The 44,593-nt window shown below is 68.7% G+C and carries 44 protein-coding genes and 1 pseudogene; 32 read left to right on the top strand and 13 right to left on the bottom strand.

Annotated elements, in window-relative coordinates:
- The 3 genes and pseudogenes from GORHZ_RS15055 to GORHZ_RS15045 form a co-directional block, all read right to left on the bottom strand.
- Positions 1 to 721: pseudogene (locus GORHZ_RS15055) on the bottom strand (lipase family protein); the annotation flags it as partial.
- 55 nt (positions 722 to 776) lie between these two features.
- The gene (locus GORHZ_RS15050) at positions 777 to 1,595 is read right to left on the bottom strand and encodes a hypothetical protein (RefSeq protein WP_006334353.1); all 819 of its coding nucleotides are present in this window, start codon (positions 1,593 to 1,595) and stop codon (positions 777 to 779) included.
- 286 nt (positions 1,596 to 1,881) lie between these two features.
- Entirely contained in the window at positions 1,882 to 2,766 is an 885-nt protein-coding gene (locus GORHZ_RS15045; protein WP_051998919.1) for an Rv1157c family protein, read from the bottom strand.
- A gap of 183 nt (positions 2,767 to 2,949) precedes the next feature.
- Here GORHZ_RS15045 and GORHZ_RS15040 point away from each other — a divergent pair, with 183 nt between their 5' ends.
- The 13 genes from GORHZ_RS15040 (at position 2,950) to dapC (ending at position 18,201) form a co-directional block, all read left to right on the top strand.
- Positions 2,950 to 4,038, top strand: coding sequence for a thiamine ABC transporter substrate-binding protein (locus tag GORHZ_RS15040; protein ID WP_051998917.1), 1,089 nt, complete (start codon positions 2,950 to 2,952; stop codon positions 4,036 to 4,038).
- On the top strand, positions 4,002 to 5,636 hold the full coding sequence (locus GORHZ_RS31335) for an ABC transporter permease (protein WP_373279610.1): 1,635 nt from the start codon (positions 4,002 to 4,004) through the stop codon (positions 5,634 to 5,636). The genes GORHZ_RS15040 and GORHZ_RS31335 overlap by 37 nt, the downstream gene beginning before the upstream one ends.
- On the top strand, positions 5,637 to 6,719 hold the full coding sequence (locus tag GORHZ_RS31330) for an ABC transporter ATP-binding protein (protein ID WP_006334349.1): 1,083 nt from the start codon (positions 5,637 to 5,639) through the stop codon (positions 6,717 to 6,719).
- Positions 6,716 to 7,141, top strand: coding sequence for a (deoxy)nucleoside triphosphate pyrophosphohydrolase (locus GORHZ_RS15025; RefSeq protein WP_006334348.1), 426 nt, complete (start codon positions 6,716 to 6,718; stop codon positions 7,139 to 7,141). The genes GORHZ_RS31330 and GORHZ_RS15025 overlap by 4 nt, the downstream gene beginning before the upstream one ends.
- Positions 7,142 to 7,275: 134 nt before the next feature.
- Complete coding sequence (gene typA, locus GORHZ_RS15020) at positions 7,276 to 9,186, top strand: translational GTPase TypA (RefSeq protein ID WP_040532123.1); 1,911 nt, start codon at positions 7,276 to 7,278, stop codon at positions 9,184 to 9,186.
- Between the two features lie 61 nt (positions 9,187 to 9,247).
- Positions 9,248 to 11,164 carry an ABC transporter family substrate-binding protein gene (locus tag GORHZ_RS15015; RefSeq protein WP_040532122.1) on the top strand — a complete coding sequence of 639 codons (1,917 nt, stop codon included), beginning with the start codon at positions 9,248 to 9,250 and terminating at the stop codon, positions 11,162 to 11,164.
- Positions 11,161 to 12,048, top strand: coding sequence for an N-acetyl-1-D-myo-inositol-2-amino-2-deoxy-alpha-D-glucopyranoside deacetylase (mshB, locus tag GORHZ_RS15010; protein WP_006334345.1), 888 nt, complete (start codon positions 11,161 to 11,163; stop codon positions 12,046 to 12,048). Before GORHZ_RS15015 ends, mshB begins: the two co-directional genes overlap by 4 nt.
- On the top strand, positions 12,048 to 12,419 hold the full coding sequence (locus tag GORHZ_RS15005; protein WP_006334344.1) for a hypothetical protein: 372 nt from the start codon (positions 12,048 to 12,050) through the stop codon (positions 12,417 to 12,419). Before mshB ends, GORHZ_RS15005 begins: the two co-directional genes overlap by 1 nt.
- Positions 12,420 to 12,482: 63 nt before the next feature.
- Positions 12,483 to 13,607 carry a hypothetical protein gene (locus GORHZ_RS15000; RefSeq protein WP_006334343.1) on the top strand — a complete coding sequence of 375 codons (1,125 nt, stop codon included), beginning with the start codon at positions 12,483 to 12,485 and terminating at the stop codon, positions 13,605 to 13,607.
- Positions 13,604 to 15,115, top strand: coding sequence for a flavin-containing monooxygenase (locus GORHZ_RS14995; protein WP_006334342.1), 1,512 nt, complete (start codon positions 13,604 to 13,606; stop codon positions 15,113 to 15,115). The genes GORHZ_RS15000 and GORHZ_RS14995 overlap by 4 nt, the downstream gene beginning before the upstream one ends.
- Positions 15,112 to 16,359, top strand: coding sequence for a 7,8-didemethyl-8-hydroxy-5-deazariboflavin synthase CofG (cofG, locus tag GORHZ_RS14990; protein WP_006334341.1), 1,248 nt, complete (start codon positions 15,112 to 15,114; stop codon positions 16,357 to 16,359). The genes GORHZ_RS14995 and cofG overlap by 4 nt, the downstream gene beginning before the upstream one ends.
- A gap of 381 nt (positions 16,360 to 16,740) precedes the next feature.
- Positions 16,741 to 17,070 (top strand): ferredoxin, encoded by a 330-nt coding sequence (gene fdxA, locus GORHZ_RS14985; protein ID WP_006334340.1) that lies wholly within the window; start codon positions 16,741 to 16,743, stop codon positions 17,068 to 17,070.
- 9 nt (positions 17,071 to 17,079) lie between these two features.
- Entirely contained in the window at positions 17,080 to 18,201 is a 1,122-nt protein-coding gene (gene dapC / locus GORHZ_RS14980) for a succinyldiaminopimelate transaminase (protein ID WP_006334339.1), read from the top strand.
- A gap of 18 nt (positions 18,202 to 18,219) precedes the next feature.
- Here the strand turns inward: dapC and dapD are convergent, their stop codons facing one another.
- Complete coding sequence (dapD, locus tag GORHZ_RS14975; RefSeq protein WP_083877313.1) at positions 18,220 to 19,185, bottom strand: 2,3,4,5-tetrahydropyridine-2,6-dicarboxylate N-succinyltransferase; 966 nt, start codon at positions 19,183 to 19,185, stop codon at positions 18,220 to 18,222.
- 37 nt (positions 19,186 to 19,222) lie between these two features.
- Here dapD and GORHZ_RS14970 point away from each other — a divergent pair, with 37 nt between their 5' ends.
- Positions 19,223 to 19,984, top strand: a complete 762-nt coding sequence (locus tag GORHZ_RS14970) for a helix-turn-helix domain-containing protein (RefSeq protein WP_006334337.1) — start codon at positions 19,223 to 19,225, stop codon at positions 19,982 to 19,984.
- Here GORHZ_RS14970 and GORHZ_RS14965 read toward each other — a convergent pair.
- Positions 19,966 to 20,358 carry a VOC family protein gene (locus GORHZ_RS14965; protein WP_040532117.1) on the bottom strand — a complete coding sequence of 131 codons (393 nt, stop codon included), beginning with the start codon at positions 20,356 to 20,358 and terminating at the stop codon, positions 19,966 to 19,968. The genes GORHZ_RS14970 and GORHZ_RS14965 overlap by 19 nt on opposite strands.
- Before the next feature lie 89 nt (positions 20,359 to 20,447).
- On the bottom strand, positions 20,448 to 21,464 hold the full coding sequence (locus GORHZ_RS14960) for a zinc-dependent alcohol dehydrogenase family protein (protein ID WP_006334335.1): 1,017 nt from the start codon (positions 21,462 to 21,464) through the stop codon (positions 20,448 to 20,450).
- Between the two features lie 71 nt (positions 21,465 to 21,535).
- Here GORHZ_RS14960 and GORHZ_RS14955 point away from each other — a divergent pair, with 71 nt between their 5' ends.
- From GORHZ_RS14955 to GORHZ_RS14910, 10 genes are all read left to right on the top strand, one after another.
- A complete protein-coding gene (locus tag GORHZ_RS14955) occupies positions 21,536 to 21,886 on the top strand; it encodes a VOC family protein (RefSeq protein WP_006334334.1) in 351 nt (116 codons plus the stop codon).
- A gap of 60 nt (positions 21,887 to 21,946) precedes the next feature.
- On the top strand, positions 21,947 to 23,059 hold the full coding sequence (gene dapE, locus GORHZ_RS14950) for a succinyl-diaminopimelate desuccinylase (RefSeq protein ID WP_040532141.1): 1,113 nt from the start codon (positions 21,947 to 21,949) through the stop codon (positions 23,057 to 23,059).
- A 5-nt stretch (positions 23,060 to 23,064) separates the two neighbouring features.
- A complete protein-coding gene (locus GORHZ_RS14945; RefSeq protein WP_006334332.1) occupies positions 23,065 to 23,889 on the top strand; it encodes an LOG family protein in 825 nt (274 codons plus the stop codon).
- Complete coding sequence (locus GORHZ_RS14940; protein ID WP_040532114.1) at positions 23,886 to 24,422, top strand: LOG family protein; 537 nt, start codon at positions 23,886 to 23,888, stop codon at positions 24,420 to 24,422. Before GORHZ_RS14945 ends, GORHZ_RS14940 begins: the two co-directional genes overlap by 4 nt.
- Before the next feature lie 77 nt (positions 24,423 to 24,499).
- Positions 24,500 to 26,278 carry a long-chain-acyl-CoA synthetase gene (locus tag GORHZ_RS14935; protein ID WP_006334330.1) on the top strand — a complete coding sequence of 593 codons (1,779 nt, stop codon included), beginning with the start codon at positions 24,500 to 24,502 and terminating at the stop codon, positions 26,276 to 26,278.
- 63 nt (positions 26,279 to 26,341) lie between these two features.
- Complete coding sequence (gene folP, locus GORHZ_RS14930; RefSeq protein WP_006334329.1) at positions 26,342 to 27,205, top strand: dihydropteroate synthase; 864 nt, start codon at positions 26,342 to 26,344, stop codon at positions 27,203 to 27,205.
- Complete coding sequence (locus GORHZ_RS14925) at positions 27,202 to 28,245, top strand: glucosyl-3-phosphoglycerate synthase (RefSeq protein ID WP_006334328.1); 1,044 nt, start codon at positions 27,202 to 27,204, stop codon at positions 28,243 to 28,245. Before folP ends, GORHZ_RS14925 begins: the two co-directional genes overlap by 4 nt.
- Positions 28,246 to 28,295: 50 nt before the next feature.
- On the top strand, positions 28,296 to 28,643 hold the full coding sequence (locus GORHZ_RS14920) for a DivIVA domain-containing protein (protein ID WP_006334327.1): 348 nt from the start codon (positions 28,296 to 28,298) through the stop codon (positions 28,641 to 28,643).
- A gap of 133 nt (positions 28,644 to 28,776) precedes the next feature.
- A complete protein-coding gene (locus tag GORHZ_RS14915; RefSeq protein WP_004019232.1) occupies positions 28,777 to 28,944 on the top strand; it encodes a DUF3117 domain-containing protein in 168 nt (55 codons plus the stop codon).
- Positions 28,941 to 29,834, top strand: a complete 894-nt coding sequence (locus GORHZ_RS14910) for a putative RNA methyltransferase (RefSeq protein ID WP_373279611.1) — start codon at positions 28,941 to 28,943, stop codon at positions 29,832 to 29,834. Before GORHZ_RS14915 ends, GORHZ_RS14910 begins: the two co-directional genes overlap by 4 nt.
- Positions 29,835 to 29,848: 14 nt before the next feature.
- Here the strand turns inward: GORHZ_RS14910 and glgA are convergent, their stop codons facing one another.
- Positions 29,849 to 31,015: a glycogen synthase gene (glgA, locus tag GORHZ_RS14905; RefSeq protein ID WP_217998331.1), complete on the bottom strand. Its 1,167-nt coding sequence runs from the start codon at positions 31,013 to 31,015 to the stop codon at positions 29,849 to 29,851.
- A gap of 114 nt (positions 31,016 to 31,129) precedes the next feature.
- On the opposite strand from glgA, the gene glgC reads away from it, so the two are divergent.
- Positions 31,130 to 32,344 (top strand): glucose-1-phosphate adenylyltransferase, encoded by a 1,215-nt coding sequence (gene glgC, locus GORHZ_RS14900; RefSeq protein ID WP_006334324.1) that lies wholly within the window; start codon positions 31,130 to 31,132, stop codon positions 32,342 to 32,344.
- Positions 32,345 to 32,455: 111 nt separating this feature from the next.
- Here glgC and GORHZ_RS14895 read toward each other — a convergent pair whose 3' ends face one another.
- Genes GORHZ_RS14895 through cofD form a run of 3 tightly spaced genes read right to left on the bottom strand, consistent with a single transcriptional unit; the run spans position 32,456 to position 35,456 of the window.
- On the bottom strand, positions 32,456 to 33,034 hold the full coding sequence (locus GORHZ_RS14895; RefSeq protein WP_006334323.1) for an NUDIX hydrolase: 579 nt from the start codon (positions 33,032 to 33,034) through the stop codon (positions 32,456 to 32,458).
- The gene (locus GORHZ_RS14890) at positions 33,031 to 34,389 is read right to left on the bottom strand and encodes a coenzyme F420-0:L-glutamate ligase (protein ID WP_006334322.1); all 1,359 of its coding nucleotides are present in this window, start codon (positions 34,387 to 34,389) and stop codon (positions 33,031 to 33,033) included. The genes GORHZ_RS14895 and GORHZ_RS14890 overlap by 4 nt, the downstream gene beginning before the upstream one ends.
- The gene (gene cofD, locus GORHZ_RS31675) at positions 34,386 to 35,456 is read right to left on the bottom strand and encodes a 2-phospho-L-lactate transferase (RefSeq protein ID WP_040532134.1); all 1,071 of its coding nucleotides are present in this window, start codon (positions 35,454 to 35,456) and stop codon (positions 34,386 to 34,388) included. The genes GORHZ_RS14890 and cofD overlap by 4 nt, the downstream gene beginning before the upstream one ends.
- An 851-nt stretch (positions 35,457 to 36,307) precedes the next feature.
- Here cofD and GORHZ_RS31250 point away from each other — a divergent pair.
- Positions 36,308 to 36,565, top strand: a complete 258-nt coding sequence (locus GORHZ_RS31250) for a WhiB family transcriptional regulator (RefSeq protein ID WP_169330672.1) — start codon at positions 36,308 to 36,310, stop codon at positions 36,563 to 36,565.
- Between the two features lie 226 nt (positions 36,566 to 36,791).
- Here GORHZ_RS31250 and GORHZ_RS14875 read toward each other — a convergent pair whose 3' ends face one another.
- A complete protein-coding gene (locus tag GORHZ_RS14875; RefSeq protein ID WP_006334319.1) occupies positions 36,792 to 37,397 on the bottom strand; it encodes a metallopeptidase family protein in 606 nt (201 codons plus the stop codon).
- 101 nt (positions 37,398 to 37,498) lie between these two features.
- Between GORHZ_RS14875 and GORHZ_RS14870 the strand changes: the two genes are divergently transcribed.
- The 3 genes from GORHZ_RS14870 to manA all read left to right on the top strand — a co-directional run bounded on the left by GORHZ_RS14870 (position 37,499) and on the right by manA (position 40,472).
- The gene (locus tag GORHZ_RS14870; protein WP_083877311.1) at positions 37,499 to 37,993 is read left to right on the top strand and encodes a DUF3499 domain-containing protein; all 495 of its coding nucleotides are present in this window, start codon (positions 37,499 to 37,501) and stop codon (positions 37,991 to 37,993) included.
- A gap of 95 nt (positions 37,994 to 38,088) precedes the next feature.
- A complete protein-coding gene (locus tag GORHZ_RS14865; RefSeq protein WP_006334317.1) occupies positions 38,089 to 39,222 on the top strand; it encodes a hypothetical protein in 1,134 nt (377 codons plus the stop codon).
- The gene (gene manA / locus GORHZ_RS14860) at positions 39,222 to 40,472 is read left to right on the top strand and encodes a mannose-6-phosphate isomerase, class I (protein WP_006334316.1); all 1,251 of its coding nucleotides are present in this window, start codon (positions 39,222 to 39,224) and stop codon (positions 40,470 to 40,472) included. The genes GORHZ_RS14865 and manA overlap by 1 nt, the downstream gene beginning before the upstream one ends.
- Positions 40,473 to 40,480: 8 nt before the next feature.
- Here the strand turns inward: manA and hpxO are convergent, their stop codons facing one another.
- Both hpxO and GORHZ_RS14850 read right to left on the bottom strand, forming a co-directional pair.
- Positions 40,481 to 41,641: an FAD-dependent urate hydroxylase HpxO gene (hpxO, locus tag GORHZ_RS14855; RefSeq protein ID WP_006334315.1), complete on the bottom strand. Its 1,161-nt coding sequence runs from the start codon at positions 41,639 to 41,641 to the stop codon at positions 40,481 to 40,483.
- Positions 41,642 to 41,738: 97 nt separating this feature from the next.
- On the bottom strand, positions 41,739 to 42,368 hold the full coding sequence (locus GORHZ_RS14850; protein ID WP_006334314.1) for a TetR/AcrR family transcriptional regulator: 630 nt from the start codon (positions 42,366 to 42,368) through the stop codon (positions 41,739 to 41,741).
- 93 nt (positions 42,369 to 42,461) lie between these two features.
- Here GORHZ_RS14850 and GORHZ_RS14845 point away from each other — a divergent pair, with 93 nt between their 5' ends.
- The 3 genes from GORHZ_RS14845 (at position 42,462) to nrdI (ending at position 44,399) form a co-directional block, all read left to right on the top strand.
- On the top strand, positions 42,462 to 43,034 hold the full coding sequence (locus tag GORHZ_RS14845; protein WP_006334313.1) for an NAD(P)H-dependent oxidoreductase: 573 nt from the start codon (positions 42,462 to 42,464) through the stop codon (positions 43,032 to 43,034).
- 509 nt (positions 43,035 to 43,543) lie between these two features.
- Positions 43,544 to 43,777 (top strand): redoxin NrdH, encoded by a 234-nt coding sequence (locus tag GORHZ_RS14840; RefSeq protein WP_006334312.1) that lies wholly within the window; start codon positions 43,544 to 43,546, stop codon positions 43,775 to 43,777.
- Between the two features lie 151 nt (positions 43,778 to 43,928).
- On the top strand, positions 43,929 to 44,399 hold the full coding sequence (gene nrdI, locus GORHZ_RS14835) for a class Ib ribonucleoside-diphosphate reductase assembly flavoprotein NrdI (protein ID WP_006334311.1): 471 nt from the start codon (positions 43,929 to 43,931) through the stop codon (positions 44,397 to 44,399).
- Positions 44,400 to 44,593 lie beyond the last annotated feature (194 nt).

The raw sequence follows: 44,593 nt of genomic DNA, 5'->3' as shown, positions 1-44,593 counted from the left end.
TCACCCCGGACGGCATCGAGCCGCTTGACGGCCCGAGATTGCCCACGAGGGTGTCGAACTCGACGGGTACCGACGACGCCGCCGAACCGCGGTAGTCGAGGGTGGGGCCCTGCAGCCGGGTGGCCTGCTGCGCCAGCTCGATGGCGGTGGCGGCCCCCTGCCCCTCGCCCACGACGACCCATCGTCGGGACAGGGCGGGGATGACGTCGCGGCTGGCCCGAACTGCGTCGATGATGTTGTGCGTGGTGGTCTTCGTATCGAAATACGCAGGGGCGCCGGGTGTTCCGCGACCGATGTAGTCGGGGGTGACGACGGCATATCCGCGCGAGAGCCAGCGCCGGTTCTCGTCGACGTCGGCGGCGACCGGCCGCACCGATGGTGCACACCGCTCGGCGATGCCGCGGCTCGACGGTGCCCATACCACGATCGGCCAGCCTGAGCGGGGCGCGGTGCCGGAGGGCACCTGTACGGTGCCGTCGGCCAGGCGTGGCTTGCGGTCGGTGCCGATGGTCCAGTATGTGAACGATCCCCCGGATTCGGCTCCGCGCGCGAGCCGATCGCGGGGGAGGTCGCGGTTGGCGAAGACCGTTCCGGGCGGCGAGCCGGCGGACGCGGCCGGCGCCGCGTGTGCGGTGCCGGCCGCGACACCGACGAGCAGCGACACCGCGGCGACGGTGAGGGTTCCGCTCAGCCGACGGGACGGGCGATGTCGTCGTGACATTCGGGGCGACATGATGTTTCGGTTCTTCTGTTGTTGTAGGGATGGCGGGTGGTGATCAGGCGTCGATGACGCCGACCGCCGGGAGGAAGAAGCAGGTGTTGGCGCCGTTCTGCGCGGTCCCGAAGACCGCGGACAGGATGGTGCCCTTACCGGTGTCGACCGGGGCGAGGCGGACGCCGGACAACAGCGGCAGCAGCTTGAGCACCGGACCGTCGGTCAGCGGCTTGAGGTCGGCGAACCCGCCCTGCATGGTCGAGGTGTTGAACCAGGCGACCTGCATGTTGCCGCCCGTGCCGGCGGTGGTGGTCGCGGGCACGAACGCGTAGGCGGTCTGACCGCCCTCGACGAGGTTGAGCTTGGGCAGTTCGACCCCGAAGAGCTGCTGAAGCGGCGCCAACGGCTCCTGAGCCAGTGGCCACGGTCCGGGTACGGCCCCGGCGCCGGCGGTCACCAAACCGAGCGGGTTGTCCGATGTGGGGGTGGTGCAGAAGGGCGCGACCGACGGGGTGAGGGTCTGGATTCCGAGTGCCTTCAGAATTGCCAGCGGATCGTTGTCGGCCGCCGGGACGGCGACCCCGCGGGCGACGAGCTGATCCATCGACAACTGCCCGGCGCTCGTGATGATCGCCTGTGCGGCCTCGAGCGCCAACCGGTCGACACCGGCGTCCTTGAGCATCCGGACCGCCGCGGCGAGTTCGGCGTCGTAGGGGATGTCGGGCAGGGTCATGGTGTTCTGCTCGACCAGCGGTGCGGCCGGCGCGATTGCCGGTCCGGCCACCGCGAGGGCGGCGGCCGTGGCCACTCCGACGACACCGGCACGCAGACGAAATGAGAGGCGGGAGGCGGCCGGCGTGGTGCGCGATGTTGCGTTCACGAGTGTTCTCCATTCATGGGCTCAGGCATCGGTGCACATCCGCTACGGCGTGTTGCGGATGTGACTGATGTTGCTAATGTTAAAAGAGAGCACGTCTGAGGCGAGTTCAGCAAGTCGAGGAACGAGATGTGACCTCCCCGCGATCTTCGGACGACCGCACGAGGTGGTCGTCGAGCGGACCGCAAAAGCGCCCCACGGATGCGTCCTCACCTGCGCTGACCATCGAAAGTGCGTTGATGGTGTCGCGCTGGAGGGTGCTTCCCCGGGGCGCCTGTGTGGCTGGCGCTCAGACGATGGCCAACCCGATGGTCGGGATGATCGGACACGCGATGACCTGGCCGGACCTCGTGGTCACGTGCCCGTAGATCGTCGAGACCACGCGACCCTTACCGGTCTTGGCGATCCCGGTGAAGGTGCCCGGACCGTCGACGGCGTTGATCAGCGGATTGCGCTTGAGGGCGAACTGCCCGGATTGGCCGGTGTCGATGTTCAGCCAGGTCACCAGGAGCGGCTGCTGCTTGTTGTCGATCGCCGGTCCGGTGCCGAGGCTGGTGTAGACGTAACCCGCCTCACCGCGCTTCGGGCCGGGTGCGGGCGCGTCCTGGGGTCCCGCGGTGACGAGGGCGCGGCCGAGGGAGAGTCCGCCACGCGGGTTGCCCTCGTTGGGCATACATCCGAAACCGACCGTCGGATAGAGGAACTCCTGGATCTTGGGGGCGTTCGGGCCCTGCGGGATCTCCGGCTCGCCCGGTTTGAACTCGGCGGCCTCCTGCTTCTGCTGGCGGATCATCGCGACCCGGCCGGGTTCGCCGAGGAAGTCGATCACCTTCTGCCAGATCGCCTTCACCTCGGTGGGCAGACCCGGGACCGCGGCCAGCGCCTTGGCCTGATCGATCAGCTGCGGATTGATCTTGCCATCGGGTCCCTTGGTGACCACCGAGCCGATGATGGCCGGGGCGAACGCGCCCAGGGAGTCGAGGATGCGCTGGTCGACTTTCTGGGCCGGCGGCGCGAATACACCGAGCGACTCCAGGGTGCGCTCGCTGACCGACTGGGTCCTGGGGGCGGGGGCCGCGTCGGCAACGGCGGGCAGTGCGACCGACGTCGCGGCCGCCACGCTGATCGCGAGCGCCGCGCTGCGGCGCAGCCGCCCGGCGGCAGGTCGATGCATTCGGCGTGAACGCAGACTCAGGAGTGCACTACGCACTGTTCCGGTCCTATCGGTCGGTGTCAGGGGTCCGACGCCCGGTTCGGCGTCGGGCGTCATTCTAAGCACCCCACATGCGGCGGTGCTGCACTGGGACAGTACCGCCAACCTGTGTGGCGCCTGTGATTATTGATGCAATTGTTACTGATGTTGCGTATTGTCGGCGGGTCGTCGACCACTGGCGACAACTGGTTAGATCGAGCCGTGGCAAGACGACATGTACTCGGAGCCTTCGCACTGACCGTCGTGGCGGTCACGTCCATACTTGCGGGCTGCGCCGAGGGTGGCTCGCAGTCCGAATCCGAGGTCACGCTGCTGACCCACGACTCCTTCGTGCTGCCCGACGAGGTTCTCGACACGTTCCAGCGTGACACTGGAATGACCCTCAAGGTGGTGAAATCGGGAGACGCGGGCCAGTTGGCCTCCACGGTGTCGCTCACACCGGGATCGCCGAAGGCCGACGCGGTCTACGGCATCGACAACACTTTCGCGTCGCGACCCATCGACGCGGGGGCGCTGGAACCCTACACCTCACCGCTCGCCGCGGTCGGCGCGGAGAAATATGCGGTCCCCGATTCGAACCACGAGCTGACCGCTGTCGATCGCGGCGACGTCTGCCTCAACGTCGACGACAACTGGTACGCCGAGCACGGGCAGACACCGCCGACGTCGCTGAATGACCTGCGCGATCCGGTGTACGCACGTCAGGCGGCACTCCTGGACCCGGCCACGTCGTCGCCGGGTATGGCGTTCCTGCTCGCCACCATCGGCACCTTCGACCAGGAGGGCTGGCAGGACTACTGGAAGACGGTGACCGCGAACGGGGCGACGGTGGTGTCGGGGTGGGAGATCGCGTACAACCAGCTCTTCACCGCCGGCGAAGGCCGGGGTGACAAACCGATCGTGGTGTCGTACGCGTCGTCGCCGGCGGCCACGCCGGGAACCTCGGCGCTGCTCGACAGCTGCTTCGGGCAGGTCGAATACGCCGGCGTGCTCAAGGGCGCCGCCAACCCGGACGGGGCCCGCAAGCTGGTCGACTTCCTGCTCAGTCCGACGGTGCAACAAGCACTGCCAGAGTCGATGTACGTCTATCCCGTGCAGGAAGGGACCCCGCTGCCCGAAGGATGGCAGCAGAGCGCACCGGCACCCACCACCACGGTGAGCCTGCCGCCGGCTCTGATCGCACAAAACCGGGAACAGTGGCTGCAACAGTGGCGCGACGCCGTCGGACGGTGACTCGCGGCCGGCTGGGTGCGCTGCTCGTCGCGGTCGTACCCACCGCCTTCATCGTCGTCCTGTTCGCGTGGCCGGTCGGGGCGCTGATCCGACGTGCGGTGTCGGAGTCCGACGCCGGAGTCGTTGAACTCCTGCGGCGCACCCACGCCGCAGATCTTCTCGGGTTCACGCTCTATCAGGCGGCCGCGTCGACGGTGCTGTCGATCCTCGTCGCCGTGCCGATCGTGTGGTTGATCGCCCGGGTGCGAATCCCGGGCTCGATGTTGCTGATGGTGGTCGTGACCGTGCCGTTCGTGCTGCCCACCGTCGTCGTCGGGGTGGCGTTCCGGGCCTTGTTGGGTGGACCACTGGCCTTCCTCGGCATCGATTCGGGCCTCTGGCCGATCCTGCTGGCCCACGCCTTCCTCAATGTCGCCGTCGTCGCCCGCATCGTCGGGGCGGCCTGGCGGTCGCTGGACCCGCGCCTGGCCGAGGCGGCACGGACCCTCGGCGCCGGTCGCGCCCGGGCGTTCGCCGGTGTCGTCGTCCCACGTCTGATGCCGGCGATCGGTGCGGCGGCGGCGTTGGTGTTCCTGTTCTGTTCCACGAGTTTCGGGGTCATCATCATCCTCGGCAACGGTGAGATCCGGACGTTGGAGACCGAGATCTACACCCAGGCGATCGGATATTTCCGGATTCCGGAGGCCGTCGCGCTCTCGATGCTGCAGATCGTCGTGGTCGTCGCGGCGCTGCTGGTCACCCGGGTGGTCTCCGATCCCGGTGCGGCCGACGGCGCACGACCGACCGAGACCCGGTTCACACCCCACCGATGGCAGTGGCTACCGGTGACCGCGGCCCTCGTCTGGACCCTCGCGGTGCTCGTCGGGCCGATCGCGGTACTCGCGCTGCGCTCGGTGCGGCCGAGCGCCGACGGGGCATGGACCCTCGACGGCTACCGTTCGCTGACCGACTCGGTCAACGGGGTGACTCCGCTGCAGACGCTGCGGTATTCGCTCACCACCGCCGCGCTGGCGATGGTGATCGCGCTGGTCGTCGGACTGTTGGCGGCGGTGTCGATGTATCGCTCGCGCGGCGTGTGGAGTGTGGCCGGCAACGTCGTCGCCACCATCCCGCTCGGGATCAGCGCGGTGACCCTCGGCTTCGGTTATCTCCTCGTCCTGGCGAACCTGCCCGCGCAGGTGGCGGCATCCCCCCTCGTGATCCCGAGCGTGCAGGCGCTCATCGCGATCCCCATCGTGGTCCGCATCGCGGTGCCCGCGTTGGCCTCGATCCCGGACCGGCTGCGGCAGGCCGCCGCGACACTGGGCGCGGGTCCGCTGCGCGTGTTCCTCACCGTCGACCTGCCGATGATCGGTCGATCACTTGGCGCCGCAGGGGGATTCGCCTTCGTGATGGCCCTCGGCGAGTTCGGCGCCACGAGTTTTCTGGCCCGTGCCGACACCACCACACTGCCCGTCCTGATCGGGTCGGCGCTCAACCGGCCGGGTGCGGAGAACCTCGCCACCGCGATGGCGGCGTCGATGCTGCTGGTTGCGGTGACCACGCTGGCGGTGCTCGCCGTCGAGCTGGTGCGACCGCGGACGGGGGCGCTGCTCTAGATGCTCGAGATCGACGGTGTGGGAGTCCGATACGGTTCGTCGGCGGTCCTCGAGGGGCTGAGCTGGTCGGTCGGGACGTCGGGATCGGTGGTGACCGCGTTGCTCGGGCCGTCGGGGTGCGGCAAGTCGACCCTGATCCGTTCGGTCGCCGGTCTCGAGCCGCTCAGCGCCGGATCGATCCGGTTCAACGGTGTCGATCTGGCCGGCGTACCCACCCATCGCCGGGATTTCGGCGTGGTATTCCAGGACGGGCAACTGTTCTCCGGACGCAGTGTCGCCGCCAACATCGGTTACGGACTGCGGGTGCGCCGGTGGTCGCGGACCGCGATCCGCGAGCGGGTCGCCGAGATGCTCGAACTGGTGCGTCTGCCGGATCTGGCCGGCCGAAGTGTCGACGAACTCTCCGGCGGGCAGGCACAACGGGTCGCGCTGGCCCGGGCGCTCGCGCCGCGGCCGCGGCTGTTGCTGCTCGACGAACCGCTGGCCGCACTGGATCGTCTGCTCCGTGACCAGCTTGCCGTCGAGATCGCCGAGATCGTCCGGGCCGCCGCGATCCCGACGGTTGTGGTGACCCACGACCACACCGAGGCCGCGTTGATGGCCGACACGATCGCGGTGATGCGCGACGGCGCACTGGTGCAGACCGCGGCACCTGGCCGGCTCTGGAGCCACCCCGCCGACGAGTGGACCGCCCGGTTCCTCGGTGTCACCACGGTGGTCGATGCCGACGCGGTCGACGGACGTGTGATCACCCCCGTCGGCGCGGCCGCGCTCGACCTGCCCGACGGGCGGGTCCGGCTCGGATTGCGGCCGGAGTCGGTGCGCGCCCGAACCGAGGGCCCCGTGTCCGAAGACGCCGTGCACCACGACGCCGTGCACCACGACGCCGTGCACCACGACGCCGTGCACGACGACGCGGTGTTCGGCACCGTGGTGTCGGTGGCCGACTTGCCGACGGGTCGGCGTCTGCGGGTGGCGACCGACGCCGGCGACGTCGACGCGGTGACCTCGGCGCCCGTCGTCGTCGGGGATCGGGTCCATCTGGAACTCGTGCCCGACCGGGTGGCGGTGATCGGCGCATGACCCCCGACGAACGTATCGTCGTCGCGGGCGCGATCGTCGATCACGAACGACGGATGCTGCTGCTCGCACAACGCCGATATCCCGCCGAGGTCGCCGGACTGTGGGAGCTGCCCGGCGGCAAGGTCGAACCAGGGGAGAACGCCGAGGATGCGCTGCGTCGGGAACTGGCCGAGGAACTCGGCGTCGAGGTACGGGTCGGGGCGATGCTGACCGAGCGCGTGACCCTGCGTCCGGGTCTGACCCTGATCGCCTTGCGGGCGCAGATCGTCACGGGTATCCCGCACGCCGCCGAACACGAGGCGCTGGCCTGGGTGGACGGCCCGACCCTCGCCGACTGGGCGCGCGACGGTGCGCTGATACCCGCCGACACCGCCTGGGTGCCCGAGCTGGTGGGGGAGCTCGGCCGGCCGATCCGGGGGTGAACCGCCGTTGCGGCCCGATGTGATCACGGTCTCAGGTGGTCTACCGATACCCTGTACAGGTTGACCTGTCCGGGGTTCGTGGCCGCACGCCGGAGCCCGACCCCGATTTACGTACCGCAGTGAAAGAGACCTCAGTGAGCGCTGTCACCAACTTCCGCAACGTCGCGATCGTCGCGCACGTCGACCACGGCAAGACCACGCTGGTCGACGCGATGTTGCGCCAGTCCGGGGTCTTCGGAGAGCGTGCCGAACTGGTCGACCGGGTGATGGACTCCGGTGACCTCGAGCGCGAGAAGGGCATCACCATTCTCGCCAAGAACACCGCGGTGCATCGTCGGCAGCCCGACGGCACCGAAGTCGTCATCAACGTCATCGACACCCCCGGCCACGCCGACTTCGGCGGAGAGGTCGAGCGCGGTCTGTCGATGGTCGACGGCGTGGTGCTGCTCGTCGACGCCTCCGAGGGGCCGCTGCCGCAGACCCGGTTCGTGATGCGCAAGGCTCTCGCGGCGTCGCTGCCGGTGATCCTGGTGGTCAACAAGACCGACCGCCCCGACGCTCGTATCCAGGAGGTCGTCGACGAGAGTCAGGACCTGCTGCTGGATCTGGCCTCCGACCTCGACGACGAGGCCGCGGCCGCCGCCGAACTCGCGCTCGAACTGCCCGTGCTCTACGCGTCGGGGCGCGCCGGGGTCGCCAGTATGGAGCAACCCGCCAACGGCGAGGTTCCCGCCGGGGAGAACCTCGACCCGTTCTTCGAGGTGCTGCTCGAGCATGTGCCCGCGCCCAAGGGCGACCCGGAGGCCCCGCTGCAGGCCCACGTCACCAACCTCGACGCGTCGGCCTTCCTCGGCCGTCTCGCGCTGGTCCGTATCCACAACGGCACCCTGCGTAAGGGACAGCAGGTCTCGTGGTGCCGTGAGGTCGACGGTGAACCCGTCGTGGAGCGCGCGAAGATCACCGAGCTGCTCGCCACCGTCGGCGTCGACCGCGCGCCGGCGGAGTCCGCGTCTGCCGGTGACATCGTCGCAGTCGCGGGTATGCCCGACATCATGATCGGCGACACCCTCGCCGACCTGGAGAATCCGCAAGCGCTGCCGCGGATCACCGTCGACGAACCGGCGATCTCGGTCACCATCGGGACGAACAGCTCGCCGCTGGCCGGCAGGGTCTCCGGGCACAAGCTGACCGCACGAATGGTCAAGGCGCGTCTGGATTCCGAACTCGTCGGCAACGTGTCGCTGCGGGTCCTCGACATCGGCCGCCCGGACGCGTGGGAGGTGCAGGGCCGAGGCGAACTCGCGCTCGCCATCCTCGTCGAGCAGATGCGCCGCGAGGGTTTCGAACTCACCGTCGGCAAACCGCAGGTGGTCACCCGCAAGGTCGACGGTAAGGTCCATGAGCCGTTCGAACACCTCACCGTCGACGTCCCCGAGGAGTATCTCGGCGCCGTCACCCAGCTGCTCGCCGCCCGCAAGGGGCGCATGGAGCACATGAACAACCACGGCACCGGTTGGGTCCGCCTGGAGTTCGTCGTGCCGTCGCGCGGGCTCATCGGGTTCCGTACCGACTTCCTCACCGAGACCCGCGGCACCGGCATCGCCAATGCGGTCTTCCACGGCTACGACGCCTGGGCCGGGGAGATCCGCGCCCGCCACACCGGTTCGCTGGTCAGTGACCGCACCGGCGCGGTGACGCCCTACGCGATGATCCAGCTCGCCGACCGCGGCACCTTCTTCGTCGAACCCGGCGCCGACACCTACGAGGGCATGGTCGTCGGGATCAACCCGCGTGCCGAGGACCTCGACATCAACGTCACCCGCGAGAAGAAGCTGACCAACATGCGTCAGTCCTCCGCCGATGTGATGGAGACACTGGCCAAGCCGATGCAACTCGACCTCGAGGGTGCGATGGAGTTCTGCGCGGCCGACGAGTGTGTCGAGGTGACCCCGGAGGTCGTGCGAGTGCGTAAGGTTCACCTCGATGGGTCGACCCGGGCGCGGGAACGCTCGCGTGCGAAGGCACGCGACCAGGCGGTCGGCTAGATCGGAAACGGGCTGTCGGACGTGGGCTCGGGCGGCGCGGGCGAGGACCGTGGGGGTGTGAGTGAGCCGTAGAGCGGAGGGTGCGACGGCGCGGTCGGGTCGCGCGGGCGTCGTCGCGGTGGTTCTCGCGCTGATCGGTGCAGTCGCGGCGTGCTCGGCGAACCCGCCACCGCCGGTGCGGGAGACGGCCGCACCGGCCACCCCCGCCGAGTATCCGACCGAGAAGACCATCTACATCGCGACCGACTCGATCGGCGGCGGGTTCAACCCGCATGTCGGGGCCGACCAGAGCTCGGTGACAACGGCGATCGCGGCGATGACGTTGCCGAGTGCGTTCCAGCCCGTCGCGACACCGCAGGGCATCGAATGGCAACGGCAGGCGGCCCTGATCACCTCGGCCGAGGTCACCTCGCGCGACCCGTTCACGGTCACCTATCAGATCCACACCGATGCGCAGTGGTCGGACGGACTGCCGGTGACCGGTGACGACTTCACCTACCTGTGGCAGCAGATGTCGCGTCAGCCGAACGTGGTGGCCCCGGCCGGCTACCGCCTGATCGATTCGGTGCAATCGAGCTCGGGCGGCAAGGAGGTGGAGGTGACCTTCGCGCGGCCCTACCCGGCCTGGCGTGAGCTGTTCACCGGGCTGCTGCCCAGCCACGTGCTGCGCGGCGCGCCCGCCGGTTTCCAGACCGGCATGGACAGCGGGAAACCCGTCTCCGCCGGACCGTTCTCGATCGTCTCCATCGACCAGACGCGCGACGAGGTGCGCCTGGCCCGTAACGACCGGTACTGGATGCAGCCGCCGAGCCTGGACCAGATCGTGCTGCGCCGCGCCGGCACCGCATCGCAGATGGTGGATTCGGTCCGTTCGGGTGGCTCGTCGATCATGGCGGTGGCCACCGGCCCGGCCACGACCGCCGAGCTCACCTCGGTCCCCGGCGTCGCCACTGCGCGCAACCCGACGGCGCGGGCGCTGTCGATCTCGGTGAACGCCCGGACCTCGACGATGCGTTCGGTGCAGGTGCGCCAGGCGGTCCTGGGCATGATCGATCCCAACCTGGTGACGTTGGCCGGCGCCGGCGACGACATCGTCAACCAGTTCGCCAACACCGTGTTCGCCCCGACCGACACCGGATTCTTCCGGGTCGACCGGCCACGTCCCTCGCCCGCCGAGATCACCGCTCTGCTCGGTACCGCCGGATATCAGCCGGTCGCACCCGTGACCACGACGACGAGTTCTCCCACCCCGACTCCGAGCTCGGCCAGTGCGACGAGCACGTCCCCGACCGGAGAATCATCGACCACCACCTCGTCGACGAGCCCGACGGAATCGATCACCGTGGACGGCGTGGAGGTCAAACCGCTGCCGACCGGTGTCGTCCCGTATCAGAAGGACGGGCAGGACCTGCTCGTGCGAGTCGGTGCGATCAGCGGTGACCCCCGATCGACGTCGGCGGCGTCGAACATCGTCGACCAGCTGCGCGGGCAGGGTGTGCGCGCCGTCGTCGTCGCGCTGCCCAACAGCGAGCTCTATGGCGTCGCGCTGACCAACTCACGGGTGGACCTCGTCGTCGGCTGGACCGGTCTCGGGGTCCCACCGGCCGCCGCGCTGGCGTCCCAGGTCGACTGTGACCAGCCCAAACCGGGGACGGCACCGTCGATCGCGACGCCACCGACACCGACCAGTGTGGCGCCGGGACAGACTGCAGCCGAGTCCGACGACAGCTATGCCAGCAACGTCTCCGGGGTCTGCGACCCGCAGCTCATCGGCCTCGCGCGGGAGGCGTTGTCGGCGGTCGATCCCATCGAGACCCTCACCGAGGCCGAGCCGCTGCTTGCCGCGCAGGCGATCTACCGGCCGCTCTACCAGGACTCTATGATCGTCGGAACCACGGGAAAGGTTCTCAACGTGCCGCTCACAGGGCCGATCCAGGTCGCCATCTACGGCGACACGGTGTCGTGGGAGTTGTCATGACCGGCCACGGCGACCGCCGGCTGTTGCTGCTACACGCCCACCCCGACGACGAGACGCTCATGACCGGTGGCACCATCGCCCGATACCTCGACGAGGGTGTCGACGTGCGGGTGCTCACCTTCACCCTCGGCGAGCAGGGTGAAGTGATCGGGGACGAGTGGGCGCAACTGGTCGCCGACGGTGGCGCCGATCAGCTCGGCGGATTCCGCATCATGGAGCTGACCCGGGCGCTGGCGGAGCTCAGTCCACCCGACCAAGAACCTCTGCGGCCGCGTTTCCTCGGAGGAGCCGGGCGGTGGCGCGACTCCGGGATGGACGGCGCGCCCTCGGCGTCTCACCCGCGTGCCCTGGTGCAGGCGCCCTTCGAGGAGCTCGTGGCCACCCTCGTCGCCGAGATCGAGTCCTTCGCACCGCAGGTCGTCGTCACCTACGACAACGTCGGCACCTATGGACACCCGGATCACAAACTCGTCCACGAGACGACGATGGCGGCGCTGACGCATCTGAAAGGATCCGTCCATCCCGAGCGGCTCAAGGTGTACGAGTCGGTCACCGAACGGTCCGCCCTCGACACCGGTCTGGCGGCCGCGGCGGGGCGGGTGCCCGAGGGATGGACGATGCCCGGGCCGGGACAGTTGCCGAGCTACCCCGACGACGAGATCACCACCGAGATCGATGTCGCCGCGCAGTATCCGCGGAAGGTGGCCGCGCTCGCGGCGCACGCGACACAGGTGACCGTCGCGCCGTCGGGCACCGAATACGCCCTGTCCAACAACGTCCTCCAGCCGATCGGCGAGCGCGAACACTTCATCCTGACCGGACCGTGGGACGGGCGACCGGTGCGCGACGGTCGGGAGACCGATCTGTTCGACGGGGTCGGATGATGCGCTGGCCCGACCGCGTTCTGCTGGGCTTCCTCGTCGTCGATGGTTTCGTCGTCGGTCTGATGTCGGTGGCCTTCGCCTACCTGCGCCTCGGGGGTGCGCTGGTACCAGTGGCCGCGGTGCTCGCCGGGATCGTCAACTGCGTATTGCTGTGGCTGGCGGCGGGATTCACCGACGGCCCGGTGCGATTCCTGCCGTTGATCGCCTGGCTGGTCGCGTTGGTGATCGGGGCATTGCCTGGGCCCGGCGGCGACGTGGCGCTCGCCCCCGAGGGTTCGCTGCTGATCGCCACCGTGTTGCTGCTGGTGATCGGGGCGGGTCTGCCGGCGCTGCTGGTGCGGTCGGGGCGCCTGCCCTTACCCGACGACTGACCGGGGACTCCCGCATGCCGGTGGCCCCGTCGGGGCGTCGTCGGCGATGGATAGAGTGTGGGAATGGTCCTGCGGGAATGGGCTCGCGACGCGCAGGCGTCTGCGGAGGAGGCTCGGGTGGCGTTACGCCATGTCGCCGACGATCCCTCGTCGCTGTCCGACGACGAGTGGGTCGCCCTGCTCGGTGCGGCCGGCGCGGAACTCGACGAGCTCTGTGAGCTGGCCGATGGCGCGCGCCGACAGGTCACCGACCCCGACGCGCTGACCTTCGTGGTGAACCGCAACCTCGACACCGCGGTGATCGCGACGCCCAAGTCCGGTGATCCGTCACTCGAGGATCTCGTCGACGAGGCGCGGCGTCTGGGCGCCACCGAGATCTGCATGCAGGGCCCGGTCCCCGCCGACGCCCCCGCCGAGGACTATCTCCACCTCGTCGAACGCATCCATGCCGCCGCACCGGACCTGCACCTGCACGCCTTCCGGCCGACCGAGGTGACCGACGCCGCCACCCGACTGGGTATCTCGACCACCGAGTTCCTGCGCCGGGCGCAGGCCGCCGGGCTGGGTTCGGTCCCCGGGACGGCCGCCCAGATCCTCGACGACGAGGTGCGTGGCGCGCTGTCGGGCGGGTCCGCACCACCGGCACGAGAATGGGTGCAGGTCATCGAGGCCGCCCACCGCATCGGCCTGTTCTCCACCGCGACCCTGCTCTACGGTCACGTCGAGACCCCGCGACAGCAGGTCGCCCACCTGCGTCTGCTCGCCGAGATCCAAGCTCGGACCGGCGGTTTCAGCGAGCTGATCGTGATGCCGTTGCTGCCCGAGAACGCCCCGCCGCCTCTGCGGCCGGCCGCGACCTCCACCGTTTCCCGTCGCGAGACGCGTGCTGTACACGCGGTGGCCCGGCTCCTCACGCTCGGTCGCTTCGACCACCTGCAGGTGGCGTGGACGAAACAGGAACCCGAGGTCGTCGAGGAACTACTGCGCGGCGGCGCCGACGACATCGGAGGGCTGTTGCTCGACGGTGACCTCATGCCGTCCGCCGGTCAGGAGGCCGGACGTGTGCTCGACGTGGAGTCCCTCGCCGACATCGCCGCGCGCGTCGGGCGGGTCCCGCGTCAGCGGACCACCGGCTACGCCGACCCTCCGGCGGACCGCCTGATCCCGATTCCCCAGGTGCGTCCGTGACCCCCCAGCCGCGCACCGCCCCCGACGAGGTCGAGGTCGACGTGGTGATCGTCGGTGCCGGATTTGCCGGGATCGGAATGGCCACCCAGCTGGCGCGGCGGGCCCGCGAATCCTTCGTCGTCATCGAACGCGCCGACGCCGTCGGCGGAACCTGGCGCGACAACACCTATCCCGGCATCGCCTGCGACATCCCCGCGCATCTGTACTCGTTCTCCTTCCGTCCGCCCGCGGATTGGTCCACGCTGTATCCGAGCGGCGCGGAGATCCAGCGCTACCTGCAGCAGACCGTCGACGACGAGGGGCTCGGCGGGCACATCCGGCTGCGCTGTGCCCTCGACGAGGCCCGGTGGGACGACGCCGCTGCACGGTGGGTGCTGGCCACCGGTACCGGTGAGATCCGGGCGCGGGTGCTGGTGATGGCTGTGGGGCGGCTCTCCGAACCGCACATGCCCGCCGTCGAGGGTTTGGAATCCTTCACCGGCACGGTCATGCACACGGCCGGGTGGCGCGACGGCGTCCTGAGCGGCGGCGAACGGATCGGGGTGGTCGGCACGGGGGCGTCGGCGGTGCAGGTGATCCCGTACCTCGCGCAGGGTGCCGACGAACTGGTGGTGTTCTCGCGCACCCCTCCCTACGTGGTGCCGCGGGAGGACCGCCGATTCACCGATGCCGAGCGCGCCGAACTACGCGTCCCCGAACGGGCACGGGCACGTCGCGACGAGTTGCTGCTCGACGCGGACAAGGCGTTTCGTCAACGGCTGGGCCTGCGTCCCGACATCGACGACATCCGCGCCCGCGCCCTCGGCCACCTGAACCGTCAGGTCGGCGACCCCGCGCTGCGCGCGGCATTGACCCCCGACTACGAGATCGGGTGCAAACGCATCCTGCTCAGCGACGATTTCTACCCGACCCTGCAACGGCCCAATGTGGTGTTCGAGGCCAGTGCCCTCGACTCGGTGGCCGAATGCAAGGCGCAGGCGGTCAGCGGCAACACCTACGACCTCGACGTACTGGTGATGGCGACCGGATTCGAGGCGACACGCCCTCCGGCCGCCGCACGGATCCGGGGCCGTGACGCGCGGTCGCTCGACGAACACTGGGCCGACGGCATGGTCTCCTACGCGTCGACCGCGGTCAGCGGTTTCCCGAACATGTTCGTCCTTGACGGACCGAATGCCGCACTCGGCCACAACTCGGCGATCTACATGATCGAGACCCAGCTCGACTACGTCGTCGGGGCGCTGGACTTCCTGGCACACAGCGGCAGCCGATCTCTGGAGGTGACCGCCGAGGCCGAGGCCGGCTATACGCGGGAGATCGACGAGCGCAGCGCGTCGACGGTGTGGCTCACCGGTTGCAACAGCTGGTATGTGGATCCACGTAGCGGTCGGCTGACGCTGTTGTGGCCGGGTACCGCGGTGTCGTTCCGCGAACGTAACGGCACGTTCGATCCGGCGCCCTACGCGATCGTGGCGCCACCGAGAAACGAAGGAGGTCCGCACCGATGACCCGGACACACTCCCTCGCGGATGCCCTGGCGGCGGTTCGCGCCGGTGAACCGGTCGACGCCGATCTGGCCACCACGCTGCTGGCGTGTACGGGAGATGACCTCGCGGCGCTGCAGGCGATCGCCGCCGAGACCCGCGATACCGGTCTCGACGCCGCGGGCCGCAGCCGACAGATCACCTACTCGCGCAAGGTCTTCATCCCGTTGACCCGGCTATGCCGCGACCGGTGCCATTACTGCACGTTCGTCACGGTTCCCGGGAAGCTGGCGCGTGAGGGCCGCGGCATGTACCTCGAACTCGACGAGGTCGTCGACATCGCGCGACGCGGCGCCGCACTCGGGTGCAAGGAGGCGTTGTTCACCCTCGGCGACCGCCCTGAGGCGCGCTGGGCGCAGGCGGGGGAGTGGTTGTCGGCGCGCGGCTACGCCTCGACGCTGGACTACGTCCGTGCCGCCGCGGTCGCGGTGCTCGAGGACACCGGGTTGCTGCCGCATCTGAACCCCGGGGTGATGAGCGCCGAGGAGATGCGCTGGTTGCGGCCCGTCGCGCCGTCGATGGGGATGATGCTGGAGACGACGTCGCGCCGCCTGTTCACCGAGAAGGGACAACCGCACCATGGCAGCCCGGACAAGGATCCGCTGGTGCGGCTGCAGGTGCTGCGCGACGCCGGTGCCGAGCGGATTCCGTTCACGACGGGGATTCTGGTCGGCATCGGCGAGACGCTCGAAGAGCGGGCCGAATCGATCGTGGCGATGGCGCAGGTGCATCGCGCGCACGGCCACATCCAGGAGGTCATCGTGCAGAACTTCCGCGCGAAACCCGACACCGCGATGCGGGGGACACCGGATGCCGAGATGACCGAGTTCCTGGCGGCAGTCGCGGTGGCGCGGGTGGTACTCGGACCGCGGATGCGGGTGCAGGCCCCGCCGAACCTGGTGTCGGCGCAGGAGTGCGCGGCGTTGATCGCCTCGGGCGTCGATGACTGGGGCGGAGTGTCACCGCTGACCCCCGATCACGTGAACCCCGAGCGGCCGTGGCCGAACCTCGACGTCCTCGCGGAGATCACCGCGGCATCGGGCTACACGCTGACCGAGCGGATCACCGCGCAGCCTCCCTACGTGCTCGGCGCTGCCGAGTGGATCGACCCCGCGCTCGCCGACCATGTCGCGGCCGTCGCCGATCCGCGGACCGGTCTCGCCGCCGACGTCATTCCCCGCGGCCGCAGGTGGCCCGCCGTCGCCTGAGCCACCCCGGCCGCCGGCTCTTCACCGCCCCTCGCCGCTCGCCCCTCGCGCCCCTCGCCCCCTCGTCGACCGTGCGCGCTGCGGCGTCGAGCGTGCGCGGTCGATGCTGGGGCGTGCACGATGGACAGTTCGGCGTGCACGGTCGACGCTGCGGTGGTGGCACGGTGGACGTGGGGGTGTGCACGATCGGTGAGGAGGGGCGGGTGTCGATCGCCCGGTCCCGCGACCGATACTCTTGACTGCGGACTCGTGCGCCATCATCGAAACCCGGAGATGGTCGACCCGCGGTCCGTGAAGCGGTGCATCGAGCATGCGCCCCACCCCCGTCGACGCCACCGCGCGAGCGATCGTCGGCGGCCGAGAGTTGCAGCGAAGGAGAGAGTGGTGACGTACATCATCGCGGAGCCTTGCGTCGATGTCCTGGACAAGGCCTGCGTCGAAGAATGCCCGGTGGATTGCATCTACGAGGGTGGCCGGATGCTCTACATCCAGCCCGACGAATGCGTCGACTGCGGTGCCTGCGAGCCGGTGTGTCCGGTCGAGGCGATCTTCTACGAAGATGATGTGCCCGACGAGTGGGAACCCTACGTCGGTGCCAACGCGGACTTCTTCGACGAGCTCGGATCCCCCGGCGGTGCCAGCAAGGTCGGCAAGAAGGACCTCGATCCGCCTTTCATCAAGGAACTGCCCCCGATGAACGAAGAGGACTGACGCGCCGTCGTGAGCACGTCTCGATTCGCGACACGACGGCGGGTCTCGGCCCTGTTGCCCGACTTCCCCTGGGACACCATCGGCGAGGCCCGGGCCCGGGCGTCGGCGCATCCGGACGGGATCGTCGACCTGTCGGTCGGCACGCCCGTCGACCCGGTCGCCCCGGTCATCCGGGAGGCTCTCGCGGCATCGTCGGAGTTCCCCGGTTACCCGACGACGGTTGGTACGACAGAACTGCGGGAGGCGATCGTGGCGGCGCTGGGGCGCCGTTACCACAGCACGGGTCTCGACGAGTCGGGCGTGCTGCCCGTCATCGGGACGAAGGAGGCGATCGCCGGGATCGTGTCGCTGCTCGGAATCGGTGCCGGCGAGGTCGTGGTCATACCCGAGATCGCCTATCCCACATACGAAGTCGGTGCGCTGCTGGCCGGTGCCACCGCCGTGCGGGCGGACTCGACGGTGCAGCTCGGGCCCACGTCTCCGGCACTGGTCTTCCTCAACTCACCGTCGAACCCGACCGGTAAGGTGCTCGGGATCGATCATCTCCGCAAGGTGGTGTCGTGGGCGCGGGACCGCGGTGCGGTGGTGGTCTCCGACGAGTGTTACCTCGGACTCGCGTGGGAGGCCGACGCCTACTCCATCCTCGACCCTCGGGTCAGCGACGGTGACCACACCGGCCTCATCGCGGTGCACTCGCTCTCCAAGGTGTCCAACCTGGCGTCCTATCGCGCCGGCTTCCTGGCGGGCGACCGCGAACTGATCGGCGAACTCCTCGCGGTCCGCAAACACGCGGGACTGATGGTGCCGTTCCCGATCCAGGGTGCGATGGTCGCCGCCCTGAACGACGACGCGCACATCGACCTGCAGCGCGAACGCTACCGCGCGCGCCGGGCAACCCTGCTCGACGCGGTGGGCAAAGCGGGCTTTCGCGTCGACCACTCGGAGGCGGGCCTGTACCTGTGGGCGACCCGCGACGAGAACTGCCGCGTCACCCTCGACTGGCTCGCCGAGCGCGGCATCCTCGCGGCGCCGGGAGACTTCTACGGCCCCGCCGGGACAGCGCACGTGCGGATGGCGCTGACGGCCACCGACGAACGCATCGGCGCGGCCGCCGCCCGGCTGGCCGGTTGACCAGCCGGTTCAGCACGATCAGTTCTTGTGCAGGATCTCGTTCAACGCGATCCCGTCACCCTTCCACGGCACGACCTCGACCGCGCCGGTGAGGCTGTTGCGACGGAACAGCAGATTCGACTGTCCGGCCAGTTCACGTGCCTTCACCGCGGTCCCGTCGGGTCCGGTGACCTTGGTGCCGGCGGTCACGTAGAGCCCGGCCTCGATGACGCAGTCGTCGCCGAGCGGGATGCCGCAGCCGGAGTTGGCGCCGAGGAGGCAGCGCTTGCCCAGGGAGATGATCTCTTTGCCGCCACCGGACAGCGTGCCCATGGTGGACGCGCCGCCACCGATGTCGGAGCCGTCCCCGACGACGACACCGGCCGAGATCCGTCCTTCCACCATCGACGACCCGAGGGTTCCGGCGTTGTAGTTCACGAAGCCCTCGTGCATGACGGTGGTGCCGGGCGCCAGGTGCGCGCCGAGCCGGACACGGTCGGCGTCACCGATCCGGACACCGCCGGGCAGCACGTAGTCCACCATGCGCGGGAACTTGTCGACGCTGTAAACGGTGACAGGTCCACGCGTGCGCAGCCGCGCCCGGGTCGCCTCGAAGTTGTCGATCGGGCAGGGGCCGTGGTTTGTCCACACGACGTTGGTCAGCAGACCGAAGATACCCTCGAGGTTCATCCCGTGCGGCGCGACCAGACGTTGCGACAGCAGGTGTAGTCGCAGGTAGATGTCGTAGGCGTCCACCGGGGCGGCGCCCAGGTCGTGGATCGTAGTACGCACCGGAACGGTCTTCACGCGGCGTGCCGAGTCCGTGCCCACGAGGTCGCGCAACTCGGCGGGGACGTCCTCGCCGCTCAGCGCGACCGTCTCCGAGACGGCCGGGCTGCCGAGCTCGGGGGAGGGGAACCACACGTCGAGGACCACACCGGGGTCGGCCGACCCGCCGTTGGTCACCGTGGCAATACCGGTTGCGAAAGCGCCATTCGTCGTCACGGGTGCACAGCTTACCGGCCGCGCCGATACTGGAACCGTGACCACCTCCGTCGTGAGCGGCTACGCCGAGCAGCGAGCTCATCGCGTTCCGGCGACACTCTGGTGGGCATGTCACCGCTCACCGACGACGACGATCCTGCCCGACGGGTGCATGGATCTGATCTGGACCGGCGAGTCGATCCTGGTCGCCGGACCCGACACCGGCCCGGTCCGGTATCGGGTGCGCGGTTCGCAGGAGATGATCGGTATACGGTTCGACCCCGGTGCCGGGCCCGCCGTCCTCGGTGTCGCGGGCACCGAACTCCGCGACGCACGAGTGCCCCTCGATGAGGTGTGGGCCCGCCCGGATGTCGAACGGTGGCTCGACGCGATGTCGACCGGTGATCCGGCCGACGTGCTGACGGCGCTCGCACGCTCACCTCGCACGCAGCTGCCTCGCTGGTTGCCGGCCGTCGTCTCCGGTCTGGCGGCGGGCCGTCCGGTCGACGCCTGCGCGGACATGGCGGGGATGTCGACGCGGACATTGCACCGTCACTCGTTGCGGTACTTGGGTTACGGTCCCAAGACGTTGCAGCGCATCCTGCGCATGCGGGCCGCGGCCGCCGCGCTCCGGGCCGGGGGTGATCTGTCGGAGGTTGCTGCCCGCCGCGGCTTCGCCGACTACGCCCACATGTGGCGCGACTTCGTCGACCTGACCGGGCGCAGCCCGGTCGATTTCACCGCCGCAGCCGAAACCGGAGCCACGGTCGCAGCCGCGGCCACAACGACGTTGATGTCGGATCAGCCCAGGGCGCAATAGAAATCGACCGGGTTGTCGTCGGGGTCGGCGACGACGGCGTATCGCTGACCCCACGGCGCGTCGAACGGCGCATGCCGGCTTCGGTAGCCGGCGTCCATGAGCGCGTTATGCGTCCTGTCGACGTCGGCGGGTGAGGCACATTCGAAGGCCAGCGCCATCCGGTGCCCGCCGACCGGTGCGCTCCAGCCCGGGGTAAACGATTCGACGACGGCCCGGGTATCGAACATGATGCGCAGGTCACCGGCCCGCGACTCGGCGTGCGCTTCCTGCTCGGCGCCCGCCGGGAAGACGAGGCCGCACCGTTTGTAGAAGTCGATGCTGGCGGCCATGTCGCCGGTCACGATGGACAGCGCGTTGAGAGTGGGTGAAGTCATGCCCCGACGGTAGCCGCCGCCGGTCGCGAGGTCTTGAACGTTTCGGACAGACGTCCTCGACCCGGCGTGGGCGGCCACCCGCCGCCGGATCATGGCCGCAACAGGCTCTTGATCGCCCGCCGCTCATCCATCGCGGCATAGCCCTCGGCCACCTCGCTCAACGGTAGGTCGAGGTCGAACACCTTGCCCGGGTGGATCTTTCGTTCGACGATCTGCCCGATCAGATCGGGGAGGAAGCGTCGCACCCGTGCCGGGCCGCCGTGAAGGTGAATACCCGATCGAAACAGGCGTTCGCCCGGGATGCTCTGGCCGTGGGACACCCCGACGAAACCGACGTGTCCGCCGAACCTCGCCGAGGAGATCGCCTGCATCATCGACTCCTGCGTTCCGACCGCCTCGATCACCGAGTGCGCCCCCAGTCCATCGGTCATCTCCTCGATGTGGGCCACACCCTCGTCGCCGCGCTCTTCGACGATGTCGGTGGCCCCGAAGTCGCGGGCGAGGCGCTGCCGCGGTTCGTGCCTGCTCATCGCGATGATGCGTGCCGCGCCGAGTTGGTGTGCGGCGAGCACACCGAGCAGGCCGACGGCACCGTCACCGACGACGACCACCGTCTTGCCGGGACCGACGTCGGCGGCCACCGCCCCGAACCACCCCGTGCCGAGCACGTCGGAGGCGGCGAGCAGGTCGGGGACGAGGTCGTCGGGGGGGACCTCGGGCGCGGCCACGAGCGTGCCGTCGGCGAGCGGTACCCGCAGGTACTCCGCCTGCGCGCCCTGGACGGGTTCGCTGTGCACGCAACCGCTCTGATAGCCGGCGCGGCAGATCTCGCAGGTGTTGTCGGAGGCGAAGAACGAACCGATCACGAACTCGCCCGGGGCCACCGTGGTGACCTCGGCGCCCACCTCCTCGACGATGCCCACATACTCGTGACCCATCGGACGCGGGTGCCCGATCTCGTTGATGCCGCGATAGTTCCAGAGGTCCGACCCGCACACGCAGGTCGCCGAGACCCGGATGATCGCATCGGTGGGCTCGACGATGCCCGGGTCCTCGAGTTCTTCGAACCGGATGTCGCGGGGCGCATGGATGACGGTGCCGTACATGTGCTCGATTGTGCTCCGCGCCGCCACGACCCGCGTACAGTACGGCTCACGCCGACGTCGTGGAGGAACACGTGATCCGCGGTATGCACGCCATGTTCTACCCGACGGAGGCCGACGCCCTTCGGACCTTCCTGGCCGACAAACTCGGGCTGCCCGGCACCGACACCGGTGGCGGATGGCTGATCCTCGACGCCCCGGAAGCCGACATCGGGGTGCATCCCACCGACGGCGACAACCCGCCGTCGGGGACCGCGGACATCTCCTTCTACCGCGACGACATCGAGCAGACCGTCGGTGAGCTCACCGCGCGTGGGGTCGAGTTCACCGGGGACATCGAGGACCACGGATACGGCCTGGTGACCCATTTCCGGGTGCCGGGCGGTTTCACGGTGCAGCTCTACCAGCCCCGCCATCAGAAGTGAGCGGCACGCGTCGCAACGGTGCACACCGGGCCCGGCGCCGCCGCGCGATACGGTGAAGGCGTGAGCACGCCCGTCCTCGACCTGCACGCCGATCCCGTCGACCTCACCGCCGCACTGGTCGACATCGAGAGCGAATCCCGCAACGAGACCGCGATCGCCGACGCGGTCGAGGCCGCATTACGTACTCAGACAACCGGATTCGAGATTGTGCGGCACGGCAATCGCGTTCTTGCGCGCACCGATCGGGGGCGCCCGAGCCGGGTGATCCTCGCCGGACACCTGGACACGGTGCCGGTGGCGGGCAACCTGCCGCATCGGCGCGAGACCGGCGGGCCCGACGGCGACGTGCTGCATGGGTGCGGCACCGTCGACATGAAATCCGGCGACGCCGTCTTCCTGCACCTGGCGGCGACGATGACCGATCCGGCCCACGACCTGACCCTGATCTTCTACGACTGCGAGGAGATCGCCGCCGAGTTCAACGGGCTCGGCGCGGTCGAGCGGGAACTTCCCGACTGGCTCAGGGGCGACGTCGCGATTCTCGGCGAACCGACCGCCGGCCTCATCGAGGCCGGGTGTCAGGGCACGCTGCGCGTGCGCCTGTCGGCCCGCGGTGTACGCGCACATTCGGCGCGATCGTGGATGGGGGACAACGCGATTCACAAACTCGGCGGGGTCCTGACAACGCTAGCCGCGTACCGCCCGCGTCGCGTCGACATCGACGGTTGCGAATACCGGGAGGGACTGTCCGCGGTCGGGATCGGTGGCGGGGTGGCCGGCAACGTCGTCCCGGACGAGTCCTGGGTCGACGTCAACTTCCGGTTCGCGCCGGACCGCAGCGTCGAGCAGGCCGTCGCGCACGTCCGCGAGGTGTTCGCCGACCAGCTCGCCGACGCCGAGCTCACCTTCGCGGTGACCGACTCGGCGGCCGGTGCGCTGCCCGGCCTGTCCCATCCGGCCGCCGCGGCACTGGTGAGCGCCGCCGACGGCAGATTCCGCGCCAAATACGGGTGGACCGACGTCTCGCGGTTCTCGGCGCTGGGCATCCCGGCGGTCAACCTCGGACCCGGTGACCCCAACCTGGCGCACCGCGTCGACGAGCGGGTGCCGGTCTCCCAGATCGGCGCCGTCGCCGATCTGTTGCGTGCATTTCTCTCCGGCCAATTAGCGTGAACCCCATGTCGTCAGCTGACCACGGGCCCGTCGGGGAACCGGGACGTCACCGTGCCGCCGATCCGACGGACGCGGAGACCCGCTACGTCGGACCCGTGCGGGTGCGACGCGAGCAACCACCGGACACGCGCCAGACCACCGATCGTCGTTTCCTCGAGTGGGTTGACCCGCGCGACAACACACTTCGCGCCGAACGCACGATGCGCGACTCCTGGCGGGTGCTGCGCATCCAGTCGGAGTTCGTCGCCGGATTCGACGCGATGAGCGAGGTCGCCGAGGCCGTCACGGTGTTCGGGTCCTCCCGGATCATCCCGGGCAGCGAAGAGTTCGAACTCGGGATTCGCCTCGGCTGGGCACTCGGCGAGGCCGGCTACGCCGTGATCACCGGAGGTGGTCCCGGCGCGATGGAGGCGGCCAACCGCGGCGCATGGGAGTCGGGTACGAAGTCGATCGGGCTGAACATCGAGCTCCCCTTCGAGCAACACCTCAACGAGTGGGTCGACACCGGTATGCACTTCCGGTACTTCTTCGTGCGCAAGACGATGTTCGTCAAGTACGCACAGGCGTTCGTCTGTCTGCCCGGCGGCTTCGGCACCCTCGACGAGATGTTCGAGGCGTTGACGCTGGTGCAGACGAAAAAGGTGGTCCGGTTCCCGATCGTGCTCATCGGACGCAACCACTGGTCCGGGCTCATCGACTGGATGCGCGACGTCCTGCTGGCCAAGCGGATGATCTCCGCCGACGACCTCGACCTGCTGCATGTCGTCGACGAACCCTCCGAGGCCGTCGAGATCATCGCGGCCGCCCGGGCCGGGCGCGCCGACCGGTGAGCGCGATCTGCGTGTACTGCGCCTCCGGGCCGGTCGACGGCGCCTACCTCGACCTGGCCACCGAACTCGGCACCGCGATCGGCACCGGCGGGCACACGCTGGTGTCGGGCGGTGGCAACATCTCGATGATGGGGGCGGTGGCCGAGGCCACCCGTGCCGCGGGCGGACGCACCGTCGGCATCATCCCGCGCGCCCTGATGGAACGTGAGGTCGCCGACCTCGGAGCCGACGAACTCGTCGTCACCGAGACGATGCGGGAACGCAAACGGCAGATGGATGACCGCGCCGACGGGTTCATCACCCTGCCCGGTGGCATCGGGACTCTCGAGGAACTGTTCGAGACCTGGACCGCGGGCTATCTCGGGATGCACGACAAGCCCGTCGTGATGCTCGATCCGGGCGGGTTCTACGCGCCGATGCTCGACTGGTTACAGTCCCTGACCGGCCAGGGTTTCGTCCGGCAGGCGGCCCTGGACCGGCTCACCGTGGTCGACTCGGTGGGGATGGCGATCGAAGTTGCTACTGCTCGGTAAGGTAGGCGATAGTGCGACAACGGCCGTTGTCGAGACCCGCGATGACCACAGGTCACGACCGAGGGAGTAGTTGACTGATGTCGAGCAGTGACACCCGCGACGCCGTCGGTCTCACCGACCTGATCAGGGGCGTCGTCGCGATGGCTCCGAGTGCGCCGGGCATGCTGCGGCACGCTCCCGGCCTGATCTATCGGCCGGCCGACGCCAAACGCACGATCGGCTCGATTTTTCAGAGACACGCGGCCGCACATCCGGATCGTCCGTTCATCCGGTTCGAGGGCCGGACCATGACCTACGGCGAGGTCAACCGCCGGGTCAACCGGTATGCGGCGGTGCTCGACGACCTCGGCGTGGGCCGCGGCGACGTCGTCGGCATCCTGGCCAAGAACTCGCCGACCGATCTGATGCTGATGCTCGCGACGGTGAAGCTCGGCGCGGTGGCCGGGATGCTCAACTACAACCAGCGCGGTCACATCCTGGAGCACAGCATGTCGTTGCTCGGCGCGACGGTGCTGGTACACGATCCCGACTGCGCCGAGGCGTTCGACTCGATCCCCGCGTCGGCGCTGCCGGAGCAGGTGCTGGACTTCGTGGCGTTCGACATCGCTGCCGACGGTCGGTCCGAGGAGAATCCGGCGGTGACCGAGACGTTGCCCGCCTCGACCAGGGCCTTTTACATCTTCACTTCCGGCACCACCGGTCTGCCCAAGGCCAGCGTGATGAGCCACAACCGGTGGCTGGCCAGCATGTCGGGGATCGGCGGCCTGGCGGTCCGGCTGCGTCACAGCGACACCATGTACGTGCCGCTGCCGCTTTACCACAACAACGCGTTGTCGGTGGCTCTCGCGTCGGTGCTGGCCTCGGGCGCGTGTATCGCCATCGGGCGGTCGTTCTCGGCGTCGAGGTTCTGGGACGACGTCATCCTCAACCGGGCCACCGCGTTCTGCTACATCGGGGAACTGTGCCGCTACCTGCTGGCCCAGCCGGAGAAACCCACCGACCGCACCCACGGCGTCAAGGTGGTCATCGGCAACGGCATGCGCCCGGAGATCTGGGACGAGTTCGCCGAACGATTCGGTATCGAACGCATCGTCGAATTCTACGGTGCCAGCGAAATGAACCTCGCCTTCGTCAACGCCTTCGGGGTCAAACGCACCGCAGGCTTCTGCCCCCTGCCCTACAAGATCGTCGACTACGACGCCGACGGCGAGCCCCGCCGGGACCGCAACGGCCGGCTCACCGAGGTACCCAAGGGCGGTACGGGGCTGCTCATCGCCCAGATCAGCGACCGGGTGCCGCTCGACGGTTACACCGACGACGACGCGACCGAGAAGAAGGTCATCCGCGACGCCTTCAAACCTGGCGACGCGTACTTCAACTCGGGTGATCTCGTCCGCGATCAGGGTTTCGCACACATCGCCTTCGTCGACCGTCTCGGCGACACGTTCCGCTGGAAGGGTGAGAACGTGGCGACCACCGAGGTGGAGGCCGCGCTCGACTCGTGTGACGCCATCGCACAGTCGGTGGCCTACGGCGTGGAGATCCCGGACACCGACGGGCGCGCGGGCATGGCAGCGGTGAAGCTCCGCGACGGTGCCGAACTCGATCCGGTGAAACTCGCCGCTCACCTCTACGGCGAACTCCCGTCCTACGCGGTGCCGCTGTTCATCCGGGTCGTCGACGATTTCGAACAGACCTCCACCTTCAAGAACCGGAAGGTGGAGCTGCGCGAGGAGGGCTACGAGACCACCGGCGACGATGCGGTCCACGTCCTCGCCGGACGCGACGCCGGCTACGTCGAGTTCTACGACGACTATCCGCGTGAGGTCGCGGCCGCCAAGGTGCCGCGCGGCTGACCGGGGCCGGATCGGTCCGGCTCCGCGAAAAGGCGGTCCGGAGGTCTCGTTACCCTGGGGGCCATGCTCCCGACCCTGTGCGGCAGACCCGTGGCGACCGATCGCGCTCTGGTCATGGCGATCGTCAACCGGACACCGGACTCGTTCTACGACAAAGGTGCCAGCTTCGCCGACCCGGCCGCGCAGGAGCGGGTCCGCCAGGTGGTGGACGAGGGCGCCGACATCATCGACATCGGTGGCGTCAAGGCCGGACCCGGTGACGAGGTCGACGCGGCCACGGAGACCGACCGGGTGGTCCCGATGATCGGGTGGATTCGCGACCGATACCCCGACGTCCTCATCAGCGTCGACACCTGGCGGGCCGAGGTCGCCGAGCGCGCGTGCGCCGCCGGCGCCGATCTGATCAACGACACCTGGGCCGGCGCCGACCCCGATCTGGTCAAGGTGGCCGCCGCCAGCAGGGCCGGAATCGTCTGTTCACACACCGGCGGGGCCACGGTCCGCACCCGGCCGCACCGCGTCACCTACGACGATGTGGTGGCCGATGTCGTCGCCGATGTGACCGCGGGCGCTTCCCGGGCCCTCGATGCCGGGGTGTCGCGAGACGCGATCGTGATCGATCCGACACATGATTTTGGCAAGAACACCCACCACGGGCTTGCCTTGTTACGTCACGTAAACGTTCTTGTTAATACCGGCTGGCCAGTGCTTATGGCACTGAGCAACAAGGACTTTGTAGGGGAGACTCTGGGTGTGGATCTCGACGAACGGCTGGAGGGGACCCTGGCCGCGACTGCTCTGAGCGCTGCCGCCGGCGCACGGATCTTTCGCGTGCACGAAGTCGCCGCCACTCGTCGCGTGGTCGACATGGTCGCTGCCATCGCGGGGACACGACCTCCCGCCCGAACAGTCAGGGGACTCGCATGACCGAAACGGCACGCCGAACCCAGTCGCGTCGCAAGGCGACCGTCGCCAACAATCGGGACAGAACCAACATCTGGCCGACCCCGGCCGACACCATGGGGGCCAAGCAGCGCTGGGCCGCCACGAACACCTGGGAACAGCCCGACTGGACGATCGACGAACTCGTCGCGGCCAAGGACGGCCGGACCGTCTCCGTGGTCCTTCCGGCCCTCAACGAGGAAGAGACCGTCGCCGACGTCATCGCGTCGATCCGGCCCCTGTACGGCACGCTGGTCGACGAGCTGATCGTCCTGGACTCCGGGTCCACCGACGCCACCGCCGAGCGGGCCCGTGCCGCGGGTGCCACCGTCATCAGCCGGGAGCAGGCCGTGCCCGAGCTCGAACCGGTCAAGGGCAAGGGCGAGGTGCTGTGGCGCTCGATCGCCGTCGCCACCGGTGACATCATCGCCTTCGTCGACTCCGACCTCATCGATCCCGATCCGATGTTCGTGCCCAAGATGCTCGGACCGCTGCTGATCGACCCGAGGATCCAACTCGTCAAGGGCTACTACCGCCGGCCGCTGCGCACCGGTGGTCAACACGACGCCAACGGTGGCGGCCGCGTCACCGAACTCGTCGCGCGGCCGCTGCTGGCCTCGCAGCGTCCCGATCTGACCGGGGTGCTCCAACCCCTCGGCGGCGAATACGCCGGCACCCGGGAACTGCTCTCGTCGGTACCGTTCGCGCCGGGCTACGGCGTCGAGATCGGCCTGCTGATCGACACCTTCGACAACTACGGGCTCGAAGGCATCGGGCAGGTCAACCTCGGCGTGCGTACGCACCGCAACCGCCCGCTCATCGAGCTTGGCGTGATGAGCCGGCAGATCGTCGGAACCCTCATGCGCCGCTGCGGTATCGATGACTCGGGGATCGGCCTGACCCAGTTCACCGCGGAGCCCGATGGCTCGTTCACGCCGCACACCACTGAGGTCTACCTCGAGGACAGGCCGCCGATGAACTCCATCCGGTCTGTGGAGACCGCCGACGAGGAGATGGCTTCCTGATCCGTCGGCGCCCGTGAGGCCGTCGCGACGCGGTCTGCCACCATGGACTCATGCAGACGTTGCTGCTGTACCTGCTGATCATGGCCGTTGTCGTGGCGGTGGTCTTCGCCGCGGTGTGGTTCGTCTTCGGGCGGGGTGAGGACCTGCCGCCGCTGCAGCGGGGGACCACCCTCACCCGGCTGCCACGTGCCGGGATCACCGGTGACAACGTGCGGGCGCTGACCTTCACCCAGACCCTGCGCGGCTATTCACCGTCCGAGGTCGACTGGGCGCTGGAGAAGTTGGCCCGCGAACTCGACGAACTCCGGGGCGTCGTGAACGACCTCCGCGACCGCGACGTGGCCGATCCACAGCCGGTCGCAGCGGACGCACCGGAGCAGACGGCGACCGGTCCGTGACACGGCAACGCCACGTGATCGGCAGGTACAACGGGGCCACGACGTATCATTGACGAGGCGCCCGTGGCATTTCGGACCGATGCCGGGGCGCGTTCCACAACCTTGTGGCGAATGCTCTGGAAGGAGTTCGAGAATGGCGGCGATGAAGCCACGTACTGGGGACGGCCCCCTCGAAGCGGCCAAGGAAGGACGTGGGATCGTTGTCCGGATTCCGATCGAAGGTGGCGGACGTCTGGTCGTGGAACTGACCGCCGACGAGGCGGCCGCCCTCGGCGAGGAGCTGCGCGGGGTCACCGGCTGAGCCGAGAATCCCTTGCCGCGGAGCCCCTCCGCGCGATCGCGTCAACTCTGCGGTGCCCGGTCTGCACCGGTCCTCTGACGGTCTCGGCCGACGACAGGTCACTGTGTTGTGACCGGTCACACCGGTTCGACATCGCGCGACAGGGCTATGTGTCGCTGTTCGACGGTCGGTCGACACCTCACCGCTCCGACACCGCGGCGATGGTGACGGCGCGCCGTCGGGTCCATGCCTCGGGGCTGTTCGACTCCGTGGCAGGCATCGTCGCCGGCATCGTCGAGCATGCCCTGACCCCGGCGGCTCCGGGCGTCGTGTTCGACGCGGGCGCCGGAACCGGCCACTACCTCGCCGCCACCCTCGATCGGGTCGATTCCGCGCGCGGCATCGGGGTCGATCTGTCCAAGTACTGCGCCCGCGCGATCGCCCGATCCCATCCGCGCGCCGCCGCGGTGGTCGCCGACCTGTGGCGACCACTCCCGATCGCCTCCGGATCGGTCGGTGCCATCCTGTCGATCTTCTCGCCGCGCAACGTCACCGAGTTCGCGCGGGTCCTCGATCCCGCCGGTGTACTGGTGGTGGTGACGCCCAATCCCGACCATCTCACCGAGATCATCGAACCGATGGGGATGCTCGCCGTGGGCGCCGACAAGGACGAACGCCTCGCCGCGACGCTCGCGGAGGACTTCGAGACCGTCGGTGAGCAGGTGCTGCGGGAACAGCACATGCTGGGCAGGGATGCTATCACCGACCTGGTCGCGATGGGCCCGTCGGCCTTTCACCGCTCCGCCGACGAGATCGCCGCCGACGCCGACGCCCTGACCGGCGGGGGGACCGAGGACATCGCGGTCTCGTTGTCGATCAGCGTCACCACGGCGACACCGCGCCGGTCCTGATCGGCGCGGTGTGCTCAGCGCAGGGTGGAGCGGTACACCTGCATGGTCTGCTCCGCGATCGTGGCCCAGGAGAACTCCTGCTCGGCGCGTTCGCGTCCCGCGATCCCCATCGCCGTGGCCACAGCGGGGTCGCCGACGACGGCGTTGACCGCGTCGGCGAGACCCTCCTCGAATGACGTCGGGTCCACCGGGTCATAGGCGACGAGACGTCCGGTGACGTTGTCGCGAACCACCTCTGGGATCCCACCGACCTCCGAGGCGACGACCGCCGTCGAGCAGGCCATCGCCTCGAGATTGACGATCCCCAGCGGTTCGTACACCGACGGGCAGATGAAAACGGTTGCTGCGGTGAGGATCTCGCGAATCCGCGGGTGGGGCAGCATTTCTCGCACCCAGTACACGCCGTCGCGTGTCTCGGACAGTTCGGTGACCGCGTTCTCGATCTCTGCCCCGATCTCCGGGGTGTCGGGGGCACCGGCGCACAGCACCAGCTGGATCTCGGGATCGAAGCGGTGAGCGGCTGCGATCAGGTGGGCGACGCCCTTCTGGCGGGTGATCCGGCCGACGAACGCGACGATCGGGCGGTCTGGGTCGACACCGAGTGTGACCAGCGACGACTCGGCGCCGTACGGATCGTCGACGGGATACCACCTGGTGGTGTCGATACCGTTGCGCACCACATGAACCCGATCCGGGTCGAGCCGCGGGTAGGTGTCGCAGACATCGGTGCGCATACCGGAGCTCACGGCGATGACGGCGTCGGCGTATTCGACGGCGTTGCGCTCGACCCAGCTCGACACGCGGTAGCCACCGCCGAGTTGCTCGGCCTTCCACGGGCGCATGGGCTCGAGCGAATGCGCGGTGAGAACGTGCGGGACGCCGTGCAATTGACCGGCGAGATGCCCGGCGAGCCCGGTGTACCAGGTGTGGGAATGCACCAGGTCCGCCTCGGCCGCGCCGAGGACCATCCGCAGATCCGTGGACAGCATCGTGAGGGCCGCGTTGGCCCCGGCGAGCCCCGGATCGGGCTGGTAGACATGGGCGGTCTCGCGTTCGGCGCCCATGCAGTGGACGTCGACCGTGGCGAGGTCGCGCAGGTGCCGCACCAACTCGGTGACGTGTACGCCGGCACCGCCGTACACCTCGGGTGGATACTCCCGGGTCATCATCGCCACCCTCATGCGCATGACGCTAGTGCCCCTACCCCGAGTTCGCCAATCACTGTGACCAAATTCAGTCCACCGACCATGGCCATTCGTCTGGCCCGAGCCTGCGATGCCGGATAAGTTGGTGCTGTGAGATCACAGCCGCACGTGCTCGGAATCGTCCTCGCCGGCGGCGAGGGGAAACGCCTTTACCCCTTGACGATGGACCGCGCCAAACCCGCGGTCCCGTTCGGGGGCTCCTACCGGTTGATCGATTTCGTGCTGTCCAATCTGGTCAACGCCGGATACGAACGCATCTGCGTGCTGACCCAATACAAGTCGCACTCGCTGGACCGGCATATCTCGCAGACCTGGTTCTCCTCGGGCTTCCACGGCGAATACATCACCCCGGTACCCGCCCAGCAGCGGCTCGGCCCGCGCTGGTACACCGGCAGTGCCGATGCCATCTTCCAGTCGATGAACCTCATCACCGACGAGCAACCCGAGTACATCGTCGTCTTCGGCGCCGATCACGTGTACCGGATGGACCCGTCGCAGATGGTCGAGGCGCACATCGCATCGGGCGCCGACGTCACGGTGGCCGGTATCCGCGTCCCGCGGTCGGAGGCCTTCGCGTTCGGTTGCATCGACTCCGACTCGTCGGGCCTCATCACCCGATTCCTGGAGAAGCCGAGCAATCCGCCCGGCACGCCCGATGATCCCGAGGTCACGTTCGCCTCGATGGGAAACTACGTGTTCACCACCGAGGCGCTCGTCGACGCCATCCGGGCCGACGCCGCCGACCCCGACTCCGACCACGACATGGGTGGCGACATCATCCCCGCGTTCGTGCGCCGCAACGCCGCATATGTCTACGATTTCAAAGACAACGAGGTGCCCGGCGAGACCGAACGCGACAAGGGCTACTGGCGCGACGTCGGAACCCTGGATGCGTTCTACGACGCCCATATGGACCTGGTGTCGGTGCACCCGATCTTCAACCTCTACAACCGGCGCTGGCCGATCCGCGGCGAGACGGTGAACCTGCCGCCGGCGAAGTTCGTGCAGGGCGGTGTCGCCCAGGACTCCGTCGTGGGTGCCGGCTGCATCATCTCGGCCGCCACGGTCAGCGACTCGGTGTTGTCGGCGAACGTGGTCATCGAGGACGGCGCCGTCGTCGAGGGCAGTGTGCTGATGCCCGGCGTGCGGGTCGGCAAGGGTGCGGTGGTGCGCCGCGCGATCCTGGACAAGAACGTGACCGTCGGCGAGGGAATGCAGCTCGGTGTCGACGTCGAGACCGACCGCGACCGGTTCTCGATGAGCGCCGGCGGCGTCGTCACCGTCGGCAAGGGCATCCGCGTCTAGCCGCGGCTGGCTACTGCGGTTCTTCCCCCGGTTCTCGGGTCGTCCGCTACCTGCAGATACCGGAAGACCGTGCTTCGGGGGACGAACCAGGGCGTAAGCCGAGCCGGGGCGTCAGCCGAGTTCGCCGCGGCAGGTGGCCAGACCCGAGGCGATGAGCTGCGGTGTGTCGGCGTCGGCGTTGGCCGGTAGCGCGTCCACGGGCCACCAGGCGAGGTCGATCGATTCGTCGCTGCGCAGAATCTCCGGAGGGGAACCGTCGGGAGTCGGCGGCGCGACCGCGGCGTAGCGCACATCGAGGTGGCGGGTGGGTACACCGAGCGAGCACGTGATCGGGTGGGTGTGCAGGTGCACCGGCCCCGAGGTCAGCCGCAGACCGGGAATCCCCGACTCCTCGCCGGCCTCCCGGGCGGCGGCGTCGGCGAGCGTCGCGTCGGTCTCCTCGCAGTGTCCGCCGAGCTGAATCCACTTGCCCACCCGCGGGTGCAGGGTCAACAGCACATGGCTCAAGGTGGCGTCGAAGACGATCACCGACGCCGTGAGATGCCCCGGTTCGCAGGCGCGCAGACACGCGGCGGGGACCGCGTCGAGGTAGGCCAGGTAGGTGTGGCGCAGCGAATCCTGCTCCGCGTCGGGCGCCGACCACCCGCGCAGTGCGTCGCCAGCGGACGCCCTCAGCGTACTCGCGCTCATCGCTGCACCACCAATCCGTCGGTGTCCGCCGGCGATCGCAGCCCGGAGTCGTGCAGCGGCCGGCCGATCGCCACCGCGCCCAACGGTTCCCAGCGCTCGTCGAGCTCGAGCACGTCGCGCACCACCTCCGGCGCGAAGATCGTCGAACCCACCCAGCAGCTCCCGATGCCGCGCACCGACAATGCGACGAGCAGTGCCGACACCGCACCCCCGGCGGCGACGGTGAACATGGTGTGCTCGGCCGCGGTGCGACGCGCGTCCGGGTAGTCGTGCGCACCGTCGGGTACCAGGAACGGGATCACCAGTTCGGGTGCGTCATAGAGGATCTGGCCGCGCCGCAGACGTTTGGTGACCGACTCCGCGGACTTGCGGTCCCGCTCCAGATCGGCGCGCCAGGCATCGGCCATCGCATCCAGCAATCGGATCCGGCGCTGTGCGGAACGCACCCAGACGAATCGGACCGGATGGGTGTGGTGGGGGGCCGGTGCGGTCAGGGCGTCGGCAAAGGCCGCCGCCATCACCTCCGGCTCGACCGGACCCGGTGTGAACGTGCGGACCGAGCGGCGGGTCAGCAGTGCCTCCTGCCGGCCCTGTGCGACGGCCTCGGCGACGCCGAGCCGGAAGAGGTCCTCGTCGGCCGGGCGGACGAGCGCGGCGGCGCCGGAGCCATCGTCGACCGGGGACAGGCCTCGGACCACCGCGATCGGCACCCCGGAGAGCTTGCCCTTGACCAGATCCGCCGCGGCGGCGATCTCGTCGGCGACGGCAATGTCGGTGACGACCAGCGGATTCCCGTACGCGTCCACCGAACCCTCGTAGGGGTGGCTGACCGCGATGCCCGCGGCGCCGATGGCGACGTCGGTCTGCCCGGTTCGCCAGGCGCGGCCCATCGTGTCGGTGACGATCACCGCGACATCGAGTCCGGCGAGTTCACGGATGCGTCCACGCAATCGGGACGCGCTGCCGTCGGGGTCCACAGGAAGCAGGGCCAGCTGATCGGATGCGACATTCGATCCGTCCACACCGGCCGCAGCCTGGACCAGGCCGAGTCGGTTCTCGGTGATCAGCGTGCGGTTCTTGCGCGCCAGCACGCGTACCGACTCTTCATCGATCAGCTTGCGGCGCAACGCATCTCGTTCGTCGGGGTCGCTCGGGGCGGAGATCATGCGACCCTCGACCTTGGAGAAGATCTTCGACGTCGCCACGACCACGTCACCGTCGGCGAGCCACGGGGCGGCCCCGAGCAGTTCGGCCGCGATGTCGCTCTTGGGACCGAACTCTCCGAGGCCGGTGACCGGCCGGATCTCGAGGGTCCCGGGCGCGCGATGATCGGCAAAACCGGTGTCGGGCGTCACGATGGGCTCCCGGCGCCGAGGTTCTGCTCTGGGGCGGTCACGCCGACCAGAGCGCACGCGTCGCGGACCATCTGTGCGGTGGCCGCGGGGCTGGTCATCAGCAGCGGGGCGGCGCCGATGGCGATCTGGTCGACGTCCGCGTGGTCGCCGTCGGCGATCAGCCATCCGTCCAGGATGCCGTTGCCGCCGCGGGCTCCGTAGTGGCGTGCGATGGCTTCCGCCGAGGTCTCCACGCCGATGACCGACAGGCATTCGTCGGCCATACCGCGCAACGGACGGTTGTCGATCACCGGTGAGATGCCCACCACCGGCGCCGAGGTCGTCCTCAGGGCGCTACGGATACCCGGGACGCTGACGATCGCCCCGATGCTGACGACCGGGTTGCTGGGCGCGAGGAGGACGATGTCGGCCTCTGCGATGGCCTCCGCGACGCCGGGGGCGGCCTTCGTGTCGTCGGAACCCACCTGGGCGAAACCGAAGGTGGGTATGCGGGCGCGATGGCGCACCCACCATTCCTGAAAGTGGATGGCGATCTGCTCGCCCGCCTCGCCGTCGGGTTTGGCGACCACCACATGGGTCTCGTGGCGGTCATCGGTCGCCGGCAGCAGCCGTACGCCGGGCTGCCATCGCCGGCACAGTGCCGCCGTGACGTCGGAGAGTCGGTACCCGGCGTCGAGCATCTGCGTGCGGATGAGGTGGGTGGCGAGATCTCGGTCGCCGAGCCCGAACCAGTCCGGATCGGCGCCGTAGGCGGCGAGTTCCTCTTTCGCGTGCCATGTTTCGCCCGCCCGGCCCCAGCCGCGCTCACGGTCGATACCTCCGCCGAGCGTGTACATGCACGTGTCTAGGTCCGGGCAGATCCGCACGCCGTGCATCCAGGCGTCATCGCCGACGTTGACGATCGCGGTGATCTCGTGTCGTCCGCGCGGATGATTTCCGTCCCCGGCCGCCGACTCCCCGGCGGCCGGTACCACCGGTTCCGGGAAAGGGGTCACGCCGAGTAGTTCCCGGACACCGGACAGGAATCGGGCGCCACCGACGCCGCCGACGAGGACCGTCACTTTCACCTCGTTCACTCTAGTGGTGCGTCTCGGAAGCAGGTGACTGGTCTCCGGCGTTCGATCGACGCCTGGCGGCGTTGTCGTCGGTCACGATCGCGCCGCTATCGCTCCCTCCTCCGCCTTGCCAGATCGCCGATCGCTCCACCGGATACCGGCCACCTGTTTCCGAGACACACCACTGGTGATGCCGACCCCGACCGTGTCGACCGCCGTCGTTGCGGCCATCGTGCGTGGTCAGGGCGGTGCCGTGGAGCGGGCGGGGTGCAGCCGGTCCGATTCGCTACCATGGGTGGCGATTTCGGGGGAGGGAATCGCGGACCTGTGAGGTTGTCGAGGGTCGGACACGCCATTCGTGTCGTCGCGGCGCATTCCCGCTCCCGGATGGTATTAAGGAATCTTTCGCTTTAACTTGACCGCGACCACCCTGCCCGTGTGTAATCACATCAGTGTCATTTTGGGTTCGAGATCGAGAATCGGTGGAACGCAACGATTTCGATCATTTGTTCGAAGAGCTCGAACGGGTTTGGCCCCCAGGCACGCGGTGAAGATCGATGGTGTGGGCAGATGTGGTGGGGCGGCCGGGCGGCCGCGGATCTGATGACTGGAACTGACAGACTTTCGAGCTAGGAGGCGCCGAGATGGCTTTTGAGAACCCGATCGGCAATCCCCTTGAACCACGCAACTATTCCGACCCTCGCAACTCGGTTGAACCGTTGGTTCAGGACGAGGACCGCGCCGACATCGGTGTGGGTGCCAATCACCTTGGGGTAGTAGGTGATTCATCCACGTGGTCGACGCTCGGCCGGGTCGCCGACGCCGAGGGCGTGTCCGAGTGGCCGCCGCGGCGCCATCTCTCGTTGGTGCCCAACGACTTTGACGATCTCTTCGACACTGTCGAAGAGCAGTGGCAGGAGCGGGCGCTCTGTGCGCAGACCGACCCGGAGGCGTTCTTCCCGGAGAAGGGCGGCTCCACCCGCGAGGCGAAGCGCATTTGCCAGGGCTGTGAGGTCAAGGCGGAATGCCTCGAGTTCGCGCTGCACAACGACGAGCGCTTCGGCATCTGGGGCGGACTCTCGGAGCGTGAGCGCCGCCGCCTCAAGCGCGGCATCATCTGACCGACAGCGTTCGGGCCGGCGCATTCGGGCCCAGCGGCGGCGACTCGCGCGGCCACCCCGTCGAGCGTGCACACCACAGCATCGAGCGTGCACGTAATCGCGTCGAACGTGCGGACAGCAACAGCAGACAAGCACAACGAACGCCAGAGTGCGCACGCTCGACGTTAGGGTGCGCACGATCGACGGTGCAGAGTGATGGTATGGGTGGCGTGATCGTGCGGCGGGTTCAGTCCGGGCCGCGGTCGATCGTGTCCTCGTCGACACCGAGATGGGTCGCGACCTGCTGCACCAGCACCTCGTGCACCAGTTCGAGGAGGTCGGTGCCGCGCTTGGCCCGGATCTCCAGCGGGCGACGGAACAGAATGATCTGCGCCCGCGTCGGCTGGCCGTGCACATCGATCCCGGCCGGGATGAGCCGGGCCAGCGGCACCGCACCGTCGGCGGTGACCTCCTCGGGCCACTGGATCGACTCGGGATCGCGGGGCAGCATCCGCGGGATCTCGTCGACGGCGATGTCGAGTCCGGCCAGCTGATCGTGCCAGCGTGTGTCGATCTCCGCGAAGGCCTCGAGGGCGACCCCGTCGAAGGCGTCGGCCCTGGTGGTGAATGCCGGCACGAACTGAGGAAGCAGTGGTGAGCGCAGCCCGTGGCCGCGGCGGTCGCGGCCACGCGTGCGTCGGGCCGTGGGGCGCGGCGGGGTGGAACGGATCTCGCCCGGCCGTCCCCGCGCGTCGGATGCCCGGGGATCGGACGCCCTGCCGCGCGCGTCGGAGGCGCGACCGCGCGGTTCGTCGGCGCGACCGCGAGACGGTCGGGGCGGATCGAATCGCATGACGCGAGTGTAGGGATTCGGCGGGAGTCTGTCTCGCCCCGGCCGGGTTTTCGAGCGTGTCGCCGCCGGTCTGCGCCCGGCGCCGGGATAACCTCTTGTGCGTGAAGCTTCCCCGACAGTGCTGCAGACCTGGCTGTGCTCGCGCGGCGGTGGCTACTCTGACCTTCGTCTATGCCGAGTCGACGGCGGTGATCGGCCCCCTGGCCAGTAGTCCCGAGCCGCACTCGTGGGATCTGTGTGACGAGCACGCCCGTCGGATCACGGTGCCGCGCGGATGGGAGATGTTGCGTAGCGAGCGCGGCTTCTCCGCGCCGATCGCCGAGGACTACGAACTGACCGCGCTGGCCGAGGCCGTGCGTGAGGTCGGTGGCGCGGATCGGGTCGGTCGGGCCGATCGGTTTCCGGATCGGTTCGACGGAGTCGACGAACCCTCGATCGGACGCCACCGTGCCGCCCGTACCGGTCCCCGCATACCCGAAACGCCGGTGCCGTCGGTCGACGACACCCCACGACGGCCCGCGCCGGGAGCCTCCGCCGCGCGTCCGCGGTCGGGGCGCCGGGGGCATCTGCGGGTGCTTCCGGACCCGATTGACTGACGCGTCGAGGCCGCGCACTGGGATTTCGCGCGCGACCCGCGTCGGGTCCGGTGGCGTGTGCGCACGGGTTCGATTGCGTCGCTAGGGTAGATGTCATGCGTACCGGTTCCCCCGACCTCGACGACGTCGAGGAACTGATCGCGGCGGACGTCGACGGTTTGCTACCGGCCGTCGCGCTCGCCGGCGCGCAGGTCCGATCGGTCGGCGAAGCGCAGCGCGAGGGGGTGCTCGAACCTCTCGGTCACCTGCGTCCGCGCAGCGTGGTGATCGTGTGCGGCGCGGCGGGAGCCGCGTCACCCGCCGCCCAGTTGGTGATCGCCGTCATCAGCACCCGCATCGACGTCCCGATCGTCTATGCCCCGGCCCTGCCCGGCTGGATCGGGCCCCTCGACGTGGTGGTGCTGGCCGGGGACGACGCCGGCGACATGGTGCTGGCCGACGCGGCGGCGCGGGCGGTGCGCCGTCGGGCGGAGGTCGTCGTCGCCGCGCCGATCGAGGGTCCTCTCCGCGACGCCCTGGCCGGCAACGGCATGGATCTGTCCCCGAGGGTGCCGGTGGATCCCAGGTTCCGCTTCGTGGGTTTCGTCGCCGCCCTGCTGGCCGTGTTCACCTCCCTGGCCGCGGTCCGCTTCACCGGTCAGGTGCCCGATATGGCCGAACTCGCCGACGCCCTCGACGAGGAGGCCGCGGCGAATCGTCCGGCCGGTGAGAGTTTCCACAATCGGGCGAAACTCCTCGCGGCGCGGCTCGACGGTCTGCAGCTGGTGTGGGTGGGTGACACCGCGGGAACGTCCGTGGTCGCCGGGCAGGCGGCCCATACGTTGGTCGCGCTCGCCGGAGTGATCAGTGCGGTCGCCGAGATCGGTGATGTGGTGCGGATGGTGCGTGACTGGTCCGAGCGGACCGGATCGACGCCGACCGATTCGATCTTCTACGACCCGCAGATCGACGGTCCGGCGCCCGCCGGACCGCCGCGGGTCGTCGTCGCCACCACCGCGGGACGCGAGTGGTACGTGCGTCGGCGCCTGGAAGGAATCGGGGACCTCGACGTGCTGACCGGCGACGGCGACGCCACCGGATCCGACGCGGCAGGTTCCGGGCCGTCGGTGACGCCGGCGCGGGAGGATCTCGGCGGCGACTCGCCGGGCGATCTTACCCGCCTGCTGCAGCTGCTCCTGCGCATCGAGATGGCCGCGGTGTACCTGCGGCTGATCGGAACCCGGGCGTGATGAGAGTTCTCGAGGGAGTGGTGCGTCCCTACGCGTGGGGATCGCGCACCGCGATCGCATCCTTGCGGGGAAGACCCGTCCCGTCGCCGCACCCGGAGGCCGAGCTGTGGTTCGGTGCCCACCAGGCGGCTCCGGCGCTCTGCCTGCACCCCGACGGCGCGCCCGACACCGATCTGCTGACCGCGATCGACGCCGACCGGGCCGCGATGCTGGGCTCGCGCATCACGGACGCGTTCGGTGGTCGACTGCCGTTTCTGCTGAAGGTGCTCGCCGCGGAGGAGCCGCTGTCGTTGCAGGCGCACCCGAGTGCCGAGCAGGCCCGGGAGGGATTCGAGCGGGAGAACGCCCTGGGGCTGCCGCTCGATGCCGCCGACCGCAACTACCGGGATCCGTGGCACAAACCCGAACTCATCGTCGCGCTCACCGAGTTCGACGCGCTCGCGGGTTTCCGGGATCCGGTGGTCACCGTCGAGCTGATGCGGGAGCTTCAGGTCTCCGAACTCGATCCGTACTTGGGAATGCTTGCCGGACAGCCGGATTCGGAGGGTTTGCGAGCCCTGTTCACGACGTGGCTGACGCTACCCGATGCGAGTATCAGTGCATTGGTGCCGGCGGTGCTCACCGGCGCGGTGAATCTGCTGAGCTCGGGTGACCCGCGGTTTGTCCCGGTCCTGCAGACCGTCCTGGAACTGGGTGAGATCTACCCGCGTGATCCCGGGGTCCTGGCGTCGTTGCTGCTCAACCGGATTTGCCTGCAACCGGGAGAGGCCCTGTTTCTGTCGGCCGGAAATCTCCATGCCTACCTGCACGGAACCGGCGTGGAGATCATGGCGAACTCCGACAACGTGCTGCGCGGCGGCCTGACGCCCAAGCACATCGACGTCCCGGAGCTGTTGCGCGTGCTCGACTTCACGCCGGTCGATGTCGCCGAACTGACCCCCGCGATCCGCACCGTCGGGGCCGAGCGCATCTATCTGACGCCTGCGCCGGAGTTCCGGCTGTCGCGGGTGGAACTCGACGGGACCGGGCTGCGCGACCCCTCCTCGATCTGCTTCGACATGCCCGGCCCCCAGATCCTCGCGGTGCTCGGTGGCGCCATCGAGGTTCGTCCGGCCGGTGGCAGGGCCGTCACCATCCCGGCCGGACAAGCCATCTGGATCGGCGACGACGAGCCGGACGTCGTGGTGCACGCGGGGTCGTCGCGAGCAGTCTTCGTCCGGGCCCTCGTCCCGTTCGGCGCCGGGGGCTGAGGTCGGGCTCAGGAGGTCAACGGTCCGCCGACGATGTTGGAGACGATGCCACCGATGATCCGGCTGCCGTCCTCGGAGCGCAATTCCTCGTACCAGGCGTCGGTCGCAGCCGGGTCCTTCGCGTGGGTCACATCGCAGCGCTTGCGGGCCCGCAGCACGAGATCCCCGGCCCGCTCCGTGCGGGCAGCCTCGTAGGCCTTCAGCGCGGCGTACACGTCGTCGGGGTTGTCCCGGAATGCGAACTGCAGAGCCACCGCGTCTTCCATCGCCGAACAGCCACCCTGGCCGATGTCGGGGGTGGTGTTGTGGGCGGCATCCCCGAGGATCGCGACCCGGCCCTTGACCCAGGTGTGGAACGGGTCGAGGTCGAGGATCTCCACGCGATTCGTGGTCGCCGGATCGAGGGCGGCGATCAGGGCCTGAACGCCCGGTGCCCAGCCGGCGAAGTGCTCGGTGAGGACCTCGCGAGCGGTACCGCGTTCGTACGGCTGCCCCTCGGGCAGCGGGACGTCGAAGAAGAAATAGAAGCGGTTGCCCGCGATCGGCATCGCCGAGACCCGCTTGCCGTCACCGACGTAGGTGGTCCACTCGGTGGCGGGGCCGATCGCCTCGTCGACCTCCACGAGACCGTTGAAGTTGACGTAGCCGGCGTAGCGTCGCTCCACCGAGTGACCGAGGACATACTCGCGCGTCAAGGACTTCGCGCCGTCCGCGGAGATCACCACATCCGCGGAAACCGTTGAACCGTCCGCGAATTCGACCGTCGCCGCATCCTCTCCGTCGCTGACGGCGACCATCTTCATTCCGAAGTGGATGTCGTCGATGCCGTAGGCCTCCATCAGCATCAGCTGCAGTTCGGCCCGCGCGACCGGATACGGACGCTGTCCGACCTCGTCGATCAACGGCTGCATGCTGAAGCGGCACATCGTCTCGCCGGTGAAACCGTCGATGTAGGACATCGAGTCGACGATGCCACCGAGGGCCGCGGTCTCGCTCTCGAGTCCGAGGTGGTTGAGGCACTTGACCCCGTTGGACCACACCGAGATGGCGGCTCCGACCGGCTTGTTCTCGGTGACCTGTTCGTACACCTCGACGTCGTGACCGAGTTGTTTGAGTGCGATGGCGGCGCTCAGCCCACCCATGCCTGCGCCGATGATTACGGCCTTCATGTGCTACAACCCCTTCGAACTCGTCGAACCCCGTCGTGCACCTCAGACTAAGGCGGATCCCACGATGGTGCGCGTCGAGGCGGACGGAGGTGTGGCCTCAGCGGCCGTCCAGGCCGGCCACGAGGGTGCTCACCATCTGTTCCCATTGGGCCGTGATGGTTTCGAGGTCGAGGCCGACGCCATCGCGGAAATACTTGACCGAGTCGGCGCTGAGCGGCGCCTGCACCGCGATCGAGACGACATCGATGCGGTCGCCGAAACCGAGCTGGCGCAACAAGATCTGCACGTGTCGGTTGGACGCTGCCCACACCGGATGATTCATGAAATCGGCCGCGGTGCTACCCGCCTCGATGAGGACGTCGAGATGGTCCACGGTCAACTTGAGCCGGGCGCGTCCGTAGGCCAGCAGGCGATCGAGCGGCGGAGCCCCCGGCCCGAGCGGTTCGGGACCGAAGAGGTAGGCCCGCTGGATCTCGGCCTCGGAATGGTCGAGCAGCGCGATCATCAGACCCGTGCGGCTGCCGAAGCGCCGGAAGACGGTGCCCTTGCCCACGCCCGCCTCGCGGGCGACCGCGTCCATCGTCACCGCCGCGGCACCCTGGGTGTCGATGAGGTTCTTGGCGGCGGCGAGGAGCAGGCGCCGATTGCGTGCCGCGTCGGCACGCTCGGTCTCGCCACCACCGGAGAGGCGGAGGGGGATGAGATCGCCGTTTGGACCTGTCGACACGTGATGAGGGTAACTGTTCACCGCATCGGGAAATTAATCGGACCATGGTCCGGTTGAGGTGGTAGTACTTGGCAAGAACTTAGAGGAGTGAACGTGTCGGAGAAGAACGTGGAGATTGTTGCGCTGGTGGGAAGCCTGCGGAAGGACTCGATCAACCGGGCACTGGCGCAGGTCGCCGTGGACAACGCGCCCTCGGGTGCGGCGGTCCGCATCGTCGAGGGTCTGGGTGAGTTGCCGTTCTACAGCGAGGACGACGACCCGTCGATCACCCCGGGAGCAACCCTGCCCGCCGGTGTCGAGGCGCTGCGCGAGGCCGTGGTCGCCGCGGATGCCGTGCTGCTGGTCACGCCCGAGTACAACGGCACCATCCCTGCGGTCCTCAAGAACGCCATCGACTGGCTCTCGCGGCCCTACGGCTCCGGCGCGCTGTCGAACAAGCCGGTCGGCGTGATCGGTGCGGCCCTCGGCCGCTATGCGGGCACCTGGTCGCGGGAGGACACCCGCAAGTCGGTCCGGATCGCCGGCGGCCGGGTCGTCGAGGATGTGGAGGTCGGCATTCAGACCTCGGCCCTCGGTGAGAACGGGGTCGGCGACGCCGACGTGGTCGCCCAGGTCGTCGTCGCCGTCGGCCTGCTCGTCGATGAGACGAGCGTCGTCGCCGCCTGAGTCGGTCCATCGGACATTTTCCGCGCGCCGTCGCGGGGCTTTCCACAGCCCAGCGACGGCGCGCTGTTCTGTCTGGCTGTGGACGGTCTCGGGACATGTTGTGGACAGGGATGGGACAACGTGTGGACGACACGCCGGACACGCCGGGATTCACGATCGCGCACGGGCTGCGACCTGCAAGTTTCATGAATGTTATTCACAACCCCTTGTGGTGCACCCAAATGTCAGACACTAGGTGTAGTGTTTTGGACACCAGCGAGGCAGATGACGAGCAGCGTGTGATTGCGCGGATGACGCCACGAAGTCGGTGATCTGGGTCACTTTCTTCACGTTGGGAAAGTGTCCGTCGCGGGTGACCGCGGGAGACGGGGTCCGCACCTTTCGGGGACGGACGGCGACGCCTGAATCGGGTGGAGCCGGAGCAGGAGGACCGCAAGCCGATCCAGTGAGATTCACCCAGCGTCAGCCAGATCCAGCAGTGTCAGCGAGATCGAGCAAGGAGAACTTTGATGGCCATCACCGTCTACACCAAGCCCGCCTGCGTCCAGTGCAACGCGACCTACAAGGCGCTCGACAAGCAGGGGCTGGACTACGAGGTCGTCGACATCAGTGAGGACGCCGAGGCCCGTGACTACGTGATGGCACTGGGCTACCTGCAGGCGCCCGTGGTGGTGGTGGGTGACGAGCACTGGTCGGGCTTCCGTCCCGACCGCATCAAGGCGATCGCCGTCAACGCGGCCTGAGGCTCCGGTCCACGGCTGGGCGTGGTGATCCGAAGGGGAAGCCGGATCGAGCGTCGTAGCCTGGATGTGGGGCCTGAAACCGACAAGTCGGCGTTCAGACAAGACAGCGGTCAGACAAGACAGTCAGCAAGCCGACGGAGGTGTAGGAGCGATGGGTCCGACACCGTTGATCGTCTACTTCTCGTCGGTGTCGGAGAACACCCACCGGTTCGTCGAGAAGCTGGGGATGCGCAGCGTGCGGATACCGCTGATCGATCGGGCCGGTGGGTTTCGCGTCGACGAACCCTATGTCCTGATCTGCCCGACCTACGGCGGCGGCAAGGCGTCGTCGCCGATCGGGGGCGGCTTCGTGCCGAAGCAGGTCATCAAGTTCCTGAACAACGAGCACAACCGCGCCCTGATCCGGGGTGTGATCGCCGCGGGCAACACCAACTTCGGTGAGGAGTTCTGCTACGCCGGCGACATCATCTCGCGCAAATGCAGGGTGCCCTACCTCTATCGGTTCGAGTTGATGGGCACTGCCGACGACGTCGACCGCGTCCGCGCCGGGCTCGCGGAATTCGCGCAGAGCCCATCGTGCACCGATCCGGCCCGGGCCGTGCTCAGCGCCGCGCGCGCCTGAGTTGTCGGACCCTGGAGTTGTCGGACCCACCCAGTACTTTTCTCTTATAACGAACATCTAGTGCCAGGAGTCTTCGTGTCGCCAACCGCCACCCCCGTCTCCGAGACCGCGTCTGCCAGCCAATCGGGGCTCCACGCCGGCCCGAGTGGTCACGCACCCGGTGAGCTGGACTACCACGCGTTGAACGCGATGCT

The organism is Gordonia rhizosphera NBRC 16068, assembly GCF_000298195.1.
GTDB classification, from domain to species: Bacteria; Actinomycetota; Actinomycetes; order Mycobacteriales; family Mycobacteriaceae; genus Gordonia; species Gordonia rhizosphera.
This window is presented reverse-complemented; position numbering and strand designations above follow the sequence as displayed.

Excerpts from the sequence above, each read along its gene's own strand:
- GORHZ_RS15045 (WP_051998919.1), bottom strand. The coding sequence starts at position 2,766 with ATGCATCGACCTGCCGCCGGGCGGCTGCGCCGCAGCGCGGCGCTCGCG.
- GORHZ_RS15040 (WP_051998917.1), top strand. The coding sequence starts at position 2,950 with ATGTTGCGTATTGTCGGCGGGTCGTCGACCACTGGCGACAACTGGTTA.
- GORHZ_RS31330 (WP_006334349.1), top strand. The coding sequence starts at position 5,637 with ATGCTCGAGATCGACGGTGTGGGAGTCCGATACGGTTCGTCGGCGGTC.
- GORHZ_RS15025 (WP_006334348.1), top strand. The coding sequence starts at position 6,716 with ATGACCCCCGACGAACGTATCGTCGTCGCGGGCGCGATCGTCGATCAC.
- mshB (WP_006334345.1), top strand. The coding sequence starts at position 11,161 with ATGACCGGCCACGGCGACCGCCGGCTGTTGCTGCTACACGCCCACCCC.
- GORHZ_RS15005 (WP_006334344.1), top strand. The coding sequence starts at position 12,048 with ATGCGCTGGCCCGACCGCGTTCTGCTGGGCTTCCTCGTCGTCGATGGT.
- GORHZ_RS15000 (WP_006334343.1), top strand. The coding sequence starts at position 12,483 with ATGGTCCTGCGGGAATGGGCTCGCGACGCGCAGGCGTCTGCGGAGGAG.
- cofG (WP_006334341.1), top strand. The coding sequence starts at position 15,112 with ATGACCCGGACACACTCCCTCGCGGATGCCCTGGCGGCGGTTCGCGCC.
- GORHZ_RS14965 (WP_040532117.1), bottom strand. The coding sequence starts at position 20,358 with ATGACTTCACCCACTCTCAACGCGCTGTCCATCGTGACCGGCGACATG.
- GORHZ_RS14960 (WP_006334335.1), bottom strand. The coding sequence starts at position 21,464 with ATGTACGGCACCGTCATCCATGCGCCCCGCGACATCCGGTTCGAAGAA.
- GORHZ_RS14945 (WP_006334332.1), top strand. The coding sequence starts at position 23,065 with ATGTCGTCAGCTGACCACGGGCCCGTCGGGGAACCGGGACGTCACCGT.
- GORHZ_RS14935 (WP_006334330.1), top strand. The coding sequence starts at position 24,500 with ATGTCGAGCAGTGACACCCGCGACGCCGTCGGTCTCACCGACCTGATC.
- folP (WP_006334329.1), top strand. The coding sequence starts at position 26,342 with ATGCTCCCGACCCTGTGCGGCAGACCCGTGGCGACCGATCGCGCTCTG.
- GORHZ_RS14925 (WP_006334328.1), top strand. The coding sequence starts at position 27,202 with ATGACCGAAACGGCACGCCGAACCCAGTCGCGTCGCAAGGCGACCGTC.
- GORHZ_RS14920 (WP_006334327.1), top strand. The coding sequence starts at position 28,296 with ATGCAGACGTTGCTGCTGTACCTGCTGATCATGGCCGTTGTCGTGGCG.
- GORHZ_RS14915 (WP_004019232.1), top strand. The coding sequence starts at position 28,777 with ATGGCGGCGATGAAGCCACGTACTGGGGACGGCCCCCTCGAAGCGGCC.
- glgA (WP_217998331.1), bottom strand. The coding sequence starts at position 31,015 with ATGAGGGTGGCGATGATGACCCGGGAGTATCCACCCGAGGTGTACGGC.
- GORHZ_RS14895 (WP_006334323.1), bottom strand. The coding sequence starts at position 33,034 with ATGAGCGCGAGTACGCTGAGGGCGTCCGCTGGCGACGCACTGCGCGGG.
- GORHZ_RS14875 (WP_006334319.1), bottom strand. The coding sequence starts at position 37,397 with ATGCGATTCGATCCGCCCCGACCGTCTCGCGGTCGCGCCGACGAACCG.
- GORHZ_RS14865 (WP_006334317.1), top strand. The coding sequence starts at position 38,089 with ATGCGTACCGGTTCCCCCGACCTCGACGACGTCGAGGAACTGATCGCG.
- manA (WP_006334316.1), top strand. The coding sequence starts at position 39,222 with ATGAGAGTTCTCGAGGGAGTGGTGCGTCCCTACGCGTGGGGATCGCGC.
- hpxO (WP_006334315.1), bottom strand. The coding sequence starts at position 41,641 with ATGAAGGCCGTAATCATCGGCGCAGGCATGGGTGGGCTGAGCGCCGCC.
- GORHZ_RS14840 (WP_006334312.1), top strand. The coding sequence starts at position 43,544 with ATGGCCATCACCGTCTACACCAAGCCCGCCTGCGTCCAGTGCAACGCG.
- nrdI (WP_006334311.1), top strand. The coding sequence starts at position 43,929 with ATGGGTCCGACACCGTTGATCGTCTACTTCTCGTCGGTGTCGGAGAAC.